We start from the raw sequence: 55,189 nt of genomic DNA, 5'->3' as shown, positions 1-55,189 counted from the left end.
ACCGTGCGTTGATGGGTTCCAACATGCAGCGTCAAGCTGTACCGACCCTGCGCGCTGACAAGCCGCTGGTAGGTACCGGCATGGAGCGTAACGTAGCCCGTGACTCCGGCGTTTGCGTCGTGGCTCGCCGTGGCGGCGTAATCGACTCCGTTGATGCCAGCCGTATCGTGGTTCGTGTTGCCGATGACGAAGTTGAAACTGGCGAAGCCGGTGTCGACATCTACAACCTGACCAAATACACCCGCTCGAACCAGAACACCTGCATCAACCAGCGTCCGCTGGTGAGCAAGGGTGATCGCGTTCAGCGTAGCGACATCATGGCCGACGGCCCGTCCACCGACATGGGTGAACTGGCGCTCGGTCAGAACATGCGCATCGCGTTCATGGCATGGAACGGCTTCAACTTCGAAGACTCCATCTGCCTGTCCGAGCGTGTTGTTCAAGAAGACCGTTTCACCACGATCCACATTCAGGAACTGACCTGTGTGGCCCGTGACACCAAGCTTGGCCCAGAGGAAATCACTGCAGACATCCCGAACGTGGGTGAAGCTGCACTGAACAAGCTGGACGAAGCCGGTATCGTCTACGTAGGTGCTGAAGTAGGCGCAGGTGACATCCTGGTCGGTAAGGTCACTCCGAAAGGCGAGACCCAGCTGACTCCGGAAGAGAAACTGTTGCGTGCCATCTTCGGTGAAAAAGCCAGCGACGTTAAAGACACCTCCCTGCGTGTACCTACCGGTACCAAAGGTACTGTCATCGACGTACAGGTCTTCACCCGTGACGGCGTCGAGCGTGATGCTCGTGCACTGTCCATCGAGAAGACCCAGCTCGACGAGATCCGCAAGGATCTGAACGAAGAGTTCCGTATCGTTGAAGGCGCGACTTTCGAACGTCTGCGTTCCGCCCTGGTAGGCCATAAGGCTGAAGGCGGCGCAGGTCTGAAGAAAGGTCAGGACATCACCGACGAAATCCTCGACGGTCTTGAGCACGGCCAGTGGTTCAAACTGCGCATGGCTGAAGACGCTCTGAACGAGCAGCTCGAGAAGGCCCAGGCCTACATCGTTGATCGCCGCCGTCTGCTGGACGACAAGTTCGAAGACAAGAAGCGCAAACTGCAGCAGGGCGATGACCTGGCTCCAGGCGTGCTGAAAATCGTCAAGGTTTACCTGGCAATCCGTCGCCGCATCCAGCCGGGCGACAAGATGGCCGGTCGTCACGGTAACAAAGGTGTGGTCTCCGTGATCATGCCGGTTGAAGACATGCCGCACGATGCCAATGGCACCCCGGTCGACGTCGTCCTCAACCCGTTGGGCGTACCTTCGCGTATGAACGTTGGTCAGATCCTTGAAACCCACCTGGGCCTCGCGGCCAAAGGTCTGGGCGAGAAGATCAACCGTATGATCGAAGAGCAGCGCAAGGTCGCCGACCTGCGTAAGTTCCTGCACGAGATCTACAACGAGATCGGCGGTCGCAACGAAGAGCTGGAAACCTTCTCCGACCAGGAAATCCTGGATCTGGCGAAGAACCTGCGCGGCGGTGTTCCAATGGCGACCCCGGTGTTCGACGGTGCCAAGGAAAGCGAAATCAAGGCCATGCTGAAACTGGCGGACCTGCCAGAAAGCGGCCAGATGCAGCTGTTCGACGGCCGTACCGGCAACAAGTTCGAGCGTCCGGTTACTGTTGGCTACATGTACATGCTGAAGCTGAACCACTTGGTAGACGACAAGATGCACGCTCGTTCTACCGGTTCGTACAGCCTGGTTACCCAGCAGCCGCTGGGTGGTAAGGCTCAGTTCGGTGGTCAACGTTTCGGGGAGATGGAGGTCTGGGCACTGGAAGCATACGGTGCTGCTTACACTCTGCAAGAAATGCTCACAGTGAAGTCGGACGATGTGAACGGTCGGACCAAGATGTACAAAAACATCGTGGACGGCGATCACCGTATGGAGCCGGGCATGCCCGAGTCCTTCAACGTGTTGATCAAAGAAATTCGTTCCCTCGGCATCGATATCGATCTGGAAACCGAATAACACGTGACGCGAATCGAGAGCGGGGCTGTTTAGCCCGCTCTCTGCTCCGCCAGGAGGAAAGGCCTTGAAAGACCTACTGAATTTGCTGAAAAACCAGGGTCAAGTCGAAGAGTTCGACGCCATCCGTATTGGGTTGGCATCGCCAGAGATGATCCGTTCGTGGTCGTTCGGTGAAGTTAAAAAACCGGAAACCATCAACTACCGTACGTTCAAACCTGAACGTGATGGCCTGTTCTGCGCCAAGATCTTTGGCCCGGTTAAGGATTACGAGTGCCTGTGCGGTAAGTACAAGCGCTTGAAGCATCGTGGTGTGATCTGCGAGAAGTGCGGCGTTGAAGTTGCACTGGCCAAGGTTCGTCGTGAGCGTATGGCGCACATCGAACTGGCTTCGCCGGTTGCTCACATCTGGTTCCTGAAATCGCTGCCGTCCCGTATCGGCTTGCTGATGGACATGACCCTGCGTGATATCGAACGCGTTCTCTACTTCGAGAGCTATGTCGTTATCGATCCAGGCATGACCACCCTTGAAAAAGGTCAGTTGCTGAACGACGAGCAGTACTTCGAAGCGCTGGAAGAATTCGGTGACGATTTCGATGCCCGCATGGGTGCCGAAGCTGTCCGCGAACTGCTGCACGCTATCGACCTGGAACACGAGATTGGCCGCCTGCGTGAAGAAATTCCGCAAACCAACTCCGAAACCAAGATCAAGAAACTGTCCAAGCGTCTGAAGTTGATGGAAGCCTTCCAGGGTTCCGGCAACTTGCCAGAGTGGATGGTGCTGACCGTTCTGCCGGTTCTGCCGCCAGACCTGCGTCCGCTGGTACCGTTGGACGGTGGTCGTTTCGCGACGTCCGACCTCAACGACCTGTACCGCCGCGTGATCAACCGTAACAACCGCTTGAAGCGCCTGCTTGATCTGTCCGCTCCAGACATCATCGTGCGCAACGAAAAGCGTATGTTGCAAGAAGCTGTCGATGCCTTGCTCGACAACGGTCGCCGTGGCCGCGCTATCACCGGTTCCAACAAGCGTCCTCTGAAATCCTTGGCTGACATGATCAAGGGTAAGCAAGGTCGTTTCCGTCAGAACTTGCTCGGTAAGCGTGTTGACTACTCTGGTCGTTCGGTAATTACCGTAGGCCCGACCCTGCGTCTGCACCAGTGCGGTCTGCCTAAGAAGATGGCACTTGAGCTGTTCAAGCCATTCATCTTCGGCAAGCTGGAAATGCGCGGTCTTGCGACCACCATCAAAGCGGCCAAGAAAATGGTCGAGCGCGAACTGCCAGAGGTTTGGGACGTTCTCGCTGAGGTGATCCGCGAACACCCGGTTCTCCTCAACCGTGCACCGACCCTTCACCGTCTGGGTATCCAGGCGTTTGAACCGGTACTGATCGAAGGTAAGGCTATCCAGCTGCACCCGTTGGTCTGTGCTGCGTACAACGCCGACTTCGACGGCGACCAAATGGCCGTGCACGTACCGCTGACACTGGAAGCCCAGTTGGAAGCACGTGCATTGATGATGTCGACCAACAACATTCTGTCGCCAGCCAACGGTGAGCCAATCATCGTTCCGTCGCAGGACGTTGTATTGGGTCTGTACTACATGACGCGTGAAGCGATCAACGCCAAGGGCGAAGGTCGTGTGTTCGCTGACCTGCAAGAAGTTGACCGTGTGTTCCGTGCCGGCGAAGCCGCATTGCACGCCAAGGTCAAAGTGCGGATCAACGAAACCGTCAACGACCGTGACGGCGGCAGCGTGACCAACACTCGTATCGTCGACACCACTGTCGGCCGTGCGCTGTTGTATCAAGTTGTGCCAAAAGGTCTGTCGTACGACGTCGTCAACCTGCCGATGAAGAAAAAGGCGATCTCCAAGTTGATCAACCAGTGCTACCGCGTGGTTGGTTTGAAAGAGACCGTGATCTTCGCTGACCAGTTGATGTATACCGGTTTTGCTTACTCGACCATTTCCGGCGTTTCCATCGGCGTTAACGACTTTGTTATCCCGGATGAAAAAGCCCGCATCATCGGTGCTGCCACCGAAGAAGTGAAAGAAATCGAAAGCCAGTACGCCTCCGGCCTGGTAACCCAGGGTGAGAAGTACAACAAGGTAATCGACCTTTGGTCCAAGGCGAACGATGAAGTTTCCAAGGCGATGATGGCCAACCTCTCGAAAGAGAAAGTCATCGACCGTCATGGCGACGAAGTTGACCAAGAGTCCTTCAACTCGATGTACATGATGGCCGACTCGGGCGCACGGGGTTCTGCTGCGCAGATCCGTCAGCTCGCCGGTATGCGTGGCCTGATGGCCAAGCCGGACGGTTCCATCATCGAAACGCCGATTACTGCGAACTTCCGTGAAGGTTTGAGCGTACTTCAGTACTTCATCTCGACTCACGGTGCTCGTAAGGGTCTTGCGGATACCGCGTTGAAAACTGCTAACTCCGGTTACCTGACTCGTCGTCTGGTAGACGTTGCACAAGATCTGGTTGTAACCGAGATTGATTGCGGCACCGAGCATGGCCTGCTGATGACGCCGCACATTGAAGGCGGTGACGTTGTAGAACCGCTGGGTGAGCGCGTATTGGGTCGTGTGATTGCCCGTGACGTGTTCAAGCCAGGTACCGAGGAAGTTATTGTTCCTGCCGGCACCCTGGTAGACGAGAAGTGGGTCGAGTTCATCGAACTCAACAGCATCGACGAAGTGATCGTTCGCTCGCCGATCAGCTGCGAAACCCGCTACGGCATCTGCGCCAAATGCTACGGCCGTGACTTGGCTCGTGGTCACCAGGTGAACATCGGTGAAGCGGTCGGCGTTATCGCTGCCCAGTCCATCGGTGAGCCGGGTACCCAGCTGACGATGCGTACGTTCCACATCGGTGGTGCGGCAAGCCGGACCTCCGCAGCCGACAGCGTTCAGGTGAAGAATGGCGGTACCGTCCGTCTGCATAACCTGAAACACGTTGAGCGAGTGGATGGCCACCTGGTTGCTGTGTCCCGTTCCGGTGAGCTGGCAATCGCTGATGACTACGGTCGTGAGCGCGAGCGTTACAAACTGCCGTACGGTGCTGTGATTTCGGTTAAAGAAGGTGACAAGGTCGACGCTGGCGCAATCGTGGCCAAGTGGGATCCGCACACTCACCCAATTGTTACCGAAATGAAAGGTACCGTGACCTACGTGGGCATGGAAGAAGGCATCACGATCAAGCGTCAGACTGACGAATTGACCGGTATGACCAACATTGAAGTACTCGACGCGAAAGATCGTCCAGCTGCCGGTAAAGACATCCGTCCTGCCGTGAAGATGGTCGATGACAACGGCAAGGACTTGTTGCTGCCAGGCACTGACGTAATCGCTCAGTACTTCCTGCCAGCCAACGCCCTGGTCGGTGTAGCGGATGGTGCGAAGATCGCGATCGGTGATGTTATCGCGCGTATCCCGCAAGAAACTTCGAAAACCCGTGACATCACCGGTGGTCTGCCGCGTGTTGCCGACTTGTTCGAAGCTCGTCGTCCGAAAGAAGCGTCGATTCTGGCTGAAGTCAGCGGCACCATCGCGTTCGGTAAAGAGACCAAGGGCAAGCGCCGTCTGGTCATTACGCCGAACGACGGTAGCGATCCGTATGAAGAGCTGATTCCGAAGTGGCGTCACCTGAACGTGTTCGAAGGCGAACAGGTAAACCGCGGCGAAGTTATCTCCGACGGCCCGAGCGATCCACACGACATCCTGCGTCTGCTGGGTGTGAGTGCGCTGGCCAAGTACATCGTTAACGAGATCCAGGACGTTTACCGCCTGCAAGGCGTGAAGATCAACGATAAGCACATCGAGACCATCCTGCGTCAGATGCTGCGTAAAGTTGAAATCGCTGAATCCGGCGATTCCAGTTTCATCAAGGGCGACCAGATGGAACTGACTCACGTGCTGGTGGAAAACGAGCGCTTGGCGACCGAAGACAAATTCGTGTCCAAGTTCACTCGCGTGCTGCTGGGTATCACCAAGGCGTCGTTGTCGACTGAATCGTTCATCTCGGCGGCCTCCTTCCAGGAGACCACTCGCGTACTGACCGAAGCAGCGGTAACCGGCAAGCGCGATTACCTGCGCGGCCTGAAAGAAAACGTGGTTGTGGGTCGTCTGATCCCAGCCGGTACCGGTTTGGCTTACCACAGCGAGCGTAAACGCCGCCGTGATGCTGACAAGCCGTTGCGCGTAAGCGCCAGTGAAGTGGAAGCTGCACTGACCGAAGCGCTGAACTCCAGCGGTAACTGAGTTCTGCGATAAATAAGTCCGGGCCCTGGTAGCCCCCATTCGTCGGATCGAGGCAGTTTTGTCCCGGTTCGATGAGAGGGGATGTCGGGGCCTTGCCTTGACTGGGGGCAAGATCCTCTTTAGACTCTTGTACCCCTAAATTTGGCGGGAATTCGTTCCTGCCATTTTGCTTTTCTTGCAAGACAATAGCGTCGCAAGACAACAGTGGAGCTAGTAGATGGCAACTATCAACCAGCTGGTACGTCAGCCGCGTAAGCGTATCGTCGAGAAATCCGACGTGCCTGCGCTGCAGAACTGCCCGCAACGTCGTGGCGTATGCACTCGCGTGTATACCACTACGCCGAAAAAACCTAACTCGGCACTGCGTAAAGTATGCCGTGTGCGCCTGACCAACGGTTTCGAGGTTTCCTCGTACATCGGTGGTGAAGGTCACAACCTGCAAGAGCACAGCGTGGTACTGATCCGCGGCGGTCGTGTAAAAGACTTGCCAGGTGTTCGTTATCACACCGTTCGCGGCTCCTTGGATACTTCCGGCGTTAAAGGTCGTAACCAGGGTCGTTCGAAGTACGGTACCAAGAAGCCTAAGTAGTAGCGGCTTTTTGTAACACTGAATCATCTTATTTTCTGAGTCGATAAGAGTAAGGTCGGAGGCGTCCCGAAAGGGCACCGATTCCGAGCGAACCTGAAGACCGTTTGAGGGCTTATCCATGCCAAGAAGACGCGTAGCAGCCAAGCGCGAAGTGCTTGACGATCCAAAATACGGAAGCCAAATTCTGGCCAAGTTCATGAACCACGTAATGGAGAGCGGCAAGAAAGCCGTTGCCGAGCGTATCGTTTATGGCGCGCTGGAAAAGGTTAAAGAACGCAAGAACAGCGACCCCCTGGAAATCTTCGAGAAAGCTCTCGACGCCATCGCTCCGCTGGTCGAAGTGAAGTCGCGCCGTGTAGGCGGTGCTACTTACCAGGTTCCGGTTGAAGTTCGTCCGTCCCGTCGTAACGCTCTGGCAATGCGCTGGTTGGTAGACTTCGCCCGTAAGCGCGGCGAGAAGTCTATGGCTCTGCGTTTGGCCGGCGAGCTGTTGGACGCTGCTGAAGGTAAAGGTGCTGCTGTTAAGAAGCGTGAAGACGTGCACCGTATGGCTGAAGCTAACAAAGCTTTCTCGCACTACCGCTTCTAATCTTAGCTTCACTAATTTTGCGAGGGCTTTATGGCTCGTACTACTCCGATTAGCCGCTACCGTAACATCGGTATCGTTGCTCACGTGGATGCTGGTAAAACCACCACCACCGAGCGCGTACTGTTTTACACCGGCAAAAGTCACAAAATGGGCGAGGTGCATGACGGCGCCGCGACCACAGACTGGATGGTTCAGGAGCAGGAGCGTGGTATTACCATTACTTCTGCTGCTATTACCGCCTTCTGGAAGGGTTCCGAGAAGCAGTACAAAGACGAGCATCGCTTCAACGTAATCGATACACCGGGCCACGTAGACTTCACCATTGAAGTTGAACGTTCCCTGCGCGTACTCGACGGCGCTGTCGTTGTGTTCTGCGGTACCTCGGGTGTTGAGCCTCAGTCGGAAACCGTATGGCGTCAAGCCAACAAATACGGCGTTCCACGTCTTGTTTACGTAAACAAGATGGACCGTGCTGGCGCCAACTTCCTGCGCGTGATCGGTCAGATCAAACAGCGTCTGGGTCACACCCCGGTGCCAATCCAATTGGCTATCGGTTCCGAAGACAACTTCCAGGGTCAGATCGATCTGATCAACATGGAAGCGGTTTACTGGAATGACTCCGACAAAGGCATGGTGCCTGTTCGCAAGCCTATCCCTGCAGAACTGCAGGAGCTGGCTGACGAGTGGCGCAACAACATGGTCGAGGCTGCGGCCGAAGCCAGCGAAGAGCTGATGAACAAGTACCTCGAGGGTGAAGAACTCACCAACGTGGAAATCAAGGCTGCTCTGCGTCAGCGTACTATCGCTGGTGAGATCGTCCTGGCTGTTTGTGGTTCTTCCTTCAAGAACAAGGGTGTTCCCCTGGTTCTCGACGCCGTTATCGACTACCTGCCGGCTCCAACCGACATTCCTGCTATCAAGGGTACCAACCCTGATAACGAGGAAGAAGAAATGGAGCGTCACGCCGATGACAGCGAGCCGTTCTCGGCTCTGGCGTTCAAGATCGCAACCGACCCATTCGTGGGTACTTTGACCTTCGTCCGCGTTTACTCGGGCGTGTTGGCCTCCGGCGACGGCGTGATCAACTCGGTTAAAGGCAAGAAAGAGCGCGTGGGTCGTATGGTGCAAATGCACGCAAACGCCCGTGAAGAGATCAAGGAAGTACGCGCTGGTGACATCGCGGCCCTGATCGGCATGAAGGACGTCACCACGGGTGAGACTTTGTGCGACGCTGCCAAGCCAATCATCCTGGTTCGCATGGACTTCCCGGAGCCGGTTATTTCGGTTGCCGTAGAGCCTAAGACCAAGGATGACCAGGAAAAAATGGGTATCGCTCTGGGCAAGCTTGCTCAGGAAGATCCATCTTTCCGCGTCAAGACTGATGAAGAGACTGGTCAAACGATCATCTCCGGCATGGGCGAGCTGCACCTGGACATCCTGGTTGACCGGATGCGCCGTGAGTTCAACGTCGAAGCCAACATCGGTAAGCCTCAGGTTTCCTATCGTGAGCGCATCACGAAGAACTGTGAAATCGAAGGCAAGTTCGTTCGTCAGTCCGGCGGTCGTGGTCAGTTCGGTCACTGCTGGATCCGTTTTGCTCCTGCTGACGAAGGTCAGGAAGGTCTGCAATTCGTGAACGAAGTGGTAGGTGGTGTGGTTCCTAAGGAATACATCCCTGCTATCCAGAAGGGTATCGAAGAGCAGATGAAGAACGGTGTTGTTGCCGGCTATCCGCTGATCGGCCTGAAAGCAACCGTTTTTGACGGTTCTTACCACGACGTCGACTCCAACGAGATGGCGTTTAAGGTGGCTGCTTCCATGGCAACCAAGCAACTGGCCCAGAAGGGCGGTGGTGAGTTGCTTGAGCCAATCATGGCGGTAGAAGTTGTTACACCTGAAGACTATATGGGTGATGTCATGGGCGACCTTAACCGTCGTCGCGGCATGATCTTGGGTATGGAAGACACGGTTTCCGGCAAAGTGATTCGCGCCGAGGTTCCGTTGGGTGAGATGTTCGGTTACGCGACCGACGTTCGCTCCATGTCCCAGGGTCGCGCAAGCTACTCTATGGAATTCAAAAAATACAACACAGCTCCGGCGCACATCGCTGAAACTGTATCCAAAAAACAAGGCTGATTCAGTCCTTTAGGCAAGGAGTTAATTGTCGTGGCTAAAGAAAAATTTGATCGTTCCCTACCGCACGTAAACGTTGGCACCATCGGCCACGTTGACCACGGTAAAACTACTCTGACCGCTGCTCTGACTCGCGTCTGCTCCGAAGTTTTCGGTTCGGCTCGTGTTGACTTCGACAAGATCGACAGCGCACCAGAAGAAAAAGCTCGTGGTATCACCATCAACACCGCTCACGTTGAGTACAACTCGACTATTCGTCACTACGCTCACGTTGACTGCCCAGGTCACGCTGACTACGTGAAGAACATGATCACTGGTGCTGCCCAGATGGACGGCGCGATCCTGGTTTGCTCGGCCGCTGATGGTCCGATGCCACAAACCCGTGAACACATCCTGCTGTCCCGTCAGGTAGGCGTTCCGTACATCGTGGTTTTCCTGAACAAGGCTGACCTGGTAGACGACGCTGAGCTGCTGGAACTGGTTGAGATGGAAGTGCGCGATCTGCTGAGCACTTACGACTTCCCAGGTGACGACACTCCGATCATCATCGGTTCTGCTCGTATGGCTCTGGAAGGCAAAGACGACAACGAAATGGGCACCACTGCCGTTCGTAAACTGGTTGAGACTCTGGACAGCTACATCCCAGAACCAGTTCGTCTGACCGACAAGCCGTTCCTGATGCCAATCGAAGACGTATTCTCGATCTCCGGTCGCGGTACTGTTGTGACTGGTCGTATCGAGCGCGGTATCGTTCGCGTTCAAGATCCACTGGAAATCGTTGGTCTGCGTGACACTACCGTCACCACCTGCACCGGTGTTGAAATGTTCCGTAAGCTGCTCGACGAAGGTCGTGCTGGCGAGAACTGCGGTGTTCTGCTGCGTGGTACCAAGCGTGACGACGTTGAGCGTGGCCAGGTTCTGGTTAAGCCAGGTTCGGTTAAGCCTCACACCAAGTTCACCGCAGAAGTTTACGTTCTGAGCAAGGAAGAAGGCGGTCGTCACACTCCGTTCTTCAAGGGCTACCGTCCACAGTTCTACTTCCGTACTACTGACGTGACCGGTAACTGCGAACTGCCAGAAGGCGTTGAAATGGTAATGCCAGGCGATAACATTCAAATGACTGTTACCCTGATCAAAACTATCGCAATGGAAGACGGTCTGCGCTTCGCTATCCGTGAAGGCGGCCGTACCGTTGGTGCTGGCGTTGTAGCTAAAATCATCGAGTAATTATCTCTTCTGAGATAGCTCGGTTTTTTTGAGAAGGCCCCCGCTTAGCGGGGGCCTTTTTTATTGGGTTGACACCCATCGGGGGCGTCTATAGAATTGCGCCTCCTTTTAACGGGCGCATTGCGCCCGGTGGGAATAGCAGCCGGAGTCTGAAATCCAATGCAAAATCAGCAAATCCGTATCAGGTTGAAGGCTTTTGACCATCGCCTGATCGACCAATCCACCCAGGAAATCGTGGAAACCGCGAAACGTACTGGTGCTCAAGTGCGTGGTCCAATTCCACTGCCTACCCGTAAAGAGCGGTTCACCGTTCTGGTCTCCCCGCACGTCAACAAAGACGCGCGTGACCAGTACGAGATCCGTACTCATAAGCGCGTACTGGACATCGTCCAGCCAACGGATAAAACCGTTGATGCACTTATGAAGCTCGATCTGGCGGCCGGTGTGGAAGTACAGATCAGCCTCGGCTAAGACTCGGGTCTTAGTCGTGTAACGCTCTGAAATGGGCGGCCATAGCGGGTGAAAGCCCCGTACACTCATGAGGTTTACAACATGACTATTGGTGTAGTCGGTCGTAAATGCGGTATGACCCGTATTTTCACCGAAGAAGGTGTCTCCATTCCGGTCACGGTCATTGAGATCGAGCCGAATCGCGTCACCCAGTTCAAAACTGAAGAAACCGATGGCTATCGTGCAGTGCAAGTCACTGTCGGCGAGCGTCGTGCTTCGCGTGTGACTGCTGCTCAAGCAGGCCACTTCGCTAAAGCAAACGTTGCAGCTGGTCGCACCGTTATGGAGTTCCGTCTTGAAGACGGCGACTACCAGGCTGGCGATCTGATCAACGCTGAAATCTTCGCTGCTGGTCAACTGGTTGATGTAACCGGTCAGTCCAAAGGTAAAGGCTTCCAGGGTACGATCAAGCGTTGGAATTTCCGTGGCCAAGACAACACTCACGGTAACTCCGTTTCCCACCGCGTCCCGGGCTCTATTGGCCAGTGCCAGACTCCTGGTCGTGTATTCAAGGGCAAAAAAATGTCCGGTCATATGGGCGCTGAGCGCGTGACCGTGCAGTCCCTCGAAGTAGTGCGCGTCGACGCTGAACGCAATCTGTTGTTGGTCAAGGGTGCTGTTCCTGGCGCTACTGGCGGCAACCTGGTTGTACGTCCAGCGGCCAAGGCTCGCGGTTAAGGGGAAGCTGACATGCAATTAAATGTAAATGACGCTCAAGCGATCGAAGTTTCCGAACTGACATTTGGCGGCGAATTCAACGAGACGCTGGTTCACCAAGCAGTCGTGGCCTACATGGCCGGCGGCCGTCAAGGTAGCAAGCAGCAAAAGACCCGTTCCGACGTACGTGGTGGCGGTAAGCGCCCTTGGCGTCAGAAAGGTACTGGCCGTGCTCGTGCCGGTACTATCCGTAGCCCAATCTGGCGTGGCGGCGGTACCACTTTCGCAGCTCGTCCGCAGGATCACTCGCAGAAGCTCAACAAGAAGATGTACCGCGCAGCTCTGCGCTCCATCCTTGCTGAACTCGTGCGTACTGACCGTCTGGTCGTGGTTCAGGACTTCGCTGTTGAAAGCCCGAAAACCAAAGATCTGCTGGGCAAACTGAACAACATGAGCCTGACCGACGTTTTGATCGTGTCGGAAGCTGTTGATCAGAACCTGTACCTGGCTGCTCGCAACCTGCCACACGTTGATGTACGTGACGTGCAAGGTTCCGATCCAGTTAGTCTGATCGCATACGACAAGGTGTTGATCACCGTGTCGGCCGTGAAGAAATTCGAGGAGCTGCTGGGATGAACCAGGAACGCGTATTTAAAGTTCTGCTTGGCCCGCACGTTTCCGAAAAGGCTACGGTTCTGGCTGACAAGAAAGGCCAGTTCGTTTTCAAGGTTGCAACTGACGCAACCAAGCTGGAAATCAAGAAGGCCGTCGAAAGCCTGTTCAGCGTGAAAGTAGAGCGTGTTACTACCCTGAATGTTCTGGGTAAGAGCAAGCGCACTGCTCGCGGTCTGGGCAAGCGTAATGACTGGAAGAAGGCAGTTATCTCCCTTCAGCCAGGCCAAGATCTCGATTTCAGCAGCAGTGCTGAGTAAGGAAGGGGTGCATCATGGCAATCGTTAAATGCAAACCGACTTCCCCTGGCCGCCGTTTTGTGGTCAAGGTGGTCAACCAGGAGCTGCATAAAGGCGCTCCTCACGCACCGCTGCTCGAGAAAAAATCGAAGTCTGGTGGTCGTAACAACAATGGTCGCATTACCACTCGTCACATCGGTGGTGGCCATAAGCAGCATTATCGTCTGGTCGACTTCCGTCGCAACGACAAAGATGGCATCGCTGCCACTGTCGAGCGCATCGAATACGATCCAAACCGTACTGCTCACATCGCTCTGCTGTTGTACGCAGATGGCGAGCGTCGCTACATCATCGCCCCTAAAGGCGTGAGCGCTGGCGACCAGCTGATCGCAGGTGCCCTGGCACCGATCAAGCCGGGCAACGCTCTGCAACTGCGCAACATTCCAGTTGGTAGCACCGTACACGGCATCGAATTGAAGCCAGGTAAAGGCGCGCAAATCGCTCGTTCCGCTGGTGCTTCGGCTCAGCTGATCGCTCGTGAAGGTGTCTACGTGACCCTGCGTCTGCGTTCTGGTGAGATGCGTAAAGTGCTGGCTGAATGCCGCGCGACCCTGGGCGAAGTCTCGAACTCCGAGCACAGCCTGCGTTCGCTGGGTAAAGCTGGTGCCAAACGCTGGCGTGGCGTTCGCCCAACCGTTCGTGGTGTTGCCATGAACCCGGTTGACCACCCACACGGTGGTGGTGAAGGTCGTACCTCTGGTGGTCGTCATCCGGTATCGCCATGGGGCTTCCCGACTAAGGGCGCGAAGACTCGTGGTAATAAGCGTACCGACAAAATGATCGTCCGTCGTCGCAAGTAAATAGAGGGATACGACAGTGCCACGTTCTCTGAAAAAAGGTCCTTTTATTGATCTTCACCTACTGAAGAAGATCGAAGTGGCGGCGGAAAAGAACGATCGCAAACCAGTTAAGACCTGGTCGCGTCGTTCGATGATCCTGCCACAAATGGTCGGTCTGACCATCGCTGTACACAACGGTCGCTTGCACGTCCCAGTTCTCGTGAACGAAGACATGGTCGGCCACAAACTAGGCGAGTTTGCCGGTACCCGCACTTATCGTGGGCACGTGGCAGACAAGAAAGCCAAGCGTTAAGGGGTAAGGAAATGGAAGTAGCCGCTAAGTTGTCGGGCGCTCGAATCTCCGCCCAGAAAGCCCGCTTGGTCGCCGACCAGATCCGCGGGAAGAAGGTGGGCGAAGCGCTCAACCTGTTGGCTTTCAGCAGTAAGAAAGCCGCCGAGATCATGAAGAAAGTGCTGGAGTCGGCCGTAGCCAACGCCGAGCATAACGAAGGCGCAGACGTTGATGACCTGAAGGTCAGCACCGTTTTCGTCAACGAAGGGCGTTCGCTGAAGCGCATCATGCCACGTGCCAAAGGCCGTGCTGATCGCATCGTCAAGCGGTCTTGCCATATCACTGTCAAGGTTGCTGACAAGTAACGGAGTCGAAGAGATGGGTCAGAAAGTACATCCCATTGGCATTCGCCTGGGAATCGTCAAGGAGCACACCTCCGTCTGGTACGCAGACGGTCGGACTTATGCGGACTACTTGTTCGCTGATCTGAAGGTGCGTGAGTATCTCCAAGACAAACTAAAAAGCGCGTCCGTAAGCCGTATCGATATCCATCGTCCGGCGCAAACTGCACGTATCACCATCCACACCGCTCGTCCAGGTATCGTTATCGGGAAGAAAGGTGAAGATGTTGAGAAACTGCGTCAGGACCTGACCAAGCAAATGGGTGTGCCTGTGCACATCAATATCGAAGAGATCCGCAAGCCGGAGCTCGACGGTATGCTGGTTGCGCAGAGCGTAGCTCAGCAGCTGGAGCGTCGCGTAATGTTCCGTCGCGCTATGAAGCGCGCTGTACAGAACGCCATGCGCATTGGTGCCAAAGGCATCAAAATCCAAGTGAGCGGTCGTCTCGGCGGTGCTGAAATCGCACGTACTGAATGGTATCGCGAAGGTCGTGTGCCACTGCACACCCTGCGTGCCGACATCGACTATGCCAACTACGAAGCTCACACCACTTACGGTGTGATCGGTGTAAAGGTTTGGATCTTCAAAGGCGAAGTAATTGGTGGTCGCCAAGAAGAACTGAAACCACAAGCACCAGCGCCTCGTAAAAAAGCTGCTAAGTAAGGGGTACGCCAAATGTTGCAACCTAAGCGTACGAAGTTCCGCAAGCAGATGACAGGCCACAACCGTGGTCTGGCTCAGCGCGGTAGCAAAGTCAGCTTCGGCGAGTTCGCGCTGAAGTCTGTAGCTCGTGGTCGTCTCACCGCTCGTCAGATCGAGTCAGCGCGTCGTGCTCTGACCCGTCACGTAAAACGTGGCGGCAAGATCTGGATCCGTGTATTCCCGGACAAGCCGATCTCCAAAAAACCTCTCGAGGTTCGGATGGGTAAAGGTAAGGGTAACGTGGAGTACTGGGTAGCCCAGATTCAGCCAGGCAAAGTCCTGTATGAAATCGAGGGTGTTTCTGAAGAGCTGGCGCGTGAGGCTTTCGCCCTGGCTGCTGCAAAGCTGCCGCTCGCCACCTCCTTTGTTAAACGGACGGTGATGTGATGAAAGCGAATGAACTTCGTGAAAAATCCGCACAGCAGCTGAACGAGCAACTGCTCGGCCTGCTGCGCGACCAGTTCAATCTGCGTATGCAGAAAGCAACTGGCCAGTTGGGGCAGTCTCATCTGCTCTCGCAAGTTAAGCGTGACATCGCTCGCGTGAAGACTGTGCTCAACCAGCAGGCAGGTAAGTGATCATGGCTGAAGCCGAAAAGACTGTCCGTACGCTGACTGGCCGTGTTGTCAGCGACAAGATGGACAAAACCATCACCGTTCTGATCGAGCGTCGCGTTAAGCACCCGATCTACGGTAAATATGTTAAGCGTTCGACTAAGCTGCACGCGCACGACGAAACCAATCAGTGCCACATCGGCGACAAAGTCACTATTCGTGAAACTCGTCCGCTGGCCAAGACCAAGTCTTGGGCACTGGTTGATGTTCTCGAACGCGCTGTGGAAGTCTAAGGACTAGGGGTCGGAGAAATTATATGATTCAGACTCAATCCATGCTCGATGTGGCCGATAACAGCGGCGCTCGCCGTGTTATGTGCATCAAGGTGCTGGGTGGCTCCCATCGTCGTTACGCTGGTATCGGTGACATCATCAAAGTTACCGTGAAGGAAGCAATTCCTCGCGGTAAAGTGAAAAAAGGCCAAGTGATGACTGCTGTTGTAGTCCGCACTCGTCACGGCGTACGTCGTGCTGATGGCTCCATTATCCGCTTTGATGGCAACGCTGCTGTTCTTCTGAACAACAAGCAAGAGCCGATCGGCACCCGTATCTTTGGGCCAGTGACCCGTGAGCTTCGTACTGAGAAGTTCATGAAGATCGTCTCGCTCGCCCCAGAAGTGCTGTAAGGAGATCCGACATGCAAAAGATTCGTCGTGACGACGAGATCATCGTGATCGCCGGCAAAGACAAAGGTAAGCGCGGTAAGGTGCTTAAGGTTCTCGCTAATAACCGTCTGGTTATCGGTGGTCTGAACCTGGTCAAGCGTCATACCAAGCCTAACCCGATGTCGGGCGTGCAGGGCGGTATCGTCGAGAAAGAAGCTCCGCTGGACGCTTCTAACGTCGCCATCTTCAACGGCGAAACCAACAAGGCTGACCGCGTTGGTTTCAAAGTAGAAGACGGTAAGAAAATTCGTGTCTTCAAGTCGACCCAAAAAGCGGTTGATGCTTGAACACTGCTAGGTAGATTAGACCATGGCACGACTACAAGAGATTTACCGGAAGGAAATCGCCCCTAAGCTTAAGGAAGAACTTAAGCTTGGGAACGTGATGGAAGTTCCGCGCGTTACCAAAATCACCCTGAACATGGGTTTGGGCGAAGCGATCGGTGACAAAAAAGTCATCGAGCACGCTGTTGCTGACCTGGAAAAGATCACCGGCCAGAAAGTCGTTGTGACTTACGCTCGGAAATCCATCGCTGGCTTTAAAGTCCGTGAAGGTTGGCCGATCGGCGTCAAAGTGACCCTGCGCCGTGAGCGTATGTACGAATTCCTGGATCGTCTGCTGTCGATCTCCCTGCCTCGGGTTCGCGACTTCCGCGGCCTGAATGCCAAGTCCTTCGATGGTCGTGGTAACTACAGCATGGGCGTGAAAGAGCAGATCATCTTCCCGGAAATCGACTACGACAAGATCGATGCTCTCCGCGGTCTGGACATCACCCTGACCACCACTGCCAAGAACGATGATGAAGGTCGCGCCCTGTTGCGTGCTTTCAAATTCCCGTTCCGCAACTGATTGGAGTAGGACCATGGCCAAGATGAGCATGAAAAACCGCGAGCTGAAACGTCAGCTCACGGTTGCCAAGTACGCCAAGAAGCGTGCAGCACTGAAAGCAATCATCGTTGATCTGAACGCAAGTCCAGAAGCGCGTTGGGAAGCTACAGTTGCTCTGCAGAAGCAGCCACGTGATGCAAGCGCTTCGCGCATGCGTAACCGCTGCCGCCTGACCGGTCGTCCACACGGCGTTTACCGCAAGTTCGGCCTCGGCCGTAACAAACTGCGTGAAGCGGCAATGCGTGGTGACGTACCTGGTCTGGTTAAAGCCAGCTGGTAAGTACTTTCAGCGTCCAGGTGGTCGATGTCGCAAGATACTGACCGCCGGTGACCTTGAATCTGGAACAAGCCCCTTTTGGGGCTTGTTTCATTTCTGGAGTGTGTCTAAAATACGCGGCTCGCCTGAGCCCGTGTGTTTTACCCGGAGATTCTCGGCGACATATGTAGCCGCAAGGCTAATTTTTTTGTATTAGGAGCGTCTAGCCCATGAGTATGCAGGACCCGTTAGCGGACATGCTAACTCGTATCCGTAATGCCCAGATGGCTGAAAAGTCCGTCGTAAGCATGCCATCTTCCAAGTTGAAGGTTGCTGTTGCCAAAGTCCTGAAAGACGAAGGCTACATTGCGGGTTATCAGATCAGCAGCGATGTAAAAGCACTGCTGTCCATCGAGCTGAAGTACTTCGAAGGCCGTTCGGTCATCGAGGAAGTGAAGCGCGTTAGCCGTCCAGGCCTGCGTCAGTACAAGTCCGCTGAAGATCTGCCGAAAGTTCGTGGCGGTCTGGGCGTGTCTATCGTCTCCACCAACAAAGGTGTGATGACGGATCGTGCTGCGCGCGCTGCCGGTGTCGGCGGCGAAGTTCTTTGCACTGTGTTCTAAGGGGGGATAAGCATGTCTCGCGTCGCTAAGAACCCCGTTAAGCTGCCAGCCGGTGTCGAAGTCAAATTCGCAGGCCAACAGCTTTCGGTGAAGGGTGCCAAGGGTACTCTTGAACTGAACATCCATTCGTCCGTTGAGATCGTTGAAGAAGCGGGTGAGCTGCGTTTTGCTGCTCGCAATGGCGATCAACAAACTCGCGCAATGGCCGGTACCACGCGTGCGTTGGTAAACAACATGGTCCAAGGCGTAAGCCAAGGCTTCGAGCGTAAGCTCCAGCTGGTCGGTGTTGGTTACAAAGCGCAAGCAAAAGGCACGGTTTTGAACCTGGCCCTTGGCTTCTCGCACCCTGTGGATTACGAACTGCCAGCGGGCATCACTGCTGAGACTCCTAGCCAGACCGATATCCTGATCAAGGGCATCGACAAGCAGCTGGTAGGTCAAGTGGCCGCTGAGATCCGCGACTTCCGTCCACCAGAGCCGTACAAAGGCAAAGGTGTGCGCTACGCGGACGAAGTCGTCCGTCGTAAAGAAGCCAAGAAGAAGTAGGGCATAGCAAATGACCGACAAAAAAGTTACTCGACTGCGTCGCGCTCGCAAAGCACGCCTGAAAATGCACGAACTCGAAGTCGTGCGTCTCTGCGTGTTCCGCTCGTCGCAGCACATCTACGCCCAGGTCATCTCGGCCGACGGCAACAAAGTCCTGGCAAGCGCCTCGACTTTGGATAAAGAACTGCGTGATGGTGCCACCGGCAACATCGACGCGGCCACAAAGGTTGGCCAGCTGGTCGCTACGCGTGCTAAGGCCGCTGGCGTCTCGCAAGTGGCTTTCGACCGCTCTGGCTTCAAGTACCACGGTCGCGTGAAAGCGCTGGCTGATGCTGCTCGTGAAGCTGGGCTGGAGTTCTAAGTTATGTCAAATAACGACCAAAAGCGCGACGAAGGCTACATTGAGAAGCTGGTTCAAGTTAACCGCGTAGCCAAAACCGTTAAAGGCGGCCGTATCTTCACTTTCACCGCGTTGACCGTGGTAGGTGATGGTAAAGGGCGTGTTGGCTTCGGCCGTGGCAAGTCACGTGAAGTGCCTGCTGCGATCCAGAAAGCAATGGAAGCTGCTCGTCGCAACATGATCCAAGTTGATCTGAACGGCACCACGCTGCAGTACGCAATGAAGTCCGCCCATGGCGCTTCGAAGGTGTACATGCAGCCTGCTTCTGAAGGTACCGGTATCATCGCTGGCGGCGCTATGCGTGCTGTCCTCGAAGTTGCTGGCGTTCAGAACGTTCTGGCCAAATGCTACGGCTCGACTAACCCGGTTAACGTGGTTCACGCCACTTTCAAAGGTTTGAAAGCTATGCAATCTCCTGAGTCCATCGCTGCCAAGCGTGGTCTGACTGTCAAGGAGATCTTCTGATCATGGCTACCGTTAAAGTAACGCTGATCAAAAGCATGACCGGCCGCATCCCTAACCACAAACTGTGCGTTAAAGGTCTGGGTCTGCGTCGCATCGGTCACACTGTAGAAGTCCAGGATACTCCCGAGAATCGCGGGATGATCAACAAGGCTTACTACATGCTGCGTGTAGAGGGTTAATCGATGAAACTCAATGATCTGAGTCCAGCGCCGGGTTCCCGTCGCGAAAAGCATCGTCCGGGCCGTGGTATCGGTAGCGGTTTGGGTAAGACTGGTGGCCGTGGCCACAAAGGTCAAACCTCCCGCTCCGGTGGCACCATTGCTCCAGGCTTTGAAGGCGGTCAACAGCCGCTGCATCGTCGCCTGCCTAAGTTCGGTTTCGTATCCCTGAAAGCCATGGATCGCGCAGAAGTGCGTCTGTCCGAGCTGGCTAAAGTGGAAGGCGACATCGTTACTGTGCAGACCCTGAAAGATGCCAACGTGATCAACGTCAACGTACAGCGTGTGAAAATCATGCTGTCCGGTGAAGTGACTCGCGCTGTCACTATCGGCAAGGGAATCGGCGCCACCAAGGGTGCGCGTTCGGCTATCGAAGCAGCTGGCGGCAAGTTCGAGGAATAAATGGCTAAGCAAGGTGCTCTCTCAGCGCTCGGCAAAGGCGGTATGTCTGAACTTTGGGCTCGTCTGCGTTTTCTGTTCCTGGCGATTATCGTCTACCGAATAGGCGCACACATCCCGGTTCCAGGTATCAACCCGGACCGACTCGCAGACCTGTTTCGACAGAATGAGGGGACCATTCTTAGCTTGTTCAACATGTTTTCCGGCGGCGCGCTGGAGCGGATGAGCATCTTTGCACTGGGGATCATGCCGTACATCTCGGCATCGATCATCATGCAACTGATGACCGCCGTCAGTCCGCAGCTGGAGCAGTTGAAGAAGGAAGGTGAAGCTGGCCGTCGCAAGATTAGCCAGTACACCCGCTACGGCACTGTCATCCTCGCCCTGGTTCAAGCTATCGGCATGTCCGTTGGCCTGGCCGGGCAGGGTGTTGCGTTCACTGGTGACTTTGGCTTCCATTTCGTCGCGGTATCCACGTTTGTGGCTGGTGCGATGTTCATGATGTGGCTGGGTGAGCAGATTACTGAGCGTGGTGTTGGCAACGGTATCTCGATGTTGATTTTCGCAGGTATCGTCGCCGGTCTTCCGAGAGCGATTGGGCAGTCTTTCGAGTCTGCACGTCAGGGTGATATCAATATCTTTGCCTTGGTTGCCATCGGTTTGCTGGCAGTAGCGATTATCGGTTTTGTGGTGTTCATTGAGCGTGGTCAGCGTCGTATTGCTGTTCACTACGCCAAGCGTCAGCAGGGCCGTAAGGTTTTTGCTGCGCAGACCAGCCACTTGCCGCTGAAAGTGAATATGGCCGGTGTTATTCCGGCAATTTTCGCGAGCAGCATTTTGCTGTTTCCGGCTTCGTTGGGTACCTGGTTTGGTCAGTCTGAAAATATGGGCTGGCTGCAGGACCTCTCTCAGTCGATCGCTCCTGGTCAGCCGTTGAATATTCTGCTGTTTAGTGCAGGGATTATTTTCTTCTGCTTCTTCTATACGGCGTTGATGTTCAATCCGAAAGACGTAGCGGAAAACCTGAAGAAGTCCGGTGCCTTTATTCCGGGCATCCGTCCAGGTGAGCAGTCTGCGCGCTACATTGATGGCGTTCTGACTCGTTTGACCCTGTTCGGTGCTCTATATATGACGGCCGTGTGCTTGTTGCCCCAGTTCCTGGTGGTTGCAGCAAACGTTCCGTTCTACCTTGGCGGGACCTCGTTGCTGATCGTGGTCGTGGTTGTGATGGACTTCATGTCCCAAGTACAATCGCACCTCGTTTCGCACCAGTACGAATCCCTGATGAAGAAAGCCAACCTGAAGGGCTACGGCAGCGGCATGTTGCGCTGAGTACCCCATAAGGTTCGAGGAGTTGGTGATGAAAGTTCGTGCATCGGTGAAAAAGCTGTGCCGTAACTGCAAGATTATTCGCCGCGAAGGTGTTGTTCGAGTAATTTGCAGCGCGGAACCGCGTCACAAACAGCGCCAAGGCTGAGTGTGATCCGCTTGAAGCCCGGCAGCTAGTGCGCTGCCGGGTTGATTATTTGTTATTACAGCGATATTATCTCGCGCCCTATTTCTTGGCTTCCGGGGCGTAGGTAGCTGTCAATTGGAGTCCCACTGAATGGCCCGTATTGCAGGCGTTAACATTCCAGATAACAAGCACACTGTTATCTCGCTGACCTACATCTATGGTGTTGGTCGCACTACTGCACAGAAAATTTGTGCAGTCGCTGGTGTAAATCCAGCCGCTAAGATCAAGGATCTGAGCGACGAGCAGATTGAACAGCTGCGTGGCGAAGTGGCGAAGTTCACCACTGAAGGTGACCTGCGTCGCGAAATCAACATGAAAATCAAGCGTTTGATGGACCTCGGTTGCTATCGCGGTCTGCGTCATCGTCGTGGTCTTCCAGTACGCGGTCAGCGTACCAAGACTAACGCGCGTACCCGTAAAGGTCCGCGTAAGCCGATCCGCAAGTAATCGCCCCAGCGAATCGACAGGAAAATTATCATGGCAAAACCTGCTGCTCGTCCTCGTAAAAAAGTTAAAAAGACAGTGGTTGATGGCATCGCCCACATCCATGCTTCTTTTAACAACACCATCGTGACCATCACCGACCGTCAAGGTAACGCGCTTTCTTGGGCTACCTCCGGTGGTTCGGGTTTCCGCGGTTCCCGCAAGTCCACCCCGTTTGCTGCTCAAGTAGCTGCTGAACGTGCTGGTCAAGCTGCGCTGGAATACGGCCTGAAAAACCTCGACGTTAACGTCAAAGGTCCAGGTCCAGGTCGTGAGTCTGCTGTCCGTGCTTTGAACGGCTGTGGCTATAAGATCGCCAGCATCACCGACGTGACGCCAATCCCGCACAACGGGTGCCGTCCGCCGAAGAAGCGCCGCGTGTAATCCAGGAGATTGTAAAGAATGGCTCGTTACATTGGTCCAAAATGCAAACTCGCTCGTCGCGAAGGCACCGATCTCTTTCTGAAGAGCGGCGTGCGCGCGATCGAATCGAAGTGCAACATCGAAGCAGCACCTGGTATCCACGGCCAACGCCGCGGTCGCCAGTCCGACTACGGCACCCAACTGCGTGAAAAGCAGAAGGTCCGTCGTATCTACGGCGTTCTCGAGCGTCAGTTCAGCGGCTACTACAAAGAAGCTGCTGGCAAGAAAGGTGCAACCGGTGAAAACCTGCTGCAACTGCTCGAATGCCGTCTGGACAACGTTGTATACCGTATGGGCTTTGGTTCGACTCGTGCCGAATCCCGTCAGCTGGTATCGCACAAGTCGATCAGCGTTAACGGTCAGACCGTAAACGTTCCGTCCTACCAGGTTCGTGCTGGTGACGTGGTCGCAGTTCGCGAGAAAGCAAAAAACCAACTTCGCATTGTCCAAGCTCTCGATCTGTGTGCCCAACGTGGCCGCGTAGAATGGGTAGAAGTAGACACTGAGAAGAAGTCGGGCGTTTTCAAGAACGTTCCTGCTCGCAGTGATCTGTCCGCCGACATCAACGAAAGCCTGATTGTCGAGCTCTACTCCAAGTAAGGGCTAGAAAATAGGTGCATCCATGCAGATTTCGGTAAATGAGTTCCTGACACCCCGCCACATTGATGTGCAGGTTGTCAGTCCAACCCGCGCTAAGATCACTCTCGAGCCTCTCGAGCGTGGTTTTGGCCACACCCTGGGCAACGCGCTGCGCCGCATCCTGTTGTCCTCAATGCCCGGCTGTGCAGTAGTCGAGGCCGAGATTGACGGTGTGCTCCACGAGTACAGCGCCATCGAAGGTGTACAGGAAGACGTAATTGAAATCCTGTTGAACCTTAAAGGTCTGGCTATCAAGCTGCACGGCCGTGACGAAGTTACGCTGACCTTGTCGAAGAAGGGTTCGGGGGTGGTTACCGCTGCCGATATTCAGCTGGATCATGATGTCGAGATCGTTAACCCCGATCACGTAATCGCTAACCTGGCGTCTAACGGCGCCCTGAACATGAAGCTCACCGTAGCTCGTGGTCGTGGTTATGAACCGGCCGACTCGCGTCAGAGCGATGAAGACGAAAGCCGCAGCATTGGTCGCTTGCAGCTTGACTCTTCGTTCAGCCCGGTTCGCCGCATCGCATACGTGGTGGAAAACGCCCGTGTCGAGCAGCGTACTAACCTGGACAAGCTGGTTATTGATCTGGAAACCAACGGTACTCTGGATCCTGAAGAGGCTATCCGTCGCGCTGCAACCATCCTGCAACAGCAGTTGGCTGCGTTCGTCGACCTCAAGGGTGACACCGAACCAGTGGTAATCGAGCAGGAAGACGAGATCGATCCGATCCTGCTTCGCCCGGTTGACGATCTGGAACTGACTGTACGTTCGGCTAACTGCCTTAAGGCGGAAAACATTTACTACATCGGCGACCTGATTCAGCGTACCGAAGTAGAACTGTTGAAGACTCCGAACCTGGGCAAGAAATCCTTGACTGAAATCAAGGACGTTCTGGCCTCCCGCGGTCTGTCCCTCGGCATGCGCCTCGACAACTGGCCGCCTGCAAGTCTTAAGAAGGACGACAAGGCGACTGCCTGATCGTCGTAATCACCGAACGTGAGTTTGGTAAGGAATGAACCATGCGTCATCGTAAAAGTGGTCGTCACCTGAGCCGTACCAGCTCGCACCGCAAGGCCATGTTCCAAAACATGGCGGTGTCGCTGTTCGAGCACGAGCTGATCAAAACTACACTGCCGAAAGCTAAAGAACTGCGTCGCGTTGCTGAGCCGCTGATTACTTTGGCCAAGACAGACAGCCTGGCTAACCGCCGTCTGGCTTTCGACCGTACTCGTTCGAAAGCTATCGTTGGTAAGCTCTTCAACGACCTGGGCAAGCGTTACGCTACCCGTGAGGGTGGCTACCTGCGCATCCTCAAGTGCGGTTTCCGCGCTGGCGACAACGCGCCTATGGCGTACGTCGAGTTGGTTGATCGTGCTACTGCTGGCGAAGCTGTAAGCGCCGAGTAAGACGACAAGCTGTAACGAAGAACCGGGCCTAGTGCCCGGTTTTTTGTGCGCGTTAGAAAAGCGCGATTTGTACAAGCTTCCGTCGATTGTGCTTGGCACTATGCACGAGGGGAGTTTGGTAGTTATTTTCTATCGAGGCCTACAATTTAATGAATTTGTAGGCGTCATGATGATGATCAATACTCCCTCCAAGCCGATTAGCCGGCAGTTTCAAGTCCGACCTGAGGGAAATTGAGCATGAGCCAGAATAAAATCCTTACGACCGCCAGCGGTGCTCCCGTTGCGGACAACCAGAATTCCCGTTCCGCAGGCCCGCGTGGCCCGTTGCTCCTCGACGATTTTCACCTGATTGAGAAGCTCGCTCACTTCAACCGTGAAAACATCCCTGAACGCCGCGTACACGCCAAAGGCTCGGGTGCCTATGGCACTTTCACGGTCACCAAAGACATTACCCAATACACCAGTGCTAAGTTGTTCGAGTCAGTCGGCAAGCAGACGCCGACTTTCCTGCGCTTTTCTACGGTAGGTGGTGAGCGCGGTTCGGCTGATACCGAGCGCGACCCACGCGGGTTCGCCCTTAAGTTCTACACCGAAGAAGGCAACTGGGACATCGTGGGTAACAACACCCCTGTGTTCTTCATTCGCGATCCGTTGAAGTTTCCTGACTTCATCCATACCCAGAAGCGCTTGCCGCAAAGCAACCTGAAAAGCGCGCAAATGATGTGGGACTTCTGGTCTCACTCCCCTGAGGCGTTGCACCAGGTCACCATTCTGTTTTCCGACCGTGGCATTCCCGATGGCTACCGCCATATGCACGGTTTTGGCAGCCACACCTATAGCCTGATCAACGCCAAGGGCGAGCGTCACTGGGTCAAGTGGCACTACAAAACCAAACAGGGCATCAAGAACCTGGCGCCGGCCGAAGCTGCACGTTTGGCCGGTACTGACCCTGATTACGCCCAGCGCGATCTCTTTGGCGCGATCGAGCGCGGTGACTTCCCGAAATGGCGCGTGTGCATCCAGATCATGACCGAGGCCCAGGCCAACGCTCATTACGAGAATCCTTTCGATGTGACCAAAACCTGGTCGCAGAAGGAATTCCCTTTGATCGAAGTCGGCGAACTGGAGTTGAACCGCAACCCGCAGAACTACTTTGCTGAAGTGGAGCAAGCCGCATTCGGTCCGAGCAATATGGTTCCAGGCGTAGGCCTGTCGCCAGACCGCATGCTGCAAGGTCGTGTATTCGCCTACGCAGATGCCCACCGCTACCGCGTTGGTACCAATCACCAGCAACTGCCGGTGAACGCCCCACGTAGCCCAGTAAACAGCTACCAGCGTGATGGCTCGATGGCATTCGGCAGTAACGGTGGTGCGGCGCCTAATTACGAGCCGAACAGCTACGCCGATGCACCGAAGCAAGCGCCACAGTATGCAGAGCCTGCACTGGCACTTAATGGCGCGGCTGACCGCTACGATCACAGAGAGGACACTGATTACTACAGTCACGCAGGTGCGCTGTTCCGCCTGATGAGCGATGAGCAGAAAGCGTTGCTCACCAACAACATTGCCGGCGCAATGGGTGGCGTTTCCAGCGACGTGGTTCAGCGCCAGCTGCAACACTTCTACAAGGCTGATCCTGCTTATGGAGAAGCAATCGCAAAGGCGTTGGGTGTATCGCTTAACTGACTCTAAACGATAAGCAGAACCGCCCTCATTTGGGCGGTTTTTGCGTTAAATCCGCTACTTTTCTCGGGAAATCTTCACTTTTCTGCCGTTGGTCCCGTGACCTTCGAGTCATCATGGTTCAAACTACAGACTTTCAAGCAGGGAGATGTAGGGCGATGCAAGGTCACCCCGACGTAATCGATTACCTCAACACGTTGCTGACGGGCGAACTGGCGGCTCGTGACCAATATTTCATCCATTCGCGCATGTACGAAGACTGGGGCTTTACCGAGCTCTACGAGCGTATCAACCACGAGATGGAAGAAGAAGCACAGCACGCCGACGCACTGATGCGCCGAATCCTCATGCTCGAAGGCACGCCGCGTATGCGTCCGGATGACCTGGATGTGGGTACTACGGTCCCTGAGATGCTCGCTGCCGACCTGCGCCTCGAATACAAGGTCCGTGCCGCGCTTTGCAAAGGCATCGAGCTCTGTGAACAGCACAGCGACTTTGTCACTCGGGAAATCCTGCGGGTGCAGTTGAATGATACCGAAGAAGATCACACCTACTGGCTGGAAAAGCAGCTGGGCCTGATCAAGTTGATTGGCCTGGAGAATTACCTGCAATCGCAGTTCTGATTCCCGGCAGCAAAAAGCCCCTGTCACTGCAAAGTGACAGGGGCTTTTCATTGGGCCCGAAAAAGTCAGGCCCGGTCGCGTTCCAACAGTGGTTTCAAGTAGTAACCAGTGTGTGACTGCGGCATTTCGGAAACCTGCTCCGGCGTGCCCACGGCGATAATCTGACCGCCCTTGGAACCACCTTCCGGCCCCAGGTCTACCAGCCAGTCGGCCGTCTTGATCACATCAAGGTTGTGCTCGATCACCACCACGGTATTGCCGTGGTCGCGAAGGCGGTGCAGCACGTCCAACAGTTGCTGGATATCCGCGAAGTGCAGGCCGGTGGTCGGCTCATCGAGGATATACAGGGTCTTGCCGGTGTCGCGCTTGGACAGCTCACGAGACAACTTCACCCGTTGTGCTTCACCACCAGACAGCGTCGTAGCTGACTGCCCCAGCTTGATATATGAAAGGCCTACATCCATCAGGGTCTGTAGCTTGCGCGCCAGCGCCGGAACCGCGTCAAAGAACTCACGCGCTTCCTCGATGGTCATCTCGAGGGTTTCATGGATGCTCTTGCCTTTGTATTTGATCTCCAGCGTCTCGCGGTTATAGCGCTTGCTCTTGCACACATCGCACGGTACGTAGATGTCCGGGAGGAAGTGCATCTCCACCTTGATCAAGCCATCGCCCTGGCACGCTTCACAGCGGCCGCCCTTGACGTTGAACGAGAACCGGCCCGGTCCGTAGCCCCTTGAGCGTGATTCCGGAACGCCCGCAAACAGCTCACGAATCGGTGTGAACAGTCCGGTGTAGGTCGCCGGGTTGGAGCGTGGTGTACGGCCAATCGGGCTTTGGTCGATATCGACCACCTTATCCAGGTGTTCCAGGCCCTTGATGCTGTCATGGGCCGCCGCTTCCAGGGTGGTCGCGCCATTCAGGGCGGTGGCACTCAGCGGGAACAGCGTGTTGTTGATCAGCGTCGACTTGCCCGAGCCGGAAACACCGGTCACGCAGGTCAGCAGGCCCAGTGGAATTTCCAGGTCGACATTGCGCAGGTTGTTGCCACGCGCGCCCTTGAGGTGCAGCGCCAGCTTTTTGTTGCGTGGCGTACGTTTGGCGGGTACTTCGATCTTCACGCGGCCGGACAGGTACTTGCCGGTCAGCGAGTCCGGGTGCGCCATGACTTCGGCAGGCGTGCCCTCGGCGACAATATGCCCACCATGCACACCCGCACCCGGGCCGATGTCGACCACGTAATCCGCCAGGCGAATCGCGTCTTCATCGTGCTCGACCACGATCACCGTGTTACCGATATCCCGCAGGTGTTTCAACGTACCCAGCAGGCGATCGTTGTCACGTTGATGCAAACCAATCGACGGTTCATCAAGGATGTACAGCACACCCACGAGGCCTGCACCAATCTGGCTGGCCAGGCGAATCCGTTGGGCTTCGCCGCCGGACAAGGTATCGGCGCTGCGATCCAGCGACAGGTAATCCAGGCCTACGTTGACCAGGAACTGCAGCCGCTCGCGAATCTCCTTGAGGATCTTGTCGGCGATCTCCCCACGGCGACCGGTCAGTTTGAGCACGCCAAAGTATTCGCAGGCATCGCCGATCGGCAGGCTGGTCACCGCCGGCAGGGTCTTTTCGCCCACCCATACATGCCGCGCCTCACGACGCAGGCGCGTGCCGCGGCAATCCGGGCAAGGCTGGGTGCTGAGGAATTTCGCCAGCTCTTCGCGCACGCTGGCCGATTCAGTCTCGCGGTAGCGACGCTCAAGGTTCGGCACAATGCCTTCGAACGGGTGGGAGCGCTTGACGATATCGCCACGGTCGTTCAGGTACTTGAAGTCGACGTTCTGCGAGCCGCTACCATGCAGGATGACCTTCTGCTGGTCCGCCGGCAGTTGGTTGAAAGGCACTTCCAGGCTGAATTTATAGTGCGACGCCAACGACCCCAGCATCTGGAAGTAATAGACGTTGCGCCTGTCCCAGCCGCGTATGGCCCCCTCCGCCAGCGTCAGGTCACCGTTGACCAGGCGCTTGATGTCGAAGAACTGCTTCACGCCCAGGCCATCACAGGTCGGGCAGGCGCCGGCCGGGTTGTTGAAGGAAAACAGCTTGGGTTCCAGCTCGCTGATGGCGTGGCCGCAGATCGGGCAGGCAAACCGGGCGGAGAAGATGATCTCTTCGCCTGGCTCGTCGTCCATCGGCGCCACCAGCGCAATACCGTCGGCCAGTTTCAATGCGGTTTCGAAGGATTCCGCCAGGCGCTGCTGCAGGTCGGCGCGCACCTTGAAGCGGTCGACCACGACATCGATCGAATGCTTCTTCTGCTTGTCGAGCTTCGGCGCTTCGTCCAGCTCATACAGCTTGCCGTTGATCCGCGCACGCACAAAACCTTGCGCACGCAGCTCTTCGAAAACGGAAAGATGTTCGCCCTTGCGCTCACGGATCACCGGTGCCAGCAGCATCAGCTTGGCACCTTCCGGCTGGGCCAGCACCAGGTCGACCATCTGGCTGACGGTCTGGGCTTCCAGGGGAATGTCGTGGTCCGGGCAACGAGGAATACCCACGCGTGCATACAGCAGGCGCAGGTAATCGTAGATTTCGGTAATGGTGCCCACGGTGGAACGCGGGTTATGGGAGGTCGACTTCTGCTCGATGGAAATGGCCGGCGACAGGCCTTCAATGGTGTCGACGTCGGGCTTCTCCATCATCGACAGGAACTGCCGGGCATAGGCCGACAGGGATTCCACATAGCGGCGCTGGCCTTCGGCATACAGCGTGTCGAACGCCAGCGAAGATTTGCCGGACCCGGACAAGCCGGTGATGACGATCAGTTTGTCCCGGGGCAGGGTCAGGTCGATGTTCTTCAGGTTGTGGGTTCTAGCCCCACGAATCAGGATCTTGTCCAAGATGGCCTCGCACGGCGGGCGTAAATAATGCCGGAGTATACGGCGAAAGACTGGATGAATATACACTGTCAAAAGGCCGCTTGCAGCCTTAGATGAAAGCTGCGCGGCAAAGCGCCGCATATACCCTCTCAATCGATGGGACTGGTAGAATCGCCGCCGGTTCACACGAGGTTTTTCCATGCACGATCCCCACAGCGAACGCATGAGTAGCGGCGAGACCCGAGCGGCAAGCGGTCTGGCCCTGGTGTTCGCCTTCCGTATGCTGGGCATGTTTATGGTGTTGCCGGTGCTGGCGACCTATGGAATGGATCTCGCAGGCGCAACCCCCGCGTTGATCGGCCTGGCGATTGGCGCCTATGGCCTGACCCAGGCGATTTTCCAGATTCCGTTCGGGATCATTTCCGACCGCATCGGTCGCCGCCCTGTGATCTACCTGGGGCTGATCGTGTTCGCCCTCGGCAGCGTGCTCGCGGCTCAATCCGATTCCATCTGGGGCGTGATCGCCGGGCGCATCCTGCAAGGCGCGGGCGCGATTTCCGCTGCGGTCATGGCGTTGCTGTCCGACCTGACCCGCGAACAACATCGCACCAAGGCCATGGCCATGATCGGCATGACCATCGGCCTGTCGTTTGCCGTGGCCATGGTGGTGGGGCCCTTGCTGACTCGCGCGTTTGGTTTGCACGGGCTGTTCCTGGCCACAGGCGGTATGGCACTGTTCGGCATCGTGATCGTGGCCTTCATGGTGCCGCGCTCCACTGGCACGTTGCAGCACCGTGAGTCAGGCGTTGCGCGCAAGGCCCTGTTGCCGACGCTCAAGCACCCGGACCTGCTGCGCCTGGATTTAGGTATCTTCGTATTACACGCCATGCTGATGTGCAGCTTTGTCGCCTTGCCTCTGGCCTTGGTAGAAAAAGCTGGCCTGCCCAAGGAGCAGCACTGGTGGGTCTACCTTACTGCGCTGCTGATTTCGTTCTTCGCCATGATTCCCTTCATCATCTACGGCGAAAAGAAACGCAAAATGAAACGAGTTTTGCTCGGCGCCGTCGCGACGCTGATGCTCACTGAGCTATTCTTCTGGCAGTTCGGCGACAGCCTGCGGGCGCTGGTAATCGGCACGGTGGTGTTCTTCACCGCGTTCAACCTGCTGGAGGCGTCGCTGCCTTCGCTGATCAGTAAAGTTTCACCGGCCGGCGGCAAAGGGACGGCGATGGGGGTGTATTCCACCAGCCAGTTCCTGGGTTCCGCACTGGGCGGCATCATGGGTGGCTGGATGTTCCAGCATGGCGGTTTGTCGGTTGTGTTCCTTGGATGCGCAGGTCTGGCTGCCCTCTGGCTGGCCTTTGCTGTTACCATGCGCGAACCTCCCTATGTGACGAGTCTGCGCTTGCCGTTATCGCCCGAAGCGATCCGCGAAGCCGGTCTGGTCGAGCGCCTTAAGGCCGTTACTGGGGTTACCGATGCCGTGGTTGTTGCTGAAGAAGCCGCCATCTACATCAAATTGGACACCGAATTATTGGATCGCGCGACGCTCGAGCAACTGGTCAACCCAGTGCCGACAGCGCGCCCAGCCTAGGAGAACGTTATGGCCCGTGGGGTTAACAAAGTCATATTGGTCGGTACGTGCGGCCAGGATCCCGAAGTTCGCTACTTGCCTAACGGTAACGCCGTGACCAACTTGAGTCTGGCGACCAGCGAACAGTGGACCGACAAGCAGACCGGCCAGAAGGTCGAGAAAACCGAATGGCACCGTGTGTCGATGTTCGGCAAGGTCGCAGAGATCGCCGGCGAGTACCTGCGCAAAGGTTCGCAGGTCTACATCGAAGGCAAGCTGCAGACCCGCGAGTGGGAAAAAGACGGCATCAAGCGTTACACCACTGAAATCGTGGTCGACATGCAAGGCACCATGCAACTGCTGGGCGGCCGTCCACAGGGCGACCAACAGGGCCAGGGCGGCATGTCCAACTCGGCTCCGCGTCCACAGCAGTCGCGCCCGCAGCCAAGTCAGCAGCCACAGCGTGAGTCGCGTCCAGCGCCACAACAGGCCGCGCCGCAACCGGCTCCGGATTTCGACAGCTTTGATGACGATATCCCGTTCTGAGGTTTAACACCCGGAACACACAGAACCCCCGCTGGCTCAGGCCTCGGGGGTTTTTTATCACCCGTGATCAGCTTCAGTCGAGGCGGCGGTGACAACCATCTCCTTGAACCGCTGCAGCATCGCCGAACCGTCATCGATCCGCGTCGCCAAATGCAACGGCGCCACCAGGCTGCGGCACTCCGTCAATTCCCGATAAACGATGCCATCCCCGCGCAAGCGCTGCATCGACGCTGGCACGATGGATACCCCAAGTCCAGCAGCCACCAGGCTTAGTGTGGCGGTCATGCGCGGAGCTTCCTGCACCACCTGCGGGCTGAACCCTGCTTCACGGCAGGCCACCAGAATTGCGTCGTACAAACCCAGCCCCACACGCCGGCGGTAGAGCACGAAGGACTCGGTCGCCAATGCCGACAAGGGCAGGGGAGATCCCGGATCGATTGCCAGAGGATGATCCGTGGGCAACGCCAGCAACATGGGCTCCACCAGAATCGGTTTGTCTTGCAGCGACTGGGTTGCGCTGAGGGGCGAGCGGATAAATGCTGCATCGAGCTTCTCATGGATCAACGCGTCCAGCAGTTCGCCGGTCCCGGCTTCCTCCAGCACCACTGTCACGCCGACAAAGGTTTCGCGAAACCGCCGCAATACACTCGGTACAAAGGGATGCAGCGCCGCCGAACTGGTAAACCCGATCGCCAGGCGCCCACGCTCGCCCCGTGCGGCGCGGCGCACCACCTCTGCAATCCTGTCTGCCTGGGCGAGAATCTCACGTGCTTCGTCCAGCAATGCGAGCCCGGCCGTCGTGGGCCGCACGCCACGGGGCAGGCGCTCCATCAAGACCACACCCAGTTCGGCCTCAAGGCTTTGCAGCATCCGCGTCAACGGCGGTTGCTGCATGCCCAGGCGTTCGGCGGCGCGGGTGATATAGCCTTCTTCGGCGATGGCCACAAAAGCCTTGAGTTGGCGAAGTTCCAGCATCGGGATACTTTTCAGGTATGGGAGTGCATCAATCCTGGCATTTGTTCTCATGGCTCACAAGATTTAGGCTGTGGACAACCTCAAGAAGAAGGAAAGCCGTGATGACCTGGTCAGCCAAGCAGTACACGATGTTCGAACAGCAGCGCACCCGCCCTGTCCGTGACCTGGTCGCGGCCATTCCGAACCTTGAAGTGCACAATGCCGTCGATTTGGGCTGCGGTCCCGGTAACTCGACTGAGGTGCTGGCCGAGCGTTTCCCGCAAGCGCACATCACCGGTATGGACAGTTCCGATGACATGCTGGTCGACGCCCGCAAACGGCTACCGACATTGAACTTCGAACTGGCGGATATCGGTGCCTGGAACCCTGTGTGCGCCTTCGATGTGATCCTGGCCAACGCGTCCCTGCAGTGGCTGCCGGACCACGCCACGCTGTACCCGCACCTGGTCCGCCAACTGACGCCCGGCGGTACGCTGGCGGTGCAAACCCCGGACAACCTCGACGAACCCGCCCACCACCTCGCCCGCGAAGTCGCGGCAGAGGGGCCATGGTCGGCAAAGATCGGTGCGGTCAAACACAACGAGCGCCACACGGCGAGCTACTACTACGAACTGCTGAGCAAACATTGCAGTACGGTCGATGTGTGGCGCACCACCTACCAGCACCCGTTGGCGAGCCACGCGGCAGTAGTGGAGTGGTTCAAGGCATCGGCGCTGAGGCCCTTCCTCGCGCCTTTGGCCGACAGCGAAAAAAACGCTTTCCTGCAGGAATACCAGGCGCGAATGACCCGTGCCTATCCAGCCCTGGCTGACGGCACTGTACTACTACCGTTTCCGCGCCTGTTCATCATCGCGACCCGCTGACGTCCAAAGGACAAGTGGCGGTCATGCCGCCGCTTGCGCCTTCAAATACTCATCCGCCGACACCACGCTCGCATACCCAAACGCCAGCGACGCCATGTAAGCCCCATGCACCTGCGCCGCCGGAATCACCTGCCCATTGAACTCCAGGTCCCGCGTGGCGCACGCGTCATGAACCACCGTGACCGTGTAGCCCAGGTCCGCCGCCGCCCGCACCACCGCGTCGATGCACATGTGGCTCATGCTGCCGACCACTACCAGGTCCGTGATGCTGCGCTGTTCCAACAGGGCACGCAGGTTGGTCTCGCGGAACGCATTCACGAAATGCTTGAGCACCACCGGCTCGTTGCCCTCGTTCAACACTTTGCCATGCAGGTGCGCACCCTCGGAGCCCGGCGTGAAGAACGGTGCGTCATCGGAGGTGAACTCATGGCGCACATGAATCACCGCATCGCCCGCCTGGCGAAACGCTTGCAGCACCTGCGCGGCTTTGTCCGCTGCGGCGTCCACGCCGTCAAGTGGCCACTTGCCCTGGGGGAAGTAGTCGTTCTGGATATCGATTAGGATGAGCGCTTGCTTGGCCATGTGTGTTGCCTCGTGATGGGTTGATGGGGCCAGTATCTTAGCTGGCGCCCACACCTGGGATTGGCTGCACCGACAATAACAGGGGGAAAACTGACAATGGTCGTGGTTGAGCTGGGCGTGTTGATCTACCAGGGGGCGCAACTGGCCGCCGTGCACGGTTTGACTGATCTGTTTGGCGTGGCCAATCGCATCGCCGCCGAGCATCAATCCGCGCAGTTGCCATTGCTGCGGGTCAGCCATTGGCAGGTGGATAGCGCCGGCACACCGGTGCGTGTTTTCAGCAGCTATCCCGGTCCCGAGCAGCCGATGATGGCGGTGCTGGTGCCGCCGTCGATCGGCGAGTTTACAGAAGACCAGGCACCCCCGGCGCTGCTGGAATGGATTCGCCAGCAACATGCGGCAGGCACGGTACTGGGCGGTGTGTGCATTGGCTCGATCATGTTGGCGCGCAGCGGGTTGCTCGACGGGCGCAGCGCCACCACCCATTGGTCCTCCGCCAAATCCTTCGCCAGCCGCTACCCGGCGGTGCGCCTGGAGGCCGACAAGCCGATCGTCGATGATGGCGACCTGATCACCACCGCCGGCTTGATGGCCTGGTCCGAACTCGGCCTGCGCCTGGTCGACCGCCTGATGGGCCCAAGCATCGCAGCCGATACCGCGCGTTTCCTGGTGATCGAGCACAGTGACAGCGCCAGCCAGTGCGGCAGCAACTTCGCGCCGATTCTTGGCCACGGTGACACAGCCATCCTCAAGGTTCAGCACTGGTTGCAGGCCAGCGGTGCGGTGGATGTTTCCCTGGCGGCAATGGCCCGGGAAGCCGGTTTGGAAGAGCGGACTTTCCTGCGGCGTTTTCGCAGCGCCACCGGTTTGAAACCCACCGAATACTGCCAGCACCTGCGTGTGGGCAAGGCGCGGCAGATGCTGGAATTCACCAACGGCACCATCGACCATATCGCCTGGACCGTGGGCTACCAGGACCCCAGCGCCTTTCGCGCCACCTTCAAGAAAATCACCGGCCTTGCGCCCAGCGATTACCGCAGCCGTTTTGGCGTGTGAATCGTGCAGAACGCCGCTGCGTTAACGCGGCGTCGTGCAGAATAAAACAGGCTAACTGCCATCGGTTTTTTCGTAACGCCTTGATTTGAAAAGCATCCTCCATAGAAGAGCCTTGGCCTGATCCCTGCAACCTTCTGCGTACACACATGGCGGGATGGCCAAGGGGGACGCATGACCCCGATTCAACGCAAGAAGCTGGTCGTTGCTCACTCCACGCGTGAGGGCGCGCCGCTGCATGAGGTCGAAACCAATCGTGCCTTGGCACGCTGGCTGGCGCAGATCCTCGGGCTGAAGTTCGGTGGAAGCTATGACGCTGATCTGCACGCGGGGAGGGCGTTATACCTGCTGCCCACACAAACCCTGGTCGGTCCCGGCCAGGCGCGGGCACTGAATATCCAAGGTCCGGAGGATTTGTGGGGCGGTTATGTCGACCACGACTTCATCTGCACCAAGGCGATCAGTCATGGCTTGCTCAGCCCTGAAGCCAAAGCGCCCGAAGGGTGGTCGGGGTTGTTTGGCGAACGTGTGCGAAAAGTCGTGCTGGAGGGCTTGAGCGTCTTTGCGCTGGAAGACGCGCGACCCGCCGCTGCACGCTTGCTGTCCAGCGGCCCCATTCGCCTGAAACCCGTGCACGCCTGCGCGGGCCGAGGCCAGGAAGTTATCCACAGTCTGGATGAATTCGAAGCGGTGCTGGCGCGACCGGATGCCGCACAACTCTTCAACCAGGGCGTGGTGCTGGAGCAAGACCTGCACAACGTGGTCACCCACAGTGTCGGCCAGAGTTTTATCGGCGATCACGTGTTCAGCTACTGCGGCGAGCAATACCTGACGAAAGATGGACAGGGCGAAGAGGTCTACGGCGGCTCCAACCTGTTGGTGGTGCCCGGTTACTACGAAGACCTGCTGCAACTCGAATTACCCGACGACGTTCGCGAGGCCATCGAGCAAGCCCAAGTCTTCGACGCGGCCGCCGATGAAGCCTATCCCGGCTTCTACGCATCACGGCGCAATTACGACATCGCCCAGGGTCTCGACAATAACGGCCAGCGTCGCAGCGGCGTGCTCGAACAATCCTGGCGCATGGGCGGGGCCAGCAGTGCCGAAGTCGCGGCCCTGCAAAGCTTTATCAACAATCCCGGCCTGCGTGCGATCCATGTGTCCTCCGTGGAAACCTACGTGGACCGACCCTTGCCGGCTGATGCCATCGAGGTGTATCGCGGCCCGGCGGAAAACAGCGAGTTCCTTCTCAAGTACGTGACGGTTGAAACTTATGACGGCTAGAAGCGAAAGCATTGCGATCGATATCGACGACGAACAGATGAGCGGCACCTTCCTGAGCCCCAAATCCAAAGTGCCTGGCGTGTTGTTTGTGCACGGTTGGGGTGGCAGCCAGGAGCGAGACCTTGAGCGCGCCAAAGGCATCGCCGGCTTGGGATGTGTATGCCTGACCTTCGACCTGCGCGGGCACGCTGGCACGGGTATTCCTTTGTCCCGCGTCACCCGCGAAGACAATCTGCGCGACCTGCTGGCGGCCTATGACCGGCTGCTGGCTCACCCGGCCATCGACACCTCGGCGGTGGCGGTAGTGGGCACCAGTTACGGCGGCTACCTCGCGGCGATCCTCACCTCGCTGCGCCCGGTACGCTGGCTGGCGCTGCGCGTGCCGGCGCTGTACCGCGACCAGGAATGGCTCAAGCCCAAGCGTGACTTGGATAAGGCCGACCTGATGGATTACCGCAGCACCTTGGTCCACGCCGAAACCAATCGCGCCTTGCATGCGTGTTCGGCATTTACCGGGGATGTATTGATCGTCGAATCGGAAACCGATGACCACGTGCCCCACGCGACCATCATGAGCTACCGTGCGGCGTGCCAGCAGACCCATTCCCTGACCCATCGCATCATCGATGGCGCCGACCATTCCCTCAGCGATCCGGTGTCCCAACAGGCGTACACCTCAATCCTGGTGGATTGGATCACCGAGATGGTGGTGGGCGAACGGTTGAGCATCATCCAGTCCCAGTAAGGGTTCAGGCGGGTGTTTTCTTCACCCGCAACGCCTTGGCCTTGGCCTCCACACCGAGGTACATCACCAGCGCGATCAGCAGCGGCAAGATGAAGTAAATCGCCCGATACGCGATCAATCCGGCGAGCAGACTGCCCCGCGACGCCTCATGCTGCAGCAGTGCAATAAACACCGCCTCCAGCACGCCCAGCCCGGCGGGAATATGGGTGAGCACCCCGGCAATCGCGCTGATCAGCAACACGCCCAACACCAGTGGATAGTCCAGCTTGGCCGGCAGCAGCGTGAAGATCACCGCCGCCATCAGCGACCAGTTCAACGCGCCGAGCAGCAACTGCAGGCACGCCATGCGCACTGACGGCAGGTTGATTTCCATGCCGCGAATCGTCCACGCGCGCTTCTTCGAAAACTGGCAGGCCACCAGATAGCCGAGGCTGGCCAGTACCAACAACGCGCCAATGCCCTGCAATGCCGTGGTGCTGACCTTCCACCCCGGCGGCATGGTCACCAGGCCGCTGCTGAACACCACCCCGGCAATCGCCATGTAGCCAAACCAATTGGTGGCCAGGCTCAGGCCGAGAATCTTGGCGATATTGCCGGTGCTCACGCCCAGGCGCGAATACAGGCGATAACGCATGGCGATGCCGCCCACCCACGCGCTCAGGTTGAGGTTGAAGGCGTAGCTGATGATGCCCACCGGCAGGATCTGCTTCCACACCAGGTTCTGGCGGATGTAGGTGCGGCCGATCAAGTCGAAGCTGGCGTACACCAGAAAGCTGCACAACGTCAGTGCCCCCGCGATCACCAGAGTGCGCACCTTGAAGTCACCCAGGGTCTGCAGCACTTCGCTCCAGTCGATACGCCGCGCCAGCAGAGTGAACAGCACGATCAGCACCAGGAAAAAGGCGATAGTCAGCGGTTTCTTCCAGCGTTTGAACCGGGATTCAGCGGTCATTGGCCTGGCTCTCGATGGGTTTCAATCGTGGCTTGTGCGCCGGCAGCCATCCCGTCAACGCTGGGAAGTGGCGCATCACATGAAATACCAGAAAGCCCACGGTCAATCGCCACAGCCACAAGCGCGGTTTGCGGTTTTCCGGCATGGTCTGGCAATGATTGTTGGCGAGTGTTTCCAGGCGTTCGTACAAGTGCTGGTTGAAGGCTCGGTCGCGTATCAACACGTTGGCTTCCAGGTTCAGCGACAGGCTCAACGGGTCCAGGTTGCTCGACCCAACGGTGCTCCATTCGTCATCCACCAACGCGACTTTGCCGTGCAGGGGGCGCTGGCAATACTCGTGGATCACCACCCCGTCCTTGAGCAGATAGTCGTAGAGCATCCGCGCCGCCAACTTGGCCAGCAGCACATCGGGCTGGCCCTGCATGATCAATTGCACCCTCACGCCACGGCGCGCGGCGTTGCGGATTTCCCGCAGCAAGCGGTAGCCGGGGAAGAAATAGGCGTTGGCAATCACCGCACGTTTTTGCGCCTTGCTCAGTGCGTGGATGTACGCCTCTTCAATATCATCGCGATGTTGCACGTTGTCGCGGTAAATCAGCCGCACCAGGCCATCGCCCTGGTCGGTGGACCACAACGAAGGCCGCTGCTGGCGCCGCCGCCAGCCACGTCGCGCGCGGACTTGGCGACCACTTTGCGCCAGGGCAAAATGATGCAGGTCCGCCACCGCCGGGCCCACCACCCGCACTGCATAATCCTGCTTGGCTTCTGGACCGAAATCTCCCAAATGATCGGCGGAGAAATTGATCCCGCCAATAAACGCCACCTGCGCATCCACCACCACAATCTTGCGGTGCAGGCGACGAAACCAGTTGGTGCGAAAGCCTAGTGTCTTGGACGCCGGGTCAAACATCTGCACCGTCACCCCGGCGTCCGCCAGCTCACCGAGAAACGAGGGCGTCAGCTCGCCGCAACCAAAACCGTCCAGGCTTGCCACCACTTTCACTCCACGCTGCGCGGCCTCGATCAGGATGCCGTGCAGCTCATGACCCACCTTGTCTTCGAAGAGAATGAAGGTCTCCAGCAGAATCTCACGCTGCGCCGCGCGCAGGGCTTCGAACACCTTGGGAAAATACGCCTCGCCATTTTCCAGCAACTCGATCTGGTTGCCACTCTGCCAGCCATAATCCAGGTCGCGGGCCTTGGTTTCGTCCGGCGGCTGGTCGGTGGAGATATGTTCCACGGCCACGTTCATAGCTCGATCTCCACCGATAGCGGCACATGGTCGGAGAGGTGGGACCATGGCCGCGTCGTCAGCACCCTGGGGTTATGCACCTTCAGGTTGCGTACATAAATCCGGTCCAGCGGCAGCAACGGCAAACGCGCCGGGAAGGTGCGCGCGGGTTTGCCCATGGACTCGATAAACACTTCCTTCAAACCCGCCTTGCTCAGATCGGCCTTCTGGCGCCAATCGTTGAAATCACCGGCCACCACTAACGGTGCATCGGCCGGGATTTCGCTGATGCGCTGCTCGATCAAGCGTAATTGCTGCTGGCGGTGCACTTCACGCAAACCCAGGTGGATGCAGATCGCATGGATCTCCTGGCCGGTGCCCGGCAAGCGCAGCACGCAATGCAGCAGGCCCCTGTTTTCATGGCCGCTTTGGGAGATATCGAGATTGTCGTAACGCACAATCTGGAACTTCGACAGCAATGCATTACCGTGGTCGCCATGGGGATAGACCGCGTTACGACCGTAGGCGAATTGCGGCCAGATACTGTCGGCGAGGAACTCGTACTGCGGCATGTTCGGCCAGTCACTGAAGCGCTGGGGGTGGCGCTCGTGGGTACCGTGGATTTCCTGCAGGAACACCATGTCGGCGCCCACGCTGCGCACGGCTTCACGCAATTCGGGCAGGATGAAGCGTCGATTCAGTGCGGTGAAGCCCTTGTGGATATTGACCGTCAACACCGTGAAGCGAGTGATGGCGACGCTGGGGGTGATGGGCACCCAGTCGGGAATCGCAGCCATAGTTGCTCCTGTGAAAAAGTGGTGGGGCCTGGCCCTCGTTTATGGCTGACTGTGATTTTTGACGGAAAGTTTCCAGCGTCCTACAGACGGCATAAAGATGCCGTTGAAGGGGAACGATCAACGCGCAAACCCGTCAGTTCCTTACAGACCCTTCTGAAGGAGCTCGGTGTTTTGCTGAATCTCAAGACTGCATTACTGCTCGGCGCGCTGCTGTTTTGCGGCAGCGGTGCGCTGCAAGCGGCGGCCACCGCGCCGGAACCTGAAGCGCCGGCCAAGCCGGAGTTGCTGGTGGAAGGCGGCCTTCTCGGTGCGATCAGTTCCAGCATTGATGATGTGCAGCAAAAACTGGACCTCAACCAGAACTTCATTGACGAATGGCGCCTGCGGGCCGACCGGGCTGCCAACGAAGTCGGTCGCCTGGTCAACCAGACCGCTGAGCGTTCGCCGTGGAGCGTGGCCGGGGACTTCCTGTTGCTGTCCGGTGCGTGGATCGGCGCCTTTACGCTGCTGACGTTACTGGGGCGCGTGATAGTGAGACGACTGGGGCAACGCAGGTTTTTCGAACGGCGCAAACGCCTCCTTGCGGTGCTGGGCTATGTGGTGCCTTACACGATCCCGGCGCTGATATGCCTGCCCCTGACCTTGTATGTCAGCCATTTCCTGCCCATCTCCGTGGGGCGGGCGCTGGCGCTGTGTTTTGCCTATGCCACCAGCAGTGGCATCTTCTCCACGTCAATGCTGCTGTGTGTGATCGTCATGTTCAATGTCGGCCACAAGCGCCCGGCGGTGCAGATCATTCGCGGCTACTGCCCCAAGCCGCTGTTCCTCATCGGCTTTCTCGCCGCCCTCAGCGACGCCTTGACCAGTCCGCAGATCGCACGCCAACTGGGCGGCAATATCACCAGCAGCATTGCGGTATTCACCGGCCTGCTTGCGACAGTAATCTTTGGCGTATTAGTGGTTCGCCTGCGCCGTCCGGTCGCCCACCTGATCCGCAACCGGCCGTTGGCGCAGCGCTTGAAACATCCGGCGCTCCAGCAATCTCTGCGGGTGTTTTCCGGGTTGTGGTACTGGCCGATCCTGTTGATGGTACTGGTCTCGGCAATCAACTTGATCGGTGCCGGCGACGATAATCAGAAGGCCCTGCGTTGCGCGTTGTTCACCACGATCCTGCTGATCGGCACGGTATTCCTCAGCACCGTATTGCAACACCTGTTCAAATCCCGCAGCCAGGTGGCGATCCAGCGCAGCAGCGCCTACAAGGAACGTTTTCTCAGCCTGTTGCACGCGATCCTGCGCATTGCCATGGCCATTGCCTTTATTGAAATCCTCGGGCGGATCTGGGGCGTGTCGCTGTTCGAGTTCGCCCAACGCAACTCGGTGGGCCGCGCGATCAGCGATTCGCTGAGCAGCATCGGCCTGATCCTGCTGATGACCTGGCTGTTCTGGGTGGTACTCGACACGGCGATCCAGGAAGCCTTGAAACCACCGGTCAACAAGCGCTCCAGTCGCCAACCGAGCACGCGGGTGAAAACCATCCTGCCGCTGCTGCGTAATGCGGTGAAGATCGTCCTGGTGGTGATCTGCGCGATCACCACCATGGCCAACCTCGGGATCAACGTAGCGCCGCTGCTGGCCGGTGCCGGGGTGGTCGGCCTGGCCATTGGTTTTGGTTCGCAACAACTGGTGCAGGATGTGATCACCGGCCTGTTCATCATTATCGAAGACACGCTGTCCATCGGCGACTGGGTGGTACTCGACTCCGGTCACGCCGGCACTGTCGAAGGCCTGACCATCCGTACCCTGCGCCTGCGCGACGGCAAGGGCTTTGTGCATTCGGTGCCGTTCGGGCAGATCAAGGCGGTCACCAACCAGTCGCGGCAATTTGCCTATGCGTTCTTTTCGGTACAGTTCACCTACGACACGGATGTGGACAAGGCGGTGGAACTGATCCGCGAGGCGGGGCAGTCGATCCGCGATGACGTGTTCCTCAAGTACAACCTGCAAGGCCCGCTGGAGGTGTTTGGCGTGGACAAGATGGACCTCAACGGCGTGGTGCTCACGGCACAGTTCCGCACGGTGTCGGGTGGGCAATATGCAGTGAGCCGCGCGTTCAACCAGCGCCTGAAAAAGCTTGTGGATAACTGTGACGAGGTGCATTTCGCGCAGACTTATCCACAGCAGGTGTTGCTGCCCAAACGTACGCCGCAGGTGGATGAGCCGGATGAAGACGTGCCCGCTTCGGTGGTGCTGACCGAGCAACCGCGAACGCAGTGACCCATGTGGTAAGCGGGCTTGGCCAACGCGGAACAAGCCTGCTCACCACAAAAGGTTCATCGTTTGATCAGTTTTTCTTGCAGCAGCGTGGTCTCGGGTGGACTCAGTTCCAGCAACATTTGTTGCGTGCCGCCGACCATTACCGCCGCCGGCAACCCATCCCGGTACACAATCCGATTACCGCTCACTGCCGGCACCTTGTTGCCGGGCAACAGTGTACCGACCAGGTTCAGCGGATCGGCCCCACACACTGCGATCAAACTCCCGTCATGGGGCCGCCGCCGTACTTCACGCAGCAACGGGATCGCCTCCGGCAGCGCAAACTGCTCACCTGCCAAACCACTGACAAACCGCCCGCCGCGAATTTCCCCGCGTGCTTCCAGCCGGTGAAACGTGCGCAGCAGCTCGCGCCAACTCGGCAGCCAATCTGCCTCACGCTCCAGCAAGCGCCAGAACACCACGCCATAGCGGCGCAGCAGGGTCATGGCGACATGCTCAAGTGCCTCGGCTGAATGGGGCCCGGCAGCCGTTGATGAACGTCGCACCAAGGCCCAGCGCCCGGCATCGTCCATGCCGCCGACAAACGCGCCGCGCCCGCGTCGGCTGCTGCGCGCCTGGCGTTTGCTGGCGGGGGTGGTCAGGGCGCGCAGGCCGGCGAAGCTGTCGGCGTTCACCAGCCCTGCGCCGACCAACTCCTGCAACGTGGTTTCCAGCTCGCTGCGCAACAGATGGGCTTCGTGGGACAGCTCATCGAAAAACAGCGCGCCGTAATCACACAGGGCCTGATGCACTTTCTGCGCCTTGGGCGACAGGGTGGTGACATCGGTAACTTCGGTCAATCCGCTCCATAACCCTACTTGGCTACGGGGCAGCAACACCACCGGCGTGCTGCGCAAGGCCATGGCGCTGGCCTTGTTGCTCAAGCGCAGCCACACCAGTTTGCCGCTGCGGCAGAGTTCGTCGAGCCATGTGGATGAATAATCCTTGAGGCGTGCGCTGAGCAGGTCGTTGTCCCAGGCGGACGTGGCGGCGGCATAGCCTTCAAACTGCCCGACGATTTGCGGCAGCATCGCGCTGCCCTGGCCACGGGTGCCGCCGGACAGGTGCTGCCAGTCGAACAGAAAACGCATGAAATCCTGTAATGCCACCGGTTCGATTTCCCGGCGCAGGCGCTTGACCGTGTAGCGATGAATGCGCGCCAGCAGGTGGCGTTCGCACCACTGCTCTTGTGTGGCCTCGGGGCTGAAATAGCCGCGTAACACGTAGCCTTCCTGTTCCAGGCGGGCCAGTGCTTGAGTGACCTGCGTGACCGACAACGCCAGGGGCGCGGCGATCTCGATCAGGCTCACCGGGCCGAACCCACCGAGGCGCGCGCGCAACACTTCCGTCACGGCATCCTCGTAGGTCCACGACTCATCGAAGCCGGGCAGCAACGGCAAGTTGCTCGGATAGATCGCCTGCAGGCAACCCAGGCGCTCAACGGCGACCCACAGGTTGGTGTGTAAGTGAGTGTACAGCTGATAGGCGCGGCCAGACTTGGCCAGGGCGTGCAGCCATTGCGCCCATTGCGGCGTGACTTCGTTGCCGGCGATACACGCCAGGCTCATCAGCGCCTCATGCATTTCATCCGGCCCGTTGGGCGCCGGCCAGGCTTCTTCGCGCACGGCGGCGATGGCATCGGCGTCCAGCGCACCGAGGTCGTCGGTGCTTTGCGGGTCGCTCCAGCGTCGTGTGAGCACGGCCTGGGTGCGGCGTTCCTCCAGCGGCGCATCGTCGAGAAAAGTGTACGGACGGGCGCTGAGAATCTCCGCCGCCATGGGCGAGGGTGCCGGCAGGTCGCGGCTGATCAGGCGCACGTCGCCGCGCTCCATGCGCCGCAGCAGGGCCAGCCAGGCGTCGCAGTCCATGGCTTCATGCAGGCAGTCGTCGAGGGTTTGTTCCACTAACGGGTGCTCGGGCACGTCGCGCTCACCGGCGAGGTTTTCCAGGCAGGCAATCTGGTCCGGGAACACGCTGGCGATCAGGTCTTCGCTTTTCATGCGCTGGATCTGCGGCGCGACCTTGCGCCCACCGGCATAACGCGGCAACGCCAAGGCCACACCGGCATTCCAGCGCCAGCGCACGCCGAACAGCGGCGCATCCAGCACGGCCTGGATCAGGATATGTTCGGCGCTTTGGCTGTTGAGGTAGCGCCACACCTCATCCAGCTCGAAGCTGTGGCTGGTGGACAGCGACAGCACGATCGCATTTTCGCTGGCCGCCGCCTGCAACTCGAAGTTGAACGTGCGGCAAAACCGCTTGCGCAGGGCCAGGCCCCAGGCACGGTTGACGCGGCTGCCGAACGGCGTGTGGATGATCAATTGGGTGCCACCGGACGCGTCGAAAAACCGCTCCATGATCAGCGTGTCCTGGGACGGCAATGCACTCAGGGCCAGGCGTGCGCGGGCGAGGTAGTCGAGGATCTGTTCGGCGCTGGCGCGGTTCAGGCCGAGTTCGCCGGTCAGCCAGGCCTGTGCGGCTTGCAGGTCGCCGGGTGTGGCGCCGAGCAGCGTGTCCAGTTGACCTTGCAAACGCGCCACCGCCGCCGACAGCTCGTGACTGCGCCCAGGCGCTTCGCCTAGCCAGAAGGGGATGGTCGGCGGTTGGCCATGGGCGTCCTCGACCCGCACTTTGCCGGCTTCGACCCGCAAGATCCGATAGGAGGAATTGCCAAGCTGGAAGATATCCCCGGCGATGCTTTCCACCGCGAAGTCTTCGTTGACGCTGCCGATGTTCAGGCTCTGGGGTTCGAGCAACACGCTGTAGTCGGCGTTGTCGGGGATGGTGCCGCCGCTGGTCACGGCGGTCAGCTTGGCGCCGCGCCGACCACGCAAGGTGCGGGTCAGGGCGTCGCGGTGCAGGTAGGCGCTGCGCATGCCCTGGCGACCGTTGTAGCCGTCGCAGAGCATCTGCAACAGTGCCTGGTAATGACGTTCGTCGAGTTCGGCGTAGGGCGCGGCGCGATGGATCATCTCTAGCAAGCCTTGCTCCGACCATTCACGGGCGCTGACTTCGGCGATGATTTGTTGGGCCAGCACGTCCAGTGGCGCCACCGGTATGTGCAGGGTGTCCAGTTCGCCTCGACGCACGCAGTCGAGCAGGGCGGCGCATTCGATCAGATCGTCGCGGGTGGTAGCGAACAGGCGCCCTTTGGGTGTGCCGCCAACCTGGTGACCGGAGCGGCCGACCCGTTGCAGAAAACCGTTGATGGAACCCGGCGAACCGATCTGGCACACCAGGTCCACATCGCCGATATCAATCCCCAGCTCCAGGGATGCCGTGGCGATCAGCACTTGCAGCTCGCCGCCCTTGAGGCGCTGCTCGGCATCCAGGCGCATCTCCTTGGCCAGGCTGCCGTGGTGGGCAGCCACCGCAGTTTTGCCCAGGCGCTCGCTCAAGTGCCGGGCCAGGCGTTCGGCCAGGCGTCGGGTGTTGACGAACACCAGAGTGGTGCGGTGCTCGCGCGCCAGTTCGGCGAGGCGGTCGTAGACCAGCTCCCACACGTCATTGGCCATCACCGCCGAGAGCGGCACGGGCGGCACCTCGATATCCAGATCACGTGGGCGGGCGTGGCCGATATCCACAATCGCGCAGTCCCGGCCAGTGCCCACCAGGAACCGCGACACCGCGTCGATGGGCTTTTGCGTGGCCGACAAGCCAATGCGCATCAGCGGCTCGGCGCACAAGCCTTGCAGGCGCTCCAGGCTCAGGGCGAGATGGCTGCCACGTTTGCCGGCGGCGATTGCGTGGATTTCATCGACGATCACCGTGCGTGTGCTGGCGAGCATCTGGCGACCGGAGTCCGAGCACAGCAGCACGTAGAGCGATTCCGGGGTGGTCACCAGGATATGCGGCGGGCGCTTGCGCATCTGGGCGCGGTCTTTTTGTGGGGTGTCGCCCGTGCGCACGGCGGTGCGGATGATCAGCGGCGGCAGACCCAGGCGCTGCAGGTGCTCGGTGATCCCGGTCAGCGGGTTTTGCAGGTTGATCTGTATATCATTGGACAGCGCCTTGAGCGGCGACACGTAGACCACCAGCGTCTCATCCGGCAGCTCACCGCCGTTGGCCAGGCCTCGGTGGACCAGGTCGTCCAGCACCGCCAGGAACGCGGTGAGGGTCTTGCCGGAGCCGGTGGGCGCGGCGATCAGGGTCGATTGACGCTGGCGGATCAGCGGCCAGGCCTGGGCCTGGGCGCCGGTCACCGAGGGGAACGTGCTGCGCAACCAGGCGCTGACGGCGGGGTGGAAGCCGGTCAATGCGGTATCAGTGGATTCAGGAAGGCTCATGCAATGATTGATAGCCCCAGTTCCAACAAGTTGCAATGGCACAGTTAATCCGTGACGGTTGCGCGATGAACCCGCAAAATGCAACGATTCTGACAAATACCTGAATAACCTTCGTTCCAACAGACCGGGCCTGCTCAATCTATGCGAATGCGCCTTATGTTACTGGGCGGCGGGAATGCCCTCGGGCAGGCGCTGATTCGCCTCGGTGCAGAGGAAGACATCGGTTTTCTCGCACCCAAACCGCCCCAAGACGGCTGGGATGCCGCAAGCCTCACCCAATTGCTCGACGACACCCGTCCCGACGCGTTGATCAACCTCGCCTACTACTTCGACTGGTTCCAGGCCGAAGCGGTCAGCGAGCCCCGTCTGGCTGCCCAGGAGTTCGCCATCGAGCGCCTGGCCGAGCTGTGCCAGCACCACAGCATCACCCTGTTGCAGCCATCCAGCTACCGCGTGTTCGATGGCTCCCGCGCCACCGCCTACAGCGAAAAAGACGAGCCGGTACCCCTGGGCCTGCGCGGCCAGGCGCTGTGGCGTATTGAACAGAGCGTGCGCGCCACCTGCCCGCAACATGTGTTATTGCGCTTTGGCTGGCTGCTGGATGACAGCGTCGACGGCACCCTCGGGCGCTTCCTGGCCCGGGCCGAGAAGCCGGATGAGTTGCTGATGGCGGACGACCGTCGCGGCAACCCGACACCGGTGGATGACGCGGCGCGGGTGATCATTTCGGTGCTCAAGCAACTCGATTGCGCGGCGCCGCTGTGGGGCACTTACCACTACGCCGGCCATGAGGCGACCACGCCGTTGGCGCTGGGCCAGGCGATCCTCACTGAAGCGCGCAACTACCACCCGCTGGCAATCGAATCCCCCACCGCCCAGGCCCACGCGGCCCGACCGGATGCGAGCGAAGAACCGCAACACGCGGTGCTCGCCTGCAAGAAAATCCTCCACACCTTCGGCATCAAGCCTCGGGCGTGGCGAGCGGGGTTACCGGCGTTGCTGGACCGGTTCTACCGCCATGGCTGACCCAACACAAAACCCAATGTGGGCATGAGCTAAATGTGGGAGGGGGCTTGCCCCCTCCCACATTGGTTTTTGTGTTGTTGGTCAGGTCGGTGTCAGAACTTGTAGCCGATACCCACCATGTAAACCATCGGGTCCACGTCCACATTGACCTTGGCGCGAGTGCCAGGGGCGACCGCGTTGTTTTCCACGGTGGCCTTGGTGCTGATGTCGATGTAGCGCGCCTGGGCGTTGATCATCCACTTGTCGTTGATCATGTAGTCGGCGCCGATCTGCGCGGCCCAGCCCCAGGAGTTCTCAGCCTTGAAGTTGCTGAAGCCTGCGCCTTGGGCACGGCTGCCGACGTGCTCGTCGTAGATCCAGGTGTAGTTGATACCGGCGCCCACGTACGGTTGGAAGGCCGACTTGTTGTCCAGCGGGTAGTACACGACGCTCAGGGTCGGCGGCAGGTGTTTCAGGGTGCCGAGCTTGCCGTTGGCGGCGCCGAGGGCGGTGCCCTTGATCTTCACGTCATGCTCGAACGGCGTGGCGGCCAGCAGTTCGATACCCACGTGATTGGTCAGCATGTAGGCGAAGTTCAGGCCCAACTGAGTGTCGCTGCTCATGGTCGCCTTGCCGCCCAGGTTGGCGCCGGCCAATGGGCCTTGGTCAACCTTGACGTGGCCGCTGTCGGCCTTCGGGTTCACGGTGATTGCACCGGCGCGAACCAGAATGTCGCCCGCTTCGTGAGCGTGTGCGACGGGGGCAACGAGGGCGAGCGCGAAGAGGGACGCGCCGAGCAGAGACTTGTTCATGGGAGCTCCAAAGGACGTTTAAAAGTTGTACGTCCAATGGTAAAGATCGTTCCGTTCGGTCTTTTGACTCAGCTCAATGAAAGGGCGATAAGCGTTATTCGGGCAATTCGTACATGTAAATCTTCTCGGCCTCCATCTGGTAACCGGCATCGGCCAGTTCGCTGGTGGACGGTTTGACCTGCATCGCGCCCTCGATCCAGTACGGCTGATACAGCTCATCGAGCTTCACGCCGATTTCGCTTTTGACATGCACGATCTGGTTCGACGGCGGCGGTGGCACATGGATGCACGCGCCGAAATACGGCACCAGCAAGAACTCGGTGGTGCGGCCGTTTTCGCTGACCTCCAGTGGCACGATGTAGCCGGGCAAGCGAATGTGCTGGCCATCAAGCGCTGGCACCACCGGTGCGTTGGGCAGGTCCTGCTTGGCTGCGGGTGCCGATTCCAGTGCATCCGCCATGCTGGAGAGATTGTGCAGTGGTCGCATGTTCGGCACTTCTGGCGGGGCATCCGGCGGTATCAGTTCCGACCACGTCAGTTCTCTGGGCTCGGCTGCCCAGGCGGGCAGGGCAAGCAGCAGCAACAGTGCAAACAGGACGCGACGCATCAAAGCCTTCCTCATAAACGTATGGACAGGCCATCGGCCAGGGATTGCCGATAGGCGCGCCACGCGGGCACGCTGCCCATCAACAGCGCGGCGCCCAGGATACCGGCGAGCAGCGTCCATTCATATTCGCTCGGCCACGACATCGGCAGGTCCAGGCCGTAGTTGGCCTGCAGATACCCGCGCGACGCGGCGATGCACACGTAGAGCAAACCAACGCCCGCCACCACGCCGGACAGCGCCAGGGCGAAGGCTTCGAAGATCAGCAGCGTCGCGATATGCCAGGGCCGTGCGCCCACCGAACGCAAGATCGCCATTTCGCGGCGGCGCTCGTTGAGACTGGTGAGGATCGCCGTGAGCATGCCGATCAGGCCGGTAAGCACCACGAACAGCGAGATCACGAACAGCGCTTTTTCGGCGGTGCCCATCATGCTCCACAACTCTTGCAGCGCCACGCCAGGCAGGATCGCCAGCATCGGCTCGCCACGGAATTCGTTGATCTCCCGTTGCAGGGCGAAGGTGGAAATCTTGTTGTTCAGGCCGAGCATGAACGCGGTGATGGCTTGGGGCGTGAGGTCCATATTGCGCGCCTGGTCGGCGCTGATGCGGCCTTTGCCCTGGGCCGGTACGCCGTTGTGCCAGTCGATATGGATCGCTTCCATGCCGCCGAGGCTGATGTGCAAGGTGCGGTCCACCGGGGTGCCGGTGCGCTTGAGAATGCCGACCACGGTGAAGGGCTTGTCGTCGTGCTTGACCAGGCTGACCACTGCCACGCCATGGGCCAGCACCAGTTTGTCGCCAAGTTTGTAGTGCAACGCGTCGGCGACTTCGGCGCCCAGCACCACTTCGAACGGGTCGGTGGCGAAGGCACGACCGCTGGCCAGTTCGAGGTTCTGCTTGCGCCCGTACTGGTAGTGCTCGAAGTAGGACTCGTTGGTGCCCATCACGCGGTAGCCGCGATGGGAGTCGCCGAGGGAAATCGGAATCGCCCATTTCACCTGCGGGCTGGCGGCGAAGTGTTCGAAGCTGTCCCAGCGGATGTTGTTGGTGGCGTTGCCGATGCGGAATACCGAGTACAGCAACAGGTTCACCGAACCGGAACGGGCGCCGACGATCAGGTCGGTGCCGCTGATGGTACTGGCGAAACTGTTGCGCGCTTCAACGCGTACGCGCTCCACCGCGAGCAGCAAGCAGACTGAAAGCGCGATGGCGAACGCGGTGAGGAGCGCGGTAAAGCGGCGGTTAGCCAGGCTGGCCATGGCTAGACGGAACAGATACATCTCAAACCTCTGCGGGCGTGGCGGCGCGATTGAGTTCGGCCAGCGACAGGTTGCGGTCGAACAGCGAGGCCAGGCTCTGGTCATGGCTGACAAACAACAGGCTGGCGCCCGCTTCGCGGCATTCGGCGAACAGCAGTTGCAGGAAAGCTTCGCGGGCGTCGTAGTCCAGGGCCGAGGTGGGCTCGTCGGCGATCACCAGCTCCGGTTGGCCGATCAGCGCCCGGGCGGCGGCGACACGTTGTTGCTGGCCGATGGACAGCGAGTCGGCGCGGCGTTCCAGCAGGTTTTTGTCTTTCAAACCCAGGTGCGCGAGCAGGGCGGCGGCGGCCTGATCCACGCTGCCGTGGCGCTGCTTGGCGCGTTGCGCCCGCAGTTTGGAGAAGTGGCAAGGCAACTCGACGTTCTCGCGCACCGACAGGAACGGCAGCAGGTTGAACTGCTGGAAGATATAGCCGGTGTGGTCGACGCGAAAACGGTCGCGAGCGCCGGCCGAGAGTTCGGTCAGCTCCTGGCCGAGCAGGCGGATGCTGCCCTGGCTGGGTTTCTGCACACCGCCGAGCAAGCCGAGCAGGGTGGTTTTGCCACTGCCGCTCGGGCCCTTGAGAAACAGGGTTTCCCCCGCTTCCAGGCGGAACGCGGGGATGTCCAGCAACTGCGGGTGGCCGGGCCAGTTGAAGCCCAGGCCGGACAGTTCGATCAATGCGTGGGTCATGTGAACTCAGAATTTCAGGGTGGCTGCGGTGGCCGTTGCTTCAACCCCTTGCTGGCCGCTCGGGCCGATCAGTTGTACCTGAATTTTCTGGGTGGCGGGGAAGGTCTTGAACACCTGGGTCAGGTCCAGGTTGCTCAGCGCAGTCGGCGTGGCGCAGGTGAACTGGTAGTGGGCGTGGATTTCGCTGTGGTCGTGATGATGCTCGTGGGCGCCGTCTTTGGCGTCATCATCATCGTCGTCATGGTCGGCTTCGGGCTTGTCGCCAAACAGCGGGCTGTTGAGTTCCTGGCTGCTGACCACACACCCGGCGGCCTTGGGCAGGTTGAACAACGCTTCGGGGTTTTCCAGTTGTTTGCGTGCGGCGGCGACCTTGGCTTTGTCGGCAGGCGTGGTGGCCTGGTGTTCAAAACCCACCAGGTTCATTGCCGGGCTGTCCAGTTCAAGCTCCAGGGCCTGGCCGTCGAGTACCGCGTTGAGGCGGCCGACGCCATGCTCGTGCGCGCCAAGGCTGCCATGTTCATGGTCGTGCTCGTCATGAGCATGGGCAACCGCCAATGGCAGCAGGGCGAACGGCAAAGCAAGCAACAGACGGCGCATGGGAAGACTCCAGAACATGAAGGTTTTGTTATGTGATCTTATAACAATAGCGTCAGAGTTTGACCGCCCGCTTGGCGTTGCGCAAGCCGCATGGGAGCATGCCCGTCAGAAAAAGTGCAGGAGTGAGGACGATGTTGCGAATTCGTGGAACCGTTGGCGACTTGCCGGTGGACTTGACCCTGGAGCTGGATGACGGCGACTGGGCCCGCCTGGGCGCGCAATTGCAGGCCACGCCCGTTGCCAGCGCGACCGCCGCGCCGGTGGCTCCGGTCAAACCCAATGACGACCTGTGGCAGGGCGCCCAGGACCTGTTGCGCAAGGCCGGCCAGCTCAGCGGTCTGGAGTTGCTCGATCAACTGGAAGGCTTGGCTGGCGACGCCTCGGCGGGCAAGCGCCTGCTGGTGCGCCTGCGTCATAGCGCCAAGGTGAAGGTCAGCAGCGGCGCGGATACGCCGCTGTACAGCTGGGTCGGTGACTAGTACAACGCGGCAAACAACTTGCGACGGTACACGCTCACCAGCGGGTGATCGTTGCCCAGCAATTCGAACACCTGCAGCAAGGTCTTGTGCGGCAGGCCTTCGCTGTAGCTGCGGTTGCGGATGAACAACTTGAGCAAACCTTCCAGTGCCGCGTCGTACTGCTGGCGCGCCAGTTGCTGGATCGTCAACTGGTAGGCCGCTTCATCGTCCTGCGGGTTTTGCGCCAGGCGGCTTTTCAGGTCGGCGGCGTCCGGCAGGTCGGCTGCCTGGCGCAGGAAGGTGATCTGCGCCTTGGCCCCGGCGAGGGCGGCCTTGTGATCGTCGCTTTTCACCGCGTCCAGCACGGTCTGGGCTTCGCCCAATTCACCGCGCTCGGCCAGGCAACGTGCGTACAGGATCAACGCGCCAGCGTTGGTGTTGTCTTCGCCCAGCAGCGCCACCAGCACTGCTTCGGCGTCGCTGATGCGACCTTCGGCAAACAGTGCTTGAGCCTGTTCCAGCGGATCGGCTGCAGCCGGCGGTGGCATCTGCACATGCGGCTCCAGCATCGCTCGCACCGCCGACTCCGGCTGCGCCCCCGCAAACCCGTCCACCGGCTGGCCATCCTTGAACAACACTACCGTCGGCAGGCTGCGAATGCCAAAACGTGCAACGATATCCTGCTCGGCCTCGCAGTCCACCTTGGCCAGCAGCAACTCCCCCTGATAACTCTCGGCAATCTGCGCCAGCAGTGGCATCAATGCTTTGCACGGCGCGCACCACTCGGCCCAGAAATCTACCAGTACGGGTTTTTCAAAAGAGTTCTGGATCACTGCCTGGTCAAAGTTGGCGGTAGTGACGTCGAAGATATACGGCGTGGGCTCACTCATGGGGCGTCTCGAATAAAGCGGGAATGGGGCAACTATAAGGGCTGGCGCCGCGAATGGTACAGGCTCACCTTGCGAAACTCCCAAGGCTCCGCCAGATCCGGCAACGTCAGCGCATCAAGGATCTCCAGCCTTTGATAATCCGGGTGCTGAAAGTCCCGCACCCGCGAATCCGCCACCAGCGCTTCGCGGCCACGGGTCAGGAACTGATCCAGCAGCGGCAGGTTCGCGCGGTCGTAGAGCACGTCGGCCACCAGGATCAGGTCGAAGCGATCGGCTTCGGCGAAGAAATCCGCCGAATAACCCAGCTCTACGCCATTGAGTTCGGCATTCGCCCGGCAGGACGCCAGCGCCAGTGGGTCCAGGTCGCAGGCCACCACTTCCAGGGCGCCTGCCTTGACGGCGGCAATCCCGGCGACACCGGAGCCGGCGCCAAAGTCCAGCACACGTTTACCGGCGACCCATTCAGGGTTCGCCGCCAGATAGCGCGCCAAGGCCAAGCCACTGGCCCAGCAAAAACTCCAGTACGGCGGTTCATGCAGGATGCGCCGGGTTTCTTCTGGGCTGAAGGCGCGGTCCATGTTGTCCGCATCCAGCAGCCATAACGACAACTCAGTGCCTGGCAGCGGGCAGGGCACCAATTGCGCGTCGCCGATCAGTGCGCTGAGGGCGGCTTGCAGACCAAGCGGTGGTGTCATGGGGCCTTGACGAGTTGCAGGGGGCCGGTGGTCTGGGTGATCGCCTGGGTGATGCGCACGGCGGGCAGGTGCAGGATCAACTGGCCGGACTGGCTGGCGCGACCGCGCAATTCAACCCGGGCACCAGCCGGGAACGCTTCAGGATTGAAGCGCAGGCGGAAGGCCAGGGGCTTGCCGTTGCCGGTCAGCACGCTGCTGGCCAGCAATTGTTGCGGGCGCGAGCGGTCGTCGATCACCAACAGCGCCATCTCCACTTCGGCACCGGCCGGAATGTTGGTCAGGCTGCCGCTGATTTCACGCTGATAGACGGGCAGGGGGCCGAGGTCTTCAATACCCGGGACTTTTTTCTCTTGCGCGGGCGTCGGTTGAGGCGTGGTCGGTTTGGGGGCTTCGCTGCTGCAGGCGACCAGGAAACTGAACAGGGTGAGCAAAACAAGTGGTCGTAACTGCATGTACGGCTCCAGAAAGGACAAAATCCGTGGCTTGAAAAATATGAAACATAATAGTCAGCCTATATACCGTAAAGGCTATGGCTTGTCTTGCCACGGGGATGCGCTACCATGGCCCTCCCTTTATTTGTTGCCTGCCTACCATGCACTGTCCCTTCTGCGGTGCCAACGACACCAAGGTCATTGACTCGCGTCTGGTCGCCGAGGGCGATCAAGTGCGTCGCCGGCGTGAATGCCTGGCCTGCGGTGAACGTTTCACCACCTTCGAAACCGCCGAACTGGTATTGCCGCGCCTGATCAAATCCGACGGCAGCCGCCAGCCTTTCGACGAAGAAAAACTGCGCGCCGGTATGCAGCGCGCCCTGGAAAAACGCCCGGTGAGTGTCGAGCGGCTGGAGGCGGCGCTGGTGCACATCAAGCACAAGCTGCGTGCGACCGGCGAGCGCGAGGTCAAGAGCCTGGTGGTAGGAGAGTTGGTGATGGGCGAGCTGCAAAAGCTCGACGAAGTCGCCTACATCCGTTTCGCCTCGGTGTATCGACGCTTCCAGGACCTCAATGAGTTCCGCGAAGAGATCGACCGCCTGGCCCGGGAGCCAGCCAAAGAATG

General features: G+C 58.6%; 62 protein-coding genes (3 of these 62 only partly in view). 47 read left to right on the top strand and 15 right to left on the bottom strand.

Annotated features, from left to right (window positions below):
• The 36 genes from rpoB to bfr all read left to right on the top strand — a co-directional run.
• A protein-coding gene (gene rpoB, locus LUU92_RS25980; protein WP_222540509.1) for a DNA-directed RNA polymerase subunit beta crosses the window boundary here: on the top strand, positions 1-2,030 show its 3' portion. Its footprint begins 2,044 nt before the window's first position; the window shows 2,030 of its 4,074 coding nt (coding positions 2,045-4,074); its start codon lies off the left edge, out of view; its stop codon occupies positions 2,028-2,030.
• Positions 2,031-2,094: 64 nt separating this feature from the next.
• Positions 2,095-6,294, top strand: a complete 4,200-nt coding sequence (gene rpoC / locus LUU92_RS25975) for a DNA-directed RNA polymerase subunit beta' (RefSeq protein ID WP_071489832.1) — start codon at positions 2,095-2,097, stop codon at positions 6,292-6,294.
• A 217-nt stretch (positions 6,295-6,511) separates the two neighbouring features.
• Positions 6,512-6,883: a 30S ribosomal protein S12 gene (gene rpsL / locus LUU92_RS25970; RefSeq protein WP_002555494.1), complete on the top strand. Its 372-nt coding sequence runs from the start codon at positions 6,512-6,514 to the stop codon at positions 6,881-6,883.
• A 118-nt stretch (positions 6,884-7,001) separates the two neighbouring features.
• Positions 7,002-7,472, top strand: a complete 471-nt coding sequence (gene rpsG / locus LUU92_RS25965) for a 30S ribosomal protein S7 (RefSeq protein ID WP_002555493.1) — start codon at positions 7,002-7,004, stop codon at positions 7,470-7,472.
• Positions 7,473-7,502: 30 nt separating this feature from the next.
• On the top strand, positions 7,503-9,608 hold the full coding sequence (fusA, locus tag LUU92_RS25960) for an elongation factor G (protein ID WP_010206921.1): 2,106 nt from the start codon (positions 7,503-7,505) through the stop codon (positions 9,606-9,608).
• A gap of 30 nt (positions 9,609-9,638) precedes the next feature.
• The gene (gene tuf / locus LUU92_RS25955) at positions 9,639-10,832 is read left to right on the top strand and encodes an elongation factor Tu (protein WP_010206920.1); all 1,194 of its coding nucleotides are present in this window, start codon (positions 9,639-9,641) and stop codon (positions 10,830-10,832) included.
• A 159-nt stretch (positions 10,833-10,991) separates the two neighbouring features.
• Entirely contained in the window at positions 10,992-11,303 is a 312-nt protein-coding gene (gene rpsJ / locus LUU92_RS25950) for a 30S ribosomal protein S10 (protein WP_003186070.1), read from the top strand.
• An 81-nt stretch (positions 11,304-11,384) separates the two neighbouring features.
• Complete coding sequence (rplC, locus tag LUU92_RS25945) at positions 11,385-12,020, top strand: 50S ribosomal protein L3 (protein WP_003194649.1); 636 nt, start codon at positions 11,385-11,387, stop codon at positions 12,018-12,020.
• Between the two features lie 12 nt (positions 12,021-12,032).
• Positions 12,033-12,635, top strand: coding sequence for a 50S ribosomal protein L4 (rplD, locus tag LUU92_RS25940; RefSeq protein WP_003176424.1), 603 nt, complete (start codon positions 12,033-12,035; stop codon positions 12,633-12,635).
• The gene (rplW, locus tag LUU92_RS25935) at positions 12,632-12,931 is read left to right on the top strand and encodes a 50S ribosomal protein L23 (RefSeq protein WP_002555488.1); all 300 of its coding nucleotides are present in this window, start codon (positions 12,632-12,634) and stop codon (positions 12,929-12,931) included. Before rplD ends, rplW begins: the two co-directional genes overlap by 4 nt.
• Positions 12,932-12,945: 14 nt before the next feature.
• Positions 12,946-13,770, top strand: coding sequence for a 50S ribosomal protein L2 (gene rplB / locus LUU92_RS25930; protein WP_003186055.1), 825 nt, complete (start codon positions 12,946-12,948; stop codon positions 13,768-13,770).
• Positions 13,771-13,786: 16 nt separating this feature from the next.
• Positions 13,787-14,062, top strand: coding sequence for a 30S ribosomal protein S19 (rpsS, locus tag LUU92_RS25925; RefSeq protein WP_003232420.1), 276 nt, complete (start codon positions 13,787-13,789; stop codon positions 14,060-14,062).
• An 11-nt stretch (positions 14,063-14,073) separates the two neighbouring features.
• The gene (gene rplV, locus LUU92_RS25920; protein WP_003103908.1) at positions 14,074-14,406 is read left to right on the top strand and encodes a 50S ribosomal protein L22; all 333 of its coding nucleotides are present in this window, start codon (positions 14,074-14,076) and stop codon (positions 14,404-14,406) included.
• A 13-nt stretch (positions 14,407-14,419) separates the two neighbouring features.
• A complete protein-coding gene (gene rpsC / locus LUU92_RS25915; protein WP_003176422.1) occupies positions 14,420-15,106 on the top strand; it encodes a 30S ribosomal protein S3 in 687 nt (228 codons plus the stop codon).
• A 12-nt stretch (positions 15,107-15,118) separates the two neighbouring features.
• Positions 15,119-15,532, top strand: coding sequence for a 50S ribosomal protein L16 (rplP, locus tag LUU92_RS25910; protein WP_003176421.1), 414 nt, complete (start codon positions 15,119-15,121; stop codon positions 15,530-15,532).
• Positions 15,532-15,723, top strand: a complete 192-nt coding sequence (gene rpmC / locus LUU92_RS25905) for a 50S ribosomal protein L29 (RefSeq protein WP_002555481.1) — start codon at positions 15,532-15,534, stop codon at positions 15,721-15,723. Before rplP ends, rpmC begins: the two co-directional genes overlap by 1 nt.
• Positions 15,724-15,725: 2 nt before the next feature.
• The gene (gene rpsQ, locus LUU92_RS25900) at positions 15,726-15,992 is read left to right on the top strand and encodes a 30S ribosomal protein S17 (protein ID WP_003176419.1); all 267 of its coding nucleotides are present in this window, start codon (positions 15,726-15,728) and stop codon (positions 15,990-15,992) included.
• Positions 15,993-16,015: 23 nt separating this feature from the next.
• Positions 16,016-16,384, top strand: a complete 369-nt coding sequence (gene rplN, locus LUU92_RS25895; RefSeq protein ID WP_002555479.1) for a 50S ribosomal protein L14 — start codon at positions 16,016-16,018, stop codon at positions 16,382-16,384.
• 11 nt (positions 16,385-16,395) lie between these two features.
• Positions 16,396-16,710 (top strand): 50S ribosomal protein L24, encoded by a 315-nt coding sequence (gene rplX, locus LUU92_RS25890; protein ID WP_003176416.1) that lies wholly within the window; start codon positions 16,396-16,398, stop codon positions 16,708-16,710.
• Between the two features lie 22 nt (positions 16,711-16,732).
• Positions 16,733-17,272 carry a 50S ribosomal protein L5 gene (rplE, locus tag LUU92_RS25885; RefSeq protein ID WP_003194642.1) on the top strand — a complete coding sequence of 180 codons (540 nt, stop codon included), beginning with the start codon at positions 16,733-16,735 and terminating at the stop codon, positions 17,270-17,272.
• A gap of 13 nt (positions 17,273-17,285) precedes the next feature.
• Positions 17,286-17,591, top strand: a complete 306-nt coding sequence (gene rpsN / locus LUU92_RS25880) for a 30S ribosomal protein S14 (RefSeq protein WP_003176414.1) — start codon at positions 17,286-17,288, stop codon at positions 17,589-17,591.
• Between the two features lie 206 nt (positions 17,592-17,797).
• Complete coding sequence (gene rpsH, locus LUU92_RS25875) at positions 17,798-18,190, top strand: 30S ribosomal protein S8 (RefSeq protein ID WP_010206883.1); 393 nt, start codon at positions 17,798-17,800, stop codon at positions 18,188-18,190.
• Between the two features lie 12 nt (positions 18,191-18,202).
• Entirely contained in the window at positions 18,203-18,736 is a 534-nt protein-coding gene (gene rplF, locus LUU92_RS25870) for a 50S ribosomal protein L6 (protein ID WP_003194640.1), read from the top strand.
• 10 nt (positions 18,737-18,746) lie between these two features.
• Positions 18,747-19,097, top strand: a complete 351-nt coding sequence (rplR, locus tag LUU92_RS25865; RefSeq protein WP_003186037.1) for a 50S ribosomal protein L18 — start codon at positions 18,747-18,749, stop codon at positions 19,095-19,097.
• Positions 19,098-19,100: 3 nt separating this feature from the next.
• Positions 19,101-19,601, top strand: a complete 501-nt coding sequence (gene rpsE / locus LUU92_RS25860; protein ID WP_003176409.1) for a 30S ribosomal protein S5 — start codon at positions 19,101-19,103, stop codon at positions 19,599-19,601.
• Between the two features lie 2 nt (positions 19,602-19,603).
• Positions 19,604-19,780 (top strand): 50S ribosomal protein L30, encoded by a 177-nt coding sequence (gene rpmD, locus LUU92_RS25855; RefSeq protein WP_003176408.1) that lies wholly within the window; start codon positions 19,604-19,606, stop codon positions 19,778-19,780.
• A gap of 3 nt (positions 19,781-19,783) precedes the next feature.
• Positions 19,784-20,221, top strand: a complete 438-nt coding sequence (rplO, locus tag LUU92_RS25850) for a 50S ribosomal protein L15 (RefSeq protein WP_003176407.1) — start codon at positions 19,784-19,786, stop codon at positions 20,219-20,221.
• Positions 20,222-21,550 carry a preprotein translocase subunit SecY gene (gene secY / locus LUU92_RS25845; RefSeq protein WP_003176406.1) on the top strand — a complete coding sequence of 443 codons (1,329 nt, stop codon included), beginning with the start codon at positions 20,222-20,224 and terminating at the stop codon, positions 21,548-21,550.
• Between the two features lie 28 nt (positions 21,551-21,578).
• A complete protein-coding gene (rpmJ, locus tag LUU92_RS25840) occupies positions 21,579-21,695 on the top strand; it encodes a 50S ribosomal protein L36 (protein WP_002555468.1) in 117 nt (38 codons plus the stop codon).
• Positions 21,696-21,824: 129 nt separating this feature from the next.
• Positions 21,825-22,181, top strand: coding sequence for a 30S ribosomal protein S13 (gene rpsM, locus LUU92_RS25835; protein ID WP_003194635.1), 357 nt, complete (start codon positions 21,825-21,827; stop codon positions 22,179-22,181).
• A gap of 30 nt (positions 22,182-22,211) precedes the next feature.
• Positions 22,212-22,601 carry a 30S ribosomal protein S11 gene (gene rpsK, locus LUU92_RS25830; protein ID WP_002555466.1) on the top strand — a complete coding sequence of 130 codons (390 nt, stop codon included), beginning with the start codon at positions 22,212-22,214 and terminating at the stop codon, positions 22,599-22,601.
• An 18-nt stretch (positions 22,602-22,619) separates the two neighbouring features.
• Entirely contained in the window at positions 22,620-23,240 is a 621-nt protein-coding gene (rpsD, locus tag LUU92_RS25825; RefSeq protein ID WP_003176404.1) for a 30S ribosomal protein S4, read from the top strand.
• A gap of 22 nt (positions 23,241-23,262) precedes the next feature.
• Complete coding sequence (locus LUU92_RS25820; RefSeq protein WP_257102834.1) at positions 23,263-24,264, top strand: DNA-directed RNA polymerase subunit alpha; 1,002 nt, start codon at positions 23,263-23,265, stop codon at positions 24,262-24,264.
• A 41-nt stretch (positions 24,265-24,305) separates the two neighbouring features.
• Positions 24,306-24,692 carry a 50S ribosomal protein L17 gene (gene rplQ / locus LUU92_RS25815; protein WP_003176402.1) on the top strand — a complete coding sequence of 129 codons (387 nt, stop codon included), beginning with the start codon at positions 24,306-24,308 and terminating at the stop codon, positions 24,690-24,692.
• 237 nt (positions 24,693-24,929) lie between these two features.
• Positions 24,930-26,378, top strand: a complete 1,449-nt coding sequence (locus LUU92_RS25810) for a catalase (protein ID WP_222540508.1) — start codon at positions 24,930-24,932, stop codon at positions 26,376-26,378.
• 155 nt (positions 26,379-26,533) lie between these two features.
• On the top strand, positions 26,534-26,998 hold the full coding sequence (gene bfr / locus LUU92_RS25805; protein ID WP_257102833.1) for a bacterioferritin: 465 nt from the start codon (positions 26,534-26,536) through the stop codon (positions 26,996-26,998).
• Between the two features lie 65 nt (positions 26,999-27,063).
• On the opposite strand, the gene uvrA is transcribed toward bfr, so the two are convergent.
• The gene (gene uvrA, locus LUU92_RS25800) at positions 27,064-29,898 is read right to left on the bottom strand and encodes an excinuclease ABC subunit UvrA (RefSeq protein WP_071489834.1); all 2,835 of its coding nucleotides are present in this window, start codon (positions 29,896-29,898) and stop codon (positions 27,064-27,066) included.
• 178 nt (positions 29,899-30,076) lie between these two features.
• Between uvrA and LUU92_RS25795 the strand changes: the two genes are divergently transcribed.
• Complete coding sequence (locus tag LUU92_RS25795; RefSeq protein WP_071489835.1) at positions 30,077-31,471, top strand: MFS transporter; 1,395 nt, start codon at positions 30,077-30,079, stop codon at positions 31,469-31,471.
• 9 nt (positions 31,472-31,480) lie between these two features.
• On the top strand, positions 31,481-31,996 hold the full coding sequence (locus LUU92_RS25790) for a single-stranded DNA-binding protein (protein ID WP_003232445.1): 516 nt from the start codon (positions 31,481-31,483) through the stop codon (positions 31,994-31,996).
• A 57-nt stretch (positions 31,997-32,053) separates the two neighbouring features.
• On the opposite strand, the gene LUU92_RS25785 is transcribed toward LUU92_RS25790, so the two are convergent.
• Complete coding sequence (locus LUU92_RS25785) at positions 32,054-32,971, bottom strand: LysR family transcriptional regulator (RefSeq protein ID WP_173668595.1); 918 nt, start codon at positions 32,969-32,971, stop codon at positions 32,054-32,056.
• 101 nt (positions 32,972-33,072) lie between these two features.
• Between LUU92_RS25785 and tam the strand changes: the two genes are divergently transcribed.
• Positions 33,073-33,834, top strand: coding sequence for a trans-aconitate 2-methyltransferase (gene tam, locus LUU92_RS25780; RefSeq protein WP_257102832.1), 762 nt, complete (start codon positions 33,073-33,075; stop codon positions 33,832-33,834).
• Positions 33,835-33,855: 21 nt separating this feature from the next.
• Here tam and LUU92_RS25775 read toward each other — a convergent pair whose 3' ends face one another.
• Positions 33,856-34,416 carry a cysteine hydrolase family protein gene (locus LUU92_RS25775; RefSeq protein ID WP_071489839.1) on the bottom strand — a complete coding sequence of 187 codons (561 nt, stop codon included), beginning with the start codon at positions 34,414-34,416 and terminating at the stop codon, positions 33,856-33,858.
• Positions 34,417-34,512: 96 nt separating this feature from the next.
• On the opposite strand from LUU92_RS25775, the gene LUU92_RS25770 reads away from it, so the two are divergent.
• The 3 genes from LUU92_RS25770 to LUU92_RS25760 all read left to right on the top strand — a co-directional run bounded on the left by LUU92_RS25770 (position 34,513) and on the right by LUU92_RS25760 (position 37,498).
• Positions 34,513-35,472 carry a GlxA family transcriptional regulator gene (locus LUU92_RS25770; protein WP_257102831.1) on the top strand — a complete coding sequence of 320 codons (960 nt, stop codon included), beginning with the start codon at positions 34,513-34,515 and terminating at the stop codon, positions 35,470-35,472.
• Positions 35,473-35,643: 171 nt separating this feature from the next.
• Positions 35,644-36,753 (top strand): DUF3182 family protein, encoded by a 1,110-nt coding sequence (locus tag LUU92_RS25765; protein ID WP_257102830.1) that lies wholly within the window; start codon positions 35,644-35,646, stop codon positions 36,751-36,753.
• Positions 36,743-37,498: an alpha/beta hydrolase family protein gene (locus LUU92_RS25760; RefSeq protein WP_092250535.1), complete on the top strand. Its 756-nt coding sequence runs from the start codon at positions 36,743-36,745 to the stop codon at positions 37,496-37,498. The genes LUU92_RS25765 and LUU92_RS25760 overlap by 11 nt, the downstream gene beginning before the upstream one ends.
• A gap of 4 nt (positions 37,499-37,502) precedes the next feature.
• Here LUU92_RS25760 and LUU92_RS25755 read toward each other — a convergent pair whose 3' ends face one another.
• The 3 genes from LUU92_RS25755 to LUU92_RS25745 are packed head-to-tail and all read right to left on the bottom strand — an operon-like array spanning position 37,503 to position 40,478.
• A complete protein-coding gene (locus LUU92_RS25755) occupies positions 37,503-38,450 on the bottom strand; it encodes a lysylphosphatidylglycerol synthase domain-containing protein (RefSeq protein WP_071489843.1) in 948 nt (315 codons plus the stop codon).
• Complete coding sequence (gene clsB, locus LUU92_RS25750; RefSeq protein ID WP_071489844.1) at positions 38,440-39,702, bottom strand: cardiolipin synthase ClsB; 1,263 nt, start codon at positions 39,700-39,702, stop codon at positions 38,440-38,442. The genes LUU92_RS25755 and clsB overlap by 11 nt, the downstream gene beginning before the upstream one ends.
• Positions 39,699-40,478, bottom strand: a complete 780-nt coding sequence (locus LUU92_RS25745) for an endonuclease/exonuclease/phosphatase family protein (RefSeq protein ID WP_071489845.1) — start codon at positions 40,476-40,478, stop codon at positions 39,699-39,701. Before LUU92_RS25745 ends, clsB begins: the two co-directional genes overlap by 4 nt.
• Positions 40,479-40,649: 171 nt before the next feature.
• Between LUU92_RS25745 and LUU92_RS25740 the strand changes: the two genes are divergently transcribed.
• Positions 40,650-42,755 carry a mechanosensitive ion channel family protein gene (locus LUU92_RS25740; RefSeq protein WP_257102829.1) on the top strand — a complete coding sequence of 702 codons (2,106 nt, stop codon included), beginning with the start codon at positions 40,650-40,652 and terminating at the stop codon, positions 42,753-42,755.
• Positions 42,756-42,811: 56 nt separating this feature from the next.
• Here the strand turns inward: LUU92_RS25740 and LUU92_RS25735 are convergent, their stop codons facing one another.
• Positions 42,812-47,080 (bottom strand): DEAD/DEAH box helicase, encoded by a 4,269-nt coding sequence (locus LUU92_RS25735; protein WP_257102828.1) that lies wholly within the window; start codon positions 47,078-47,080, stop codon positions 42,812-42,814.
• Between the two features lie 141 nt (positions 47,081-47,221).
• Between LUU92_RS25735 and LUU92_RS25730 the strand changes: the two genes are divergently transcribed.
• The gene (locus LUU92_RS25730) at positions 47,222-48,106 is read left to right on the top strand and encodes a sugar nucleotide-binding protein (RefSeq protein ID WP_083351508.1); all 885 of its coding nucleotides are present in this window, start codon (positions 47,222-47,224) and stop codon (positions 48,104-48,106) included.
• 92 nt (positions 48,107-48,198) lie between these two features.
• Here the strand turns inward: LUU92_RS25730 and LUU92_RS25725 are convergent, their stop codons facing one another.
• The 5 genes from LUU92_RS25725 to LUU92_RS25705 form a co-directional block, all read right to left on the bottom strand.
• Positions 48,199-48,897, bottom strand: a complete 699-nt coding sequence (locus LUU92_RS25725; RefSeq protein WP_071489849.1) for an OmpW/AlkL family protein — start codon at positions 48,895-48,897, stop codon at positions 48,199-48,201.
• A 94-nt stretch (positions 48,898-48,991) separates the two neighbouring features.
• Entirely contained in the window at positions 48,992-49,504 is a 513-nt protein-coding gene (locus LUU92_RS25720) for a DUF3299 domain-containing protein (protein WP_257102827.1), read from the bottom strand.
• Between the two features lie 11 nt (positions 49,505-49,515).
• Entirely contained in the window at positions 49,516-50,781 is a 1,266-nt protein-coding gene (locus tag LUU92_RS25715; RefSeq protein WP_071489851.1) for an ABC transporter permease, read from the bottom strand.
• A gap of 1 nt (position 50,782) precedes the next feature.
• A complete protein-coding gene (locus LUU92_RS25710; RefSeq protein WP_071489852.1) occupies positions 50,783-51,493 on the bottom strand; it encodes an ABC transporter ATP-binding protein in 711 nt (236 codons plus the stop codon).
• A 6-nt stretch (positions 51,494-51,499) separates the two neighbouring features.
• A complete protein-coding gene (locus tag LUU92_RS25705; protein WP_257102826.1) occupies positions 51,500-52,090 on the bottom strand; it encodes a DUF2796 domain-containing protein in 591 nt (196 codons plus the stop codon).
• A 131-nt stretch (positions 52,091-52,221) separates the two neighbouring features.
• On the opposite strand from LUU92_RS25705, the gene LUU92_RS25700 reads away from it, so the two are divergent.
• Positions 52,222-52,569 (top strand): hypothetical protein, encoded by a 348-nt coding sequence (locus LUU92_RS25700; RefSeq protein WP_071489854.1) that lies wholly within the window; start codon positions 52,222-52,224, stop codon positions 52,567-52,569.
• On the opposite strand, the gene trxA is transcribed toward LUU92_RS25700, so the two are convergent.
• The 3 genes from trxA to LUU92_RS25685 are packed head-to-tail and all read right to left on the bottom strand — an operon-like array spanning position 52,566 to position 54,585.
• Positions 52,566-53,438 (bottom strand): thioredoxin, encoded by an 873-nt coding sequence (gene trxA, locus LUU92_RS25695; protein ID WP_071489855.1) that lies wholly within the window; start codon positions 53,436-53,438, stop codon positions 52,566-52,568. The two genes, LUU92_RS25700 and trxA, sit on opposite strands and share 4 nt — an antisense overlap.
• 32 nt (positions 53,439-53,470) lie before the next feature.
• Positions 53,471-54,133, bottom strand: a complete 663-nt coding sequence (locus LUU92_RS25690) for a class I SAM-dependent methyltransferase (protein ID WP_071489856.1) — start codon at positions 54,131-54,133, stop codon at positions 53,471-53,473.
• Positions 54,130-54,585, bottom strand: a complete 456-nt coding sequence (locus LUU92_RS25685; RefSeq protein ID WP_071489857.1) for a YbaY family lipoprotein — start codon at positions 54,583-54,585, stop codon at positions 54,130-54,132. The genes LUU92_RS25690 and LUU92_RS25685 overlap by 4 nt, the downstream gene beginning before the upstream one ends.
• 140 nt (positions 54,586-54,725) lie before the next feature.
• Between LUU92_RS25685 and nrdR the strand changes: the two genes are divergently transcribed.
• Positions 54,726-55,189: the 5' portion of a transcriptional regulator NrdR gene (gene nrdR, locus LUU92_RS25680; RefSeq protein WP_010206843.1), read on the top strand. The gene runs 1 nt beyond the window's last position; only the first 464 of its 465 coding nucleotides appear in the window; it begins with the start codon at positions 54,726-54,728; the stop codon is cut by the window's right edge — 2 of its three bases fall inside, at positions 55,188-55,189.
• Positions 55,187-55,189 carry the beginning of a bifunctional diaminohydroxyphosphoribosylaminopyrimidine deaminase/5-amino-6-(5-phosphoribosylamino)uracil reductase RibD gene (gene ribD / locus LUU92_RS25675; RefSeq protein ID WP_071489858.1) on the top strand. Its footprint extends 1,134 nt past the window's final position, so the window shows 3 of its 1,137 coding nt (coding positions 1-3); it begins with the start codon at positions 55,187-55,189; its stop codon lies beyond the right edge, outside the window. The genes nrdR and ribD overlap by 4 nt, the downstream gene beginning before the upstream one ends.

It is taken from the genome of Pseudomonas extremorientalis (assembly GCF_024584605.1).
GTDB classification, from domain to species: domain Bacteria; phylum Pseudomonadota; class Gammaproteobacteria; order Pseudomonadales; family Pseudomonadaceae; genus Aquipseudomonas; species Aquipseudomonas extremorientalis.
This window is presented reverse-complemented; position numbering and strand designations above follow the sequence as displayed.

Excerpts from the sequence above, each read along its gene's own strand:
- rpsL (WP_002555494.1), top strand. The coding sequence starts at position 6,512 with ATGGCAACTATCAACCAGCTGGTACGTCAGCCGCGTAAGCGTATCGTC.
- rpsG (WP_002555493.1), top strand. The coding sequence starts at position 7,002 with ATGCCAAGAAGACGCGTAGCAGCCAAGCGCGAAGTGCTTGACGATCCA.
- fusA (WP_010206921.1), top strand. The coding sequence starts at position 7,503 with ATGGCTCGTACTACTCCGATTAGCCGCTACCGTAACATCGGTATCGTT.
- rpsJ (WP_003186070.1), top strand. The coding sequence starts at position 10,992 with ATGCAAAATCAGCAAATCCGTATCAGGTTGAAGGCTTTTGACCATCGC.
- rplC (WP_003194649.1), top strand. The coding sequence starts at position 11,385 with ATGACTATTGGTGTAGTCGGTCGTAAATGCGGTATGACCCGTATTTTC.
- rplD (WP_003176424.1), top strand. The coding sequence starts at position 12,033 with ATGCAATTAAATGTAAATGACGCTCAAGCGATCGAAGTTTCCGAACTG.
- rplW (WP_002555488.1), top strand. The coding sequence starts at position 12,632 with ATGAACCAGGAACGCGTATTTAAAGTTCTGCTTGGCCCGCACGTTTCC.
- rplB (WP_003186055.1), top strand. The coding sequence starts at position 12,946 with ATGGCAATCGTTAAATGCAAACCGACTTCCCCTGGCCGCCGTTTTGTG.
- rplV (WP_003103908.1), top strand. The coding sequence starts at position 14,074 with ATGGAAGTAGCCGCTAAGTTGTCGGGCGCTCGAATCTCCGCCCAGAAA.
- rpsC (WP_003176422.1), top strand. The coding sequence starts at position 14,420 with ATGGGTCAGAAAGTACATCCCATTGGCATTCGCCTGGGAATCGTCAAG.
- rplP (WP_003176421.1), top strand. The coding sequence starts at position 15,119 with ATGTTGCAACCTAAGCGTACGAAGTTCCGCAAGCAGATGACAGGCCAC.
- rpmC (WP_002555481.1), top strand. The coding sequence starts at position 15,532 with ATGAAAGCGAATGAACTTCGTGAAAAATCCGCACAGCAGCTGAACGAG.
- rpsQ (WP_003176419.1), top strand. The coding sequence starts at position 15,726 with ATGGCTGAAGCCGAAAAGACTGTCCGTACGCTGACTGGCCGTGTTGTC.
- rplN (WP_002555479.1), top strand. The coding sequence starts at position 16,016 with ATGATTCAGACTCAATCCATGCTCGATGTGGCCGATAACAGCGGCGCT.
- rplX (WP_003176416.1), top strand. The coding sequence starts at position 16,396 with ATGCAAAAGATTCGTCGTGACGACGAGATCATCGTGATCGCCGGCAAA.
- rplE (WP_003194642.1), top strand. The coding sequence starts at position 16,733 with ATGGCACGACTACAAGAGATTTACCGGAAGGAAATCGCCCCTAAGCTT.
- rpsN (WP_003176414.1), top strand. The coding sequence starts at position 17,286 with ATGGCCAAGATGAGCATGAAAAACCGCGAGCTGAAACGTCAGCTCACG.
- rpsH (WP_010206883.1), top strand. The coding sequence starts at position 17,798 with ATGAGTATGCAGGACCCGTTAGCGGACATGCTAACTCGTATCCGTAAT.
- rplF (WP_003194640.1), top strand. The coding sequence starts at position 18,203 with ATGTCTCGCGTCGCTAAGAACCCCGTTAAGCTGCCAGCCGGTGTCGAA.
- rplR (WP_003186037.1), top strand. The coding sequence starts at position 18,747 with ATGACCGACAAAAAAGTTACTCGACTGCGTCGCGCTCGCAAAGCACGC.
- rpsE (WP_003176409.1), top strand. The coding sequence starts at position 19,101 with ATGTCAAATAACGACCAAAAGCGCGACGAAGGCTACATTGAGAAGCTG.
- rpmD (WP_003176408.1), top strand. The coding sequence starts at position 19,604 with ATGGCTACCGTTAAAGTAACGCTGATCAAAAGCATGACCGGCCGCATC.
- rplO (WP_003176407.1), top strand. The coding sequence starts at position 19,784 with ATGAAACTCAATGATCTGAGTCCAGCGCCGGGTTCCCGTCGCGAAAAG.
- secY (WP_003176406.1), top strand. The coding sequence starts at position 20,222 with ATGGCTAAGCAAGGTGCTCTCTCAGCGCTCGGCAAAGGCGGTATGTCT.
- rpmJ (WP_002555468.1), top strand. The coding sequence starts at position 21,579 with ATGAAAGTTCGTGCATCGGTGAAAAAGCTGTGCCGTAACTGCAAGATT.
- rpsM (WP_003194635.1), top strand. The coding sequence starts at position 21,825 with ATGGCCCGTATTGCAGGCGTTAACATTCCAGATAACAAGCACACTGTT.
- rpsK (WP_002555466.1), top strand. The coding sequence starts at position 22,212 with ATGGCAAAACCTGCTGCTCGTCCTCGTAAAAAAGTTAAAAAGACAGTG.
- rpsD (WP_003176404.1), top strand. The coding sequence starts at position 22,620 with ATGGCTCGTTACATTGGTCCAAAATGCAAACTCGCTCGTCGCGAAGGC.
- LUU92_RS25820 (WP_257102834.1), top strand. The coding sequence starts at position 23,263 with ATGCAGATTTCGGTAAATGAGTTCCTGACACCCCGCCACATTGATGTG.
- rplQ (WP_003176402.1), top strand. The coding sequence starts at position 24,306 with ATGCGTCATCGTAAAAGTGGTCGTCACCTGAGCCGTACCAGCTCGCAC.
- LUU92_RS25810 (WP_222540508.1), top strand. The coding sequence starts at position 24,930 with ATGAGCCAGAATAAAATCCTTACGACCGCCAGCGGTGCTCCCGTTGCG.
- bfr (WP_257102833.1), top strand. The coding sequence starts at position 26,534 with ATGCAAGGTCACCCCGACGTAATCGATTACCTCAACACGTTGCTGACG.
- LUU92_RS25795 (WP_071489835.1), top strand. The coding sequence starts at position 30,077 with ATGCACGATCCCCACAGCGAACGCATGAGTAGCGGCGAGACCCGAGCG.
- LUU92_RS25790 (WP_003232445.1), top strand. The coding sequence starts at position 31,481 with ATGGCCCGTGGGGTTAACAAAGTCATATTGGTCGGTACGTGCGGCCAG.
- LUU92_RS25785 (WP_173668595.1), bottom strand. The coding sequence starts at position 32,971 with ATGCTGGAACTTCGCCAACTCAAGGCTTTTGTGGCCATCGCCGAAGAA.
- tam (WP_257102832.1), top strand. The coding sequence starts at position 33,073 with ATGACCTGGTCAGCCAAGCAGTACACGATGTTCGAACAGCAGCGCACC.
- LUU92_RS25775 (WP_071489839.1), bottom strand. The coding sequence starts at position 34,416 with ATGGCCAAGCAAGCGCTCATCCTAATCGATATCCAGAACGACTACTTC.
- LUU92_RS25770 (WP_257102831.1), top strand. The coding sequence starts at position 34,513 with ATGGTCGTGGTTGAGCTGGGCGTGTTGATCTACCAGGGGGCGCAACTG.
- LUU92_RS25765 (WP_257102830.1), top strand. The coding sequence starts at position 35,644 with ATGACCCCGATTCAACGCAAGAAGCTGGTCGTTGCTCACTCCACGCGT.
- LUU92_RS25760 (WP_092250535.1), top strand. The coding sequence starts at position 36,743 with ATGACGGCTAGAAGCGAAAGCATTGCGATCGATATCGACGACGAACAG.
- LUU92_RS25755 (WP_071489843.1), bottom strand. The coding sequence starts at position 38,450 with ATGACCGCTGAATCCCGGTTCAAACGCTGGAAGAAACCGCTGACTATC.
- clsB (WP_071489844.1), bottom strand. The coding sequence starts at position 39,702 with ATGAACGTGGCCGTGGAACATATCTCCACCGACCAGCCGCCGGACGAA.
- LUU92_RS25745 (WP_071489845.1), bottom strand. The coding sequence starts at position 40,478 with ATGGCTGCGATTCCCGACTGGGTGCCCATCACCCCCAGCGTCGCCATC.
- LUU92_RS25735 (WP_257102828.1), bottom strand. The coding sequence starts at position 47,080 with ATGAGCCTTCCTGAATCCACTGATACCGCATTGACCGGCTTCCACCCC.
- LUU92_RS25730 (WP_083351508.1), top strand. The coding sequence starts at position 47,222 with ATGCGAATGCGCCTTATGTTACTGGGCGGCGGGAATGCCCTCGGGCAG.
- LUU92_RS25725 (WP_071489849.1), bottom strand. The coding sequence starts at position 48,897 with ATGAACAAGTCTCTGCTCGGCGCGTCCCTCTTCGCGCTCGCCCTCGTT.
- LUU92_RS25720 (WP_257102827.1), bottom strand. The coding sequence starts at position 49,504 with ATGCGTCGCGTCCTGTTTGCACTGTTGCTGCTGCTTGCCCTGCCCGCC.
- LUU92_RS25715 (WP_071489851.1), bottom strand. The coding sequence starts at position 50,781 with ATGTATCTGTTCCGTCTAGCCATGGCCAGCCTGGCTAACCGCCGCTTT.
- LUU92_RS25710 (WP_071489852.1), bottom strand. The coding sequence starts at position 51,493 with ATGACCCACGCATTGATCGAACTGTCCGGCCTGGGCTTCAACTGGCCC.
- LUU92_RS25705 (WP_257102826.1), bottom strand. The coding sequence starts at position 52,090 with ATGCGCCGTCTGTTGCTTGCTTTGCCGTTCGCCCTGCTGCCATTGGCG.
- LUU92_RS25700 (WP_071489854.1), top strand. The coding sequence starts at position 52,222 with ATGTTGCGAATTCGTGGAACCGTTGGCGACTTGCCGGTGGACTTGACC.
- trxA (WP_071489855.1), bottom strand. The coding sequence starts at position 53,438 with ATGAGTGAGCCCACGCCGTATATCTTCGACGTCACTACCGCCAACTTT.
- LUU92_RS25690 (WP_071489856.1), bottom strand. The coding sequence starts at position 54,133 with ATGACACCACCGCTTGGTCTGCAAGCCGCCCTCAGCGCACTGATCGGC.
- LUU92_RS25685 (WP_071489857.1), bottom strand. The coding sequence starts at position 54,585 with ATGCAGTTACGACCACTTGTTTTGCTCACCCTGTTCAGTTTCCTGGTC.